54 protein-coding genes and 1 pseudogene (2 of these 55 running past the window's edge) are annotated in these 57,671 nt (G+C 52.7%); 38 read left to right on the forward strand and 17 right to left on the reverse strand.

Translation table 11 applies throughout. The annotated features are described in order from the left end of the window. From IEV89_RS14170 to malQ, 8 genes are all read left to right on the forward strand, one after another. Positions 1-326 carry the 3' portion of a PTS ascorbate-specific subunit IIBC gene (locus tag IEV89_RS14170; protein ID WP_188474178.1) on the forward strand. 1,078 nt of this gene lie to the left of the window's left edge, so only the last 326 of its 1,404 coding nucleotides appear in the window; the start codon falls outside the window, past its left edge; it ends in the stop codon at positions 324-326. A gap of 14 nt (positions 327-340) precedes the next feature. Further along, positions 341-649 carry a PTS ascorbate transporter subunit IIB gene (ulaB, locus tag IEV89_RS14175; RefSeq protein ID WP_188474179.1) on the forward strand — a complete coding sequence of 103 codons (309 nt, stop codon included), beginning with the start codon at positions 341-343 and terminating at the stop codon, positions 647-649. 10 nt (positions 650-659) lie between these two features. Next, entirely contained in the window at positions 660-1,130 is a 471-nt protein-coding gene (gene ulaC / locus IEV89_RS14180; RefSeq protein ID WP_188474180.1) for a PTS ascorbate transporter subunit IIA, read from the forward strand. A 16-nt stretch (positions 1,131-1,146) separates the two neighbouring features. Continuing rightward, complete coding sequence (locus IEV89_RS14185; protein WP_188474181.1) at positions 1,147-1,803, forward strand: 3-keto-L-gulonate-6-phosphate decarboxylase UlaD; 657 nt, start codon at positions 1,147-1,149, stop codon at positions 1,801-1,803. 10 nt (positions 1,804-1,813) lie between these two features. Further along, positions 1,814-2,677 (forward strand): L-ribulose-5-phosphate 3-epimerase, encoded by an 864-nt coding sequence (locus IEV89_RS14190; protein WP_188474182.1) that lies wholly within the window; start codon positions 1,814-1,816, stop codon positions 2,675-2,677. Next, positions 2,671-3,360, forward strand: a complete 690-nt coding sequence (locus IEV89_RS14195; RefSeq protein ID WP_188474183.1) for an L-ribulose-5-phosphate 4-epimerase — start codon at positions 2,671-2,673, stop codon at positions 3,358-3,360. The genes IEV89_RS14190 and IEV89_RS14195 overlap by 7 nt, the downstream gene beginning before the upstream one ends. A gap of 170 nt (positions 3,361-3,530) precedes the next feature. After that, on the forward strand, positions 3,531-5,951 hold the full coding sequence (gene malP, locus IEV89_RS14200; RefSeq protein WP_188474184.1) for a maltodextrin phosphorylase: 2,421 nt from the start codon (positions 3,531-3,533) through the stop codon (positions 5,949-5,951). An 8-nt stretch (positions 5,952-5,959) separates the two neighbouring features. Beyond that, positions 5,960-8,050: a 4-alpha-glucanotransferase gene (malQ, locus tag IEV89_RS14205; protein ID WP_188474185.1), complete on the forward strand. Its 2,091-nt coding sequence runs from the start codon at positions 5,960-5,962 to the stop codon at positions 8,048-8,050. 775 nt (positions 8,051-8,825) lie between these two features. On the opposite strand, the gene nfuA is transcribed toward malQ, so the two are convergent. Further along, positions 8,826-9,401 (reverse strand): Fe-S biogenesis protein NfuA, encoded by a 576-nt coding sequence (gene nfuA, locus IEV89_RS14210; RefSeq protein WP_188474186.1) that lies wholly within the window; start codon positions 9,399-9,401, stop codon positions 8,826-8,828. A gap of 103 nt (positions 9,402-9,504) precedes the next feature. Continuing rightward, positions 9,505-10,197, reverse strand: a complete 693-nt coding sequence (gene gntX, locus IEV89_RS14215) for a DNA utilization protein GntX (RefSeq protein ID WP_188474187.1) — start codon at positions 10,195-10,197, stop codon at positions 9,505-9,507. Between the two features lie 44 nt (positions 10,198-10,241). On the opposite strand from gntX, the gene bioH reads away from it, so the two are divergent. From bioH to mdcH, 9 genes are all read left to right on the forward strand, one after another. Continuing rightward, positions 10,242-11,012 carry a pimeloyl-ACP methyl ester esterase BioH gene (gene bioH / locus IEV89_RS14220; protein ID WP_188474188.1) on the forward strand — a complete coding sequence of 257 codons (771 nt, stop codon included), beginning with the start codon at positions 10,242-10,244 and terminating at the stop codon, positions 11,010-11,012. Positions 11,013-11,400: 388 nt separating this feature from the next. Then, positions 11,401-13,062, forward strand: coding sequence for a malonate decarboxylase subunit alpha (gene mdcA, locus IEV89_RS14225; RefSeq protein WP_188474189.1), 1,662 nt, complete (start codon positions 11,401-11,403; stop codon positions 13,060-13,062). A gap of 5 nt (positions 13,063-13,067) precedes the next feature. Then, on the forward strand, positions 13,068-13,925 hold the full coding sequence (locus tag IEV89_RS14230; protein ID WP_188474252.1) for a triphosphoribosyl-dephospho-CoA synthase: 858 nt from the start codon (positions 13,068-13,070) through the stop codon (positions 13,923-13,925). Between the two features lie 42 nt (positions 13,926-13,967). Continuing rightward, a complete protein-coding gene (locus IEV89_RS14235) occupies positions 13,968-14,270 on the forward strand; it encodes a malonate decarboxylase subunit delta (protein WP_188474190.1) in 303 nt (100 codons plus the stop codon). After that, complete coding sequence (locus IEV89_RS14240; RefSeq protein ID WP_188474191.1) at positions 14,260-15,096, forward strand: biotin-independent malonate decarboxylase subunit beta; 837 nt, start codon at positions 14,260-14,262, stop codon at positions 15,094-15,096. Before IEV89_RS14235 ends, IEV89_RS14240 begins: the two co-directional genes overlap by 11 nt. After that, on the forward strand, positions 15,093-15,917 hold the full coding sequence (gene mdcE, locus IEV89_RS14245) for a biotin-independent malonate decarboxylase subunit gamma (RefSeq protein ID WP_188474192.1): 825 nt from the start codon (positions 15,093-15,095) through the stop codon (positions 15,915-15,917). The genes IEV89_RS14240 and mdcE overlap by 4 nt, the downstream gene beginning before the upstream one ends. A gap of 153 nt (positions 15,918-16,070) precedes the next feature. Continuing rightward, positions 16,071-17,033, forward strand: a complete 963-nt coding sequence (locus tag IEV89_RS14250; RefSeq protein WP_188474193.1) for an AEC family transporter — start codon at positions 16,071-16,073, stop codon at positions 17,031-17,033. Positions 17,034-17,052: 19 nt separating this feature from the next. Then, a complete protein-coding gene (locus IEV89_RS14255) occupies positions 17,053-17,676 on the forward strand; it encodes a malonate decarboxylase holo-ACP synthase (RefSeq protein WP_188474194.1) in 624 nt (207 codons plus the stop codon). A gap of 8 nt (positions 17,677-17,684) precedes the next feature. Continuing rightward, positions 17,685-18,623 (forward strand): malonate decarboxylase subunit epsilon, encoded by a 939-nt coding sequence (mdcH, locus tag IEV89_RS14260; protein ID WP_188474195.1) that lies wholly within the window; start codon positions 17,685-17,687, stop codon positions 18,621-18,623. On the opposite strand, the gene IEV89_RS14265 is transcribed toward mdcH, so the two are convergent. The 6 genes from IEV89_RS14265 to greB form a co-directional block, all read right to left on the reverse strand. Beyond that, the gene (locus IEV89_RS14265) at positions 18,620-19,546 is read right to left on the reverse strand and encodes a LysR family transcriptional regulator (RefSeq protein ID WP_188474196.1); all 927 of its coding nucleotides are present in this window, start codon (positions 19,544-19,546) and stop codon (positions 18,620-18,622) included. The genes mdcH and IEV89_RS14265 overlap by 4 nt on opposite strands. Before the next feature lie 36 nt (positions 19,547-19,582). Then, positions 19,583-19,822, reverse strand: a complete 240-nt coding sequence (locus IEV89_RS14270) for a FeoC-like transcriptional regulator (RefSeq protein ID WP_188474197.1) — start codon at positions 19,820-19,822, stop codon at positions 19,583-19,585. Positions 19,823-19,830: 8 nt separating this feature from the next. Next, positions 19,831-22,149 (reverse strand): Fe(2+) transporter permease subunit FeoB, encoded by a 2,319-nt coding sequence (feoB, locus tag IEV89_RS14275; RefSeq protein WP_188474198.1) that lies wholly within the window; start codon positions 22,147-22,149, stop codon positions 19,831-19,833. Between the two features lie 63 nt (positions 22,150-22,212). Then, positions 22,213-22,440 (reverse strand): ferrous iron transporter A, encoded by a 228-nt coding sequence (gene feoA, locus IEV89_RS14280; protein ID WP_188474199.1) that lies wholly within the window; start codon positions 22,438-22,440, stop codon positions 22,213-22,215. Positions 22,441-22,836: 396 nt separating this feature from the next. Then, positions 22,837-25,170, reverse strand: a complete 2,334-nt coding sequence (locus IEV89_RS14285; RefSeq protein WP_188474200.1) for a Tex family protein — start codon at positions 25,168-25,170, stop codon at positions 22,837-22,839. 123 nt (positions 25,171-25,293) lie between these two features. Beyond that, positions 25,294-25,782 (reverse strand): transcription elongation factor GreB, encoded by a 489-nt coding sequence (gene greB / locus IEV89_RS14290; protein WP_188474201.1) that lies wholly within the window; start codon positions 25,780-25,782, stop codon positions 25,294-25,296. Between the two features lie 284 nt (positions 25,783-26,066). Between greB and ompR the strand changes: the two genes are divergently transcribed. Both ompR and envZ read left to right on the forward strand, forming a co-directional pair. Next, entirely contained in the window at positions 26,067-26,786 is a 720-nt protein-coding gene (gene ompR, locus IEV89_RS14295) for an osmolarity response regulator transcription factor OmpR (protein ID WP_188474202.1), read from the forward strand. Then, the gene (envZ, locus tag IEV89_RS14300) at positions 26,783-28,144 is read left to right on the forward strand and encodes a two-component system sensor histidine kinase EnvZ (RefSeq protein WP_188474203.1); all 1,362 of its coding nucleotides are present in this window, start codon (positions 26,783-26,785) and stop codon (positions 28,142-28,144) included. Before ompR ends, envZ begins: the two co-directional genes overlap by 4 nt. A gap of 397 nt (positions 28,145-28,541) precedes the next feature. Here the strand turns inward: envZ and pckA are convergent, their stop codons facing one another. From pckA to IEV89_RS14325, 5 genes are all read right to left on the reverse strand, one after another. Further along, positions 28,542-30,161 (reverse strand): phosphoenolpyruvate carboxykinase (ATP), encoded by a 1,620-nt coding sequence (pckA, locus tag IEV89_RS14305; protein ID WP_188474204.1) that lies wholly within the window; start codon positions 30,159-30,161, stop codon positions 28,542-28,544. Positions 30,162-30,404: 243 nt separating this feature from the next. Beyond that, on the reverse strand, positions 30,405-31,289 hold the full coding sequence (gene hslO / locus IEV89_RS14310; RefSeq protein ID WP_188474205.1) for an Hsp33 family molecular chaperone HslO: 885 nt from the start codon (positions 31,287-31,289) through the stop codon (positions 30,405-30,407). Positions 31,290-31,311: 22 nt separating this feature from the next. Then, complete coding sequence (gene hslR / locus IEV89_RS14315; RefSeq protein WP_188474206.1) at positions 31,312-31,716, reverse strand: ribosome-associated heat shock protein Hsp15; 405 nt, start codon at positions 31,714-31,716, stop codon at positions 31,312-31,314. Positions 31,717-31,741: 25 nt separating this feature from the next. After that, positions 31,742-32,431 carry a GMP/IMP nucleotidase gene (yrfG, locus tag IEV89_RS14320; RefSeq protein ID WP_188474207.1) on the reverse strand — a complete coding sequence of 230 codons (690 nt, stop codon included), beginning with the start codon at positions 32,429-32,431 and terminating at the stop codon, positions 31,742-31,744. A 111-nt stretch (positions 32,432-32,542) separates the two neighbouring features. Further along, positions 32,543-34,687: an IgaA/UmoB family intracellular growth attenuator gene (locus IEV89_RS14325; protein WP_188474208.1), complete on the reverse strand. Its 2,145-nt coding sequence runs from the start codon at positions 34,685-34,687 to the stop codon at positions 32,543-32,545. Between the two features lie 381 nt (positions 34,688-35,068). Here IEV89_RS14325 and nudE point away from each other — a divergent pair, with 381 nt between their 5' ends. Continuing rightward, positions 35,069-35,626: an ADP compounds hydrolase NudE gene (gene nudE, locus IEV89_RS14330; RefSeq protein ID WP_188474209.1), complete on the forward strand. Its 558-nt coding sequence runs from the start codon at positions 35,069-35,071 to the stop codon at positions 35,624-35,626. Between the two features lie 95 nt (positions 35,627-35,721). On the opposite strand, the gene mrcA is transcribed toward nudE, so the two are convergent. Further along, positions 35,722-38,280: a peptidoglycan glycosyltransferase/peptidoglycan DD-transpeptidase MrcA gene (gene mrcA / locus IEV89_RS14335; protein WP_188474210.1), complete on the reverse strand. Its 2,559-nt coding sequence runs from the start codon at positions 38,278-38,280 to the stop codon at positions 35,722-35,724. A 121-nt stretch (positions 38,281-38,401) separates the two neighbouring features. On the opposite strand from mrcA, the gene pilM reads away from it, so the two are divergent. The 12 genes from pilM (at position 38,402) to trpS (ending at position 48,511) form a co-directional block, all read left to right on the forward strand. After that, a complete protein-coding gene (pilM, locus tag IEV89_RS14340; RefSeq protein ID WP_188474211.1) occupies positions 38,402-39,250 on the forward strand; it encodes a pilus assembly protein PilM in 849 nt (282 codons plus the stop codon). After that, positions 39,250-39,798 (forward strand): PilN domain-containing protein, encoded by a 549-nt coding sequence (locus IEV89_RS14345; RefSeq protein ID WP_229746485.1) that lies wholly within the window; start codon positions 39,250-39,252, stop codon positions 39,796-39,798. Before pilM ends, IEV89_RS14345 begins: the two co-directional genes overlap by 1 nt. 11 nt (positions 39,799-39,809) lie before the next feature. Then, the gene (locus IEV89_RS14350) at positions 39,810-40,385 is read left to right on the forward strand and encodes a hypothetical protein (protein ID WP_188474213.1); all 576 of its coding nucleotides are present in this window, start codon (positions 39,810-39,812) and stop codon (positions 40,383-40,385) included. After that, positions 40,382-40,657 (forward strand): hypothetical protein, encoded by a 276-nt coding sequence (locus IEV89_RS14355; protein WP_188474214.1) that lies wholly within the window; start codon positions 40,382-40,384, stop codon positions 40,655-40,657. Before IEV89_RS14350 ends, IEV89_RS14355 begins: the two co-directional genes overlap by 4 nt. Positions 40,658-40,697: 40 nt before the next feature. Then, on the forward strand, positions 40,698-41,978 hold the full coding sequence (gene hofQ / locus IEV89_RS14360) for a DNA uptake porin HofQ (protein ID WP_373283391.1): 1,281 nt from the start codon (positions 40,698-40,700) through the stop codon (positions 41,976-41,978). 344 nt (positions 41,979-42,322) lie between these two features. Further along, positions 42,323-42,844 (forward strand): shikimate kinase AroK, encoded by a 522-nt coding sequence (gene aroK / locus IEV89_RS14365; protein WP_104923635.1) that lies wholly within the window; start codon positions 42,323-42,325, stop codon positions 42,842-42,844. Between the two features lie 57 nt (positions 42,845-42,901). Next, positions 42,902-43,984 carry a 3-dehydroquinate synthase gene (gene aroB / locus IEV89_RS14370; protein ID WP_188474215.1) on the forward strand — a complete coding sequence of 361 codons (1,083 nt, stop codon included), beginning with the start codon at positions 42,902-42,904 and terminating at the stop codon, positions 43,982-43,984. Between the two features lie 139 nt (positions 43,985-44,123). Then, on the forward strand, positions 44,124-45,167 hold the full coding sequence (locus tag IEV89_RS14375) for an SPOR domain-containing protein (protein WP_188474216.1): 1,044 nt from the start codon (positions 44,124-44,126) through the stop codon (positions 45,165-45,167). An 80-nt stretch (positions 45,168-45,247) separates the two neighbouring features. Beyond that, positions 45,248-46,060, forward strand: a complete 813-nt coding sequence (gene dam, locus IEV89_RS14380; RefSeq protein ID WP_188474217.1) for an adenine-specific DNA-methyltransferase — start codon at positions 45,248-45,250, stop codon at positions 46,058-46,060. Between the two features lie 52 nt (positions 46,061-46,112). Beyond that, positions 46,113-46,802 carry a ribulose-phosphate 3-epimerase gene (rpe, locus tag IEV89_RS14385; protein WP_188474218.1) on the forward strand — a complete coding sequence of 230 codons (690 nt, stop codon included), beginning with the start codon at positions 46,113-46,115 and terminating at the stop codon, positions 46,800-46,802. Further along, positions 46,795-47,493: a phosphoglycolate phosphatase gene (locus IEV89_RS14390; protein WP_188474219.1), complete on the forward strand. Its 699-nt coding sequence runs from the start codon at positions 46,795-46,797 to the stop codon at positions 47,491-47,493. Before rpe ends, IEV89_RS14390 begins: the two co-directional genes overlap by 8 nt. 1 nt (position 47,494) lies before the next feature. Beyond that, positions 47,495-48,511: a tryptophan--tRNA ligase gene (gene trpS / locus IEV89_RS14395; RefSeq protein WP_188474220.1), complete on the forward strand. Its 1,017-nt coding sequence runs from the start codon at positions 47,495-47,497 to the stop codon at positions 48,509-48,511. A 62-nt stretch (positions 48,512-48,573) separates the two neighbouring features. On the opposite strand, the gene cysG is transcribed toward trpS, so the two are convergent. The 3 genes from cysG to nirB all read right to left on the reverse strand — a co-directional run bounded on the left by cysG (position 48,574) and on the right by nirB (position 52,908). Beyond that, entirely contained in the window at positions 48,574-49,947 is a 1,374-nt protein-coding gene (cysG, locus tag IEV89_RS14400; protein ID WP_188474221.1) for a siroheme synthase CysG, read from the reverse strand. Positions 49,948-50,008: 61 nt separating this feature from the next. Further along, positions 50,009-50,359 carry a nitrite reductase small subunit NirD gene (gene nirD / locus IEV89_RS14405; RefSeq protein ID WP_188474254.1) on the reverse strand — a complete coding sequence of 117 codons (351 nt, stop codon included), beginning with the start codon at positions 50,357-50,359 and terminating at the stop codon, positions 50,009-50,011. Further along, positions 50,359-52,908, reverse strand: a complete 2,550-nt coding sequence (gene nirB / locus IEV89_RS14410) for a nitrite reductase large subunit NirB (protein ID WP_188474222.1) — start codon at positions 52,906-52,908, stop codon at positions 50,359-50,361. Before nirB ends, nirD begins: the two co-directional genes overlap by 1 nt. Before the next feature lie 212 nt (positions 52,909-53,120). On the opposite strand from nirB, the pseudogene IEV89_RS14415 reads away from it, so the two are divergent. The 6 genes and pseudogenes from IEV89_RS14415 to IEV89_RS14440 all read left to right on the forward strand — a co-directional run. Next, a pseudogene (locus IEV89_RS14415) lies at positions 53,121-53,888 on the forward strand (amidohydrolase family protein). Positions 53,889-54,196: 308 nt separating this feature from the next. Beyond that, complete coding sequence (gene ppiA, locus IEV89_RS14420; RefSeq protein WP_188474223.1) at positions 54,197-54,766, forward strand: peptidylprolyl isomerase A; 570 nt, start codon at positions 54,197-54,199, stop codon at positions 54,764-54,766. A gap of 326 nt (positions 54,767-55,092) precedes the next feature. Continuing rightward, positions 55,093-56,298 (forward strand): aldose 1-epimerase family protein, encoded by a 1,206-nt coding sequence (locus tag IEV89_RS14425; RefSeq protein ID WP_188474224.1) that lies wholly within the window; start codon positions 55,093-55,095, stop codon positions 56,296-56,298. Positions 56,299-56,425: 127 nt separating this feature from the next. Continuing rightward, entirely contained in the window at positions 56,426-56,596 is a 171-nt protein-coding gene (locus IEV89_RS14430) for a YhfG family protein (protein WP_188474225.1), read from the forward strand. Further along, positions 56,586-57,188, forward strand: a complete 603-nt coding sequence (locus tag IEV89_RS14435) for a putative adenosine monophosphate-protein transferase Fic (RefSeq protein WP_188474226.1) — start codon at positions 56,586-56,588, stop codon at positions 57,186-57,188. The genes IEV89_RS14430 and IEV89_RS14435 overlap by 11 nt, the downstream gene beginning before the upstream one ends. Before the next feature lie 57 nt (positions 57,189-57,245). Next, positions 57,246-57,671: the 5' portion of an aminodeoxychorismate synthase component II gene (locus tag IEV89_RS14440; RefSeq protein WP_188474227.1), read on the forward strand. The gene runs 150 nt beyond the window's last position; 426 of the gene's 576 nt are visible here — the first part of the coding sequence; the start codon lies at positions 57,246-57,248; its stop codon lies off the right edge, out of view.

Here is a 57,671-nt window from a genome sequence, read left to right on the forward strand (position 1 = left end):
TGTTCTTCTCCAACGCCACCATCGGCGTCTTTGCCAACCACTTCGGCGGCTGGCGCGCGGCGCTGAAAATCTGTCTGGTGATGGGCATGATCGAAATCTTCGGTTGCGTCTGGGCAGTTAAACTGACTGGCCTCAGCGCCTGGATGGGCATGGCGGACTGGTCAATTCTCGCACCACCGATGATGCAAGGCTTCTTCAGCATCGGCATGGCCTTTATGGGCGTCATCGTGGTCATTGCACTCCTTTATATGTTCTTCGCTGGCCGCACGTTGCGCGCCGAAGAGGACGCTGCAAAACAAGCACTTAATCAATCTACTTCTCACTAATCAACGAGGTTCCCATGACAGTACGAATTCTGGCGGTATGCGGTTGCGGGCAAGGCAGTTCGATGATCATGAAGATGAAGATCGGCCAGTTCCTGACCCAGGAAGGTGTGGACCACTCCATGAACAGCTGCGCAGTGGGCGAGTACAAATCTGAACTGAGCGGCGCAGACATTATTGTCGCCTCGACGCATGTGGCGGACGAAATCACCGTCAGCGGTAACAAATACGTAGTGGGCGTGCGCAATATGCTCTCCGCCGCCGACTTTGGTCCGAAAGTGATGGAAGTAATTAATGCGCACTTCTCTAACGATTTGAAAAAATGAGGTTTTCACGATGAAACTACGTGACTCTCTGGCTGAAAACCAGTCGATTCGTCTGAATGTCGAAGCTGAAAACTGGCAGGATGCGGTGAAAGTCGGCGTCGATCTCCTGGTGGATGCTGGGGTAGTAGAACCGCGCTACTATCAGGCGATTCTGGATGGCGTCGAGCGTTTTGGTCCCTATTTCGTCATTGCGCCCGGCCTGGCGATGCCGCATGGCCGCCCAGAGGAAGGCGTCCTGAAAACAGGGTTTGCGCTGGTAACCCTCAAAAAACCACTGGTTTTTAACCATGAAGATAACGACCCGGTGGATATCTTGATCACGCTGGCGGCGGTTGATGCTAACGCTCACCAGGAAGTCGGCATCATGCAGGTGGTGAATCTGTTTGAAGACGAAGAAAACTTTGACCGGCTGCGTGCCTGTACCACGCCCCAACAGGTGCTGGATTTGATTGATCAGACTTCCGCGGCTGCCGCCCATTAACGATAAGGAATGCACTATGTCTCACTCATTACCGATGTTGCAGGTCGCACTGGATAACCAGTCGATGGATGACGCTTATAAAACCACCCGTCTGATCGCCAACGAAGTCGACATTATCGAAGTCGGTACCATCTTGTGCGTTGCTGAAGGGGTGCGTGCAGTCCGTGACCTCAAAGCGCTGTACCCGGAAAAAATCGTGCTGGCTGACGCCAAGATCGCCGATGCTGGCAAGATTCTTTCGCGTATGTGTTTTGAAGCCAATGCTGACTGGGTGACCGTCATTTGCTGCGCTGACATCAACACCACTAAAGGGGCTCTGGAAGTCGCGAAAGAATTCAACGGCGATGTGCAGATTGAACTCACCGGTTACTGGACCTGGGAACAGGCACAAGAGTGGCGCGACGCCGGCATTCAGCAGGTAGTTTACCACCGCAGCCGCGACGCACAGGCGGCGGGTGTGGCGTGGAGCGATGCTGATATCACCGCCATCAAACGTCTGTCCGACATGGGCTTCAAAGTCACCGTGACCGGCGGTCTGGCACTGGACGATTTACCCCTGTTTAAAGGCATTCCTATCCACGTCTTTATCGCTGGTCGCAGCATCCGCGATGCCAAGGACCCGGTCGATGCCGCCCGTCAGTTCAAAAAATCAATCAGCCAGCTCTGGGGCTAAGGAACGCGCAATGATGCATAAAGCCGTGCCACTCGGTATCTATGAAAAGGCATTACCTGTGGGTGAAGACTGGTTTGAACGCCTGAGTGTAGCGAAAGCGCTGGGTTTTGATTTCGTCGAAATGTCGATAGACGAAAGCGACCACCGGCTGGCTCGGCTCGACTGGAGTCTCGAACAGCGGATGGTGGTGGTTGATGCCGTCGCCCGCACCGGGATGCGCATTCCATCGATGTGCCTGAGCGCGCATCGTCGTTTTCCACTGGGCTCAGAAGATGACAAAACCCGCACGGAGGGGCTGGAAATCATGCGTAAAGCCATCGTGCTGGCGCAGGACCTCGGTATCCGGGTTATTCAGCTCGCGGGCTACGACGTCTATTACCAGGATGCCAACGACCATACTCGCGAACGTTTTCGTGACGGCCTGCAAAAGTCCGTCGAGATGGCCAGCCGCGCGCAGGTGACACTGGCAATGGAGATCATGGATTATCCGCTAATGAACTCTATCAGTAAGGCGTTGGGTTATGCACATTACCTGAATAACCCCTGGTTCCAGCTTTATCCTGATATTGGCAATCTGTCCGCCTGGGACAATGACGTCCAGATGGAACTGGCTAGCGGCGCAGGACATATCGTCGCCGTACACATTAAAGATACCCAGCCAGGAGTGTTCAAAAATGTCCCCTTCGGCAGCGGCGTAGTGGAGTTTGAACGGTGTTTCAGCACGTTATTTAACAGCGGCTATCGCGGTCCTTACCTGATCGAAATGTGGAGTGAAACCGCCGCCGATCCGCTGAAAGAAGTGCGCGAAGCCCGAGCCTGGGTGATTGATAAGATGCAGAAAGCTGGGCTGAACATGGAGGAAACCCTATGCTAGAACAGCTCAAACAGCGTGTGTTCGACGCCAACATGGCGCTTCCCGCTCGCGGGTTAGTGACCTTCACCTGGGGTAACGTGAGTGGCATTGATCGTAAAACAGGGTTGGTGGTTATCAAACCCAGCGGGGTTGAATACGAAGTAATGACTATCGATGACATGGTGGTGGTTAACGCACAGGGAGAAGTGTTGGATGGTCACTTCAAGCCTTCGTCCGACACGGCAACCCATCTTGAACTTTACGCGCAATTCCCCGAATTGGGCGGGATCGTGCATACCCACTCGACCTACGCGACTTCATGGGCGCAGGCCAGTGTGCCCATTCCGGCACTGGGGACCACCCATGCGGATTACTTTGCAGGAGCCATTCCCTGTACGCGCCCATTAAGTCGTGAAGAAGTGGCCGGTCAGTACGAAATGGAAACCGGTAAAGTTATTGCCGAAACACTGGGCGAAACCGACCCGCTTCATATGCCTGGCATTTTGGTTTCTCAGCACGGCCCATTTTGTTGGGGAGAATCGCCGGAACAGGCGGTACATAACGCGGTGGTGCTGGAAGTGATAGCGAAAATGGCATGGATCAGCGGTACGCTGAACCGCCAGATGTCCCCCATGGACAGTTATTTGCTCAACAAGCATTTTACTCGCAAGCATGGGCCGGATGCCTATTACGGGCAAAAGTAGACCCGACACCATTAATATTTATCAACAAATTCCTGAGCTCATCATGTCACCGTGATGAGCTTTTTTGCGCTATAGGCGTTATACCTATAGGTGAGCAAAGATCATGCATTTCACATTGATGCTGAACAGACGTCTTCTCCCGGAATTCACCAAAAGGAAAGAGCTGCCTTATGACCAAACCTACTCTTAAGCAGGATGTTTTTTTAGCAGCACTAACCCGTCAGTGGCAAGCTTTCGGGCTGACTTCAGCCAGAGACATGACGCTGCACCAGTGGTGGCATGCCGTAAGCGCTGCCGTAGCGGAACAGCTTCCCCCACAACATGACACCGTTCCTGCCAGCCAAAAGCGGAAAAAAAAACTCCGGCATGTGAACTACATCTCGATGGAGTTTCTGGTTGGGCGGCTCACCGGTAACAATCTGATTAACCTTGGCTGGTACGACACGGTGGCTAAAGCGCTTGAGCCTTTTGAAATCAACCTGAGCGATTTGCTGGAAGAGGAAGTGGATCCGGCGCTTGGTAACGGTGGTTTGGGCCGTCTGGCGGCTTGTTATCTTGACGCGATGGCTTCGGTCGGTCAGCCGGGGATTGGCTACGGTTTGAATTATCAGTACGGCCTTTTCCGCCAACGCTTCGTTGATGGGCACCAGAAAGAGTCGCCGGACGACTGGCACCGCAGTGAATATCCGTGGTTCCGCCACAATAGTTCGCTGGCGGTGAGCGTCGGGATCGGTGGTAAAGTGGTGAAGAACGACGACAACTCACTGCGTTGGGAGCCGGAATTCACGCTGCGCGGCGAAGCCTGGGATCTGCCCGTGATCGGTTACCGCAACGGCATTACACAACCATTGCGACTGTGGGAAGCGACCCATCCGCATCCGTTTGATCTCGAAAAATTTAACGACGGCGAATTCCTTAAAGCCGAGCAGCAGGGCGTAGACGCCGCCAAACTCACCAAAGTGCTCTATCCCAATGACAACCATTCGGCAGGTAAACGTCTGCGTTTGATGCAGCAATATTTTCAGTGCGCCTGTTCTGTGGCCGATATCTTGCGCCGCCACCACTTTCTCGGGCGGAAAATTGCTGAATTGCCGGACTACGAAGTTATTCAGCTCAACGATACCCATCCGACTATCGCCATACCTGAAATGCTACGCGTACTGCTCGATGAACATCAGATGAGCTGGGACGATGCGTGGCACATTACCAGCCGCACGTTTGCCTACACTAACCACACACTGATGCCAGAAGCGCTGGAAACGTGGGATGAACGTCTGGTGCGCAGTTTACTGCCGCGGCACTTCCAGATAATCAAACAGATCAACGCCAACTTTAAAAAACGGGTCAGCAAAGAGTGGCCGGGTGATGAAACGGTCTGGGCCAAACTCGCGGTGCATCACGACAAACAGATACGCATGGCCAATCTGTGCGTGGTGGCGGGTTTTGCGGTGAACGGCGTCGCGGCACTGCATTCTGACTTAGTCGTAAAAGACCTGTTCCCTGAGTATTACCAGCTTTGGCCAGAAAAATTCCATAACGTCACTAACGGCATCACGCCGCGCCGTTGGCTTAAACAATGTAACCCGGCGCTGTCAGCACTGATTGATGAACGCCTGCAAACTGACCGTTGGGTAACCGATCTCGATCTGCTGAAAGGGTTGGAAAGTGGCGTCAAAGACAAAAAATTCTGTAAACATTTCCGCAAAATAAAGTATGAGAACAAAGTCAGGCTGGCGGAGTTCGTCTGGCATCGCATGGGGATTAAGCTCAATCCGGATGCGATTTTCGACGTGCAGATCAAACGGCTGCATGAGTACAAACGTCAGCACCTCAACTTGCTGCACATCCTTTCGCTGTACCGCCAGATCCGCGATAACCCGAAACTCGATATCGTGCCGCGCGTGTTCCTATTCGGGGCCAAAGCCGCGCCCGGTTATTACCTTGCCAAAAACATCATTTATGCGATCAATCAGGTCGCCGAGAAGATCAACAACGATCCGATTGTCGGCGATCGTTTGAAAGTGGTCTTTATCCCTGACTACAGCGTGTCTGTAGCGGAAATGATGATCCCGGCCGCCGACGTTTCCGAGCAGATTTCTACTGCCGGAAAAGAGGCCTCGGGAACCGGTAACATGAAGCTGGCGCTGAACGGTGCGTTGACCATCGGTACGCTGGATGGCGCGAACGTCGAGATTGCTGAACAGGTCGGTGAAGAGAATATCTTTATCTTTGGTCTTGACGTTGATGAAGCCAAATCTCTGCAAAAGAGAGGCTATAAACCGCAAAGCGTGGTGAAAAAGGATAAACATCTGAAAGCGATTCTGGATGAACTGGCCAGCGGATTTTTCAGCCAAGGCGACAAGCACGCTTTTGACTTAATGCTTAACAGCCTCAAACAAGGCGGCGACCCGTATCTTGTGCTGGCTGACTTCGCAGCGTATTGCGAGGCGCAGAAAAAAGTCGATGCGCTATACCGCGACACCGATGAATGGACGCGCCGGGCGATCCTGAACACGGCCCGAGTGGGGATGTTTAGCGCAGATCGCTCAATCAGCGATTACCAGCAGCGTATCTGGCAGGCAAAACGTTAGGAGCAGGCATGGAGGACAAGCAACTCGTTGCCGCCGCTCGCCGGGCCGGCATTTTAGACAGCTTTATTAATATGCGGGATGAGCTCGAAACCGTGTCCGATGATACCCGCATCGCCCTGCTGGCGGCGATGGGGCGCAACCCGCAGGAGATCGAAGACATCACGCCGATTCCGCCGGTGAAAGTGTTTACCGAAGGCAAAAAAGTGTCGCTGACGCCGGAAGGCCGTGGTGCGTTTGCATGGCAACTGACGCTGGAAAATGGCGATCAGACTAAGGGTGACATCCAGGCTGGCCAGGTGTTGAATCTCAGCGCGGACCTGCCGACTGGCTATCATCAGTTGACGCTTTCACAAAACGGTCAGGTCTGGCCGTGCCGGGTTATTGTGGTGCCGCCGCGCTGTTTCGAGCCGCAGGCTTTGCTGGCAGGGGAAAAACTGTGGGGCGCAACGGTTCAGCTGTACACGCTGCGTTCAGAGAGTAACTGGGGCGTCGGCGATTTCGGTGATCTGAAAAAAATGGTCGAAGAGGTCGGGCAACGGGGCGGCGCGTTTGTCGGGCTGAACCCGATACATGCCCTCTATCCGGCGAATCCGCTGAGCGCCAGCCCGTACAGCCCATCGTCGCGTCGTTGGCTGAATGTGACGTATATCGACGTGAATGCCGTGGAAGAGTTTGCTGCCAGCGAACTGGCGCAGCGCTGGTGGCATTCCATCGAGACGCACGATGCATTATTGCAGGCGCGCAGCACCGAGTATGTCGATTATCCGTTAGTGATGCGGCTGAAGTCCGCCGCATTGAAACTGGCGTGGCCCCTGTTTTGCGAACGGGCAGAAGCCAACCCGCGTAAGCGGGATTACCGTCGGTTTGTGCAGAACGGCGGTGACAGTTTGCGGCAGCAGGCGCTGTTTGACGCGCTGCATACCCACCTGCGGGATCTGGATTTAGGCCTGTGGGGTTGGCCGGTCTGGCCCGATGCGTATCGCGACGCCAAAGGCGCAGATGTGGCGGAATTCAGCGAGCGTTACGCCAGTGAAATTGAGTTCTTTATGTGGCAGCAATGGCTGGCACATACCCAGTTTTCAGCCTGTTATCAACGCAGTGTAGAGCTTGCGATGCCCATCGGTTTATACCGTGATTTAGCGGTCGGCGTCGCCGAAGGCGGTGCGGAAACCTGGTCGGACCCGGCGCTGTATTGCCTGAACGCCACTATCGGCGCGCCGCCGGATATTCTCGGCCCACAAGGGCAAAACTGGGGACTACCACCCATCGATCCCCATGTAATGAAAGAGCGCGCCTATCAGCCGTTTATCGATTTACTGCGTGCCAATATGGCAGAGTGCGGCGCGCTGCGTATCGACCACGTCATGGGGCTGCTGCGGTTGTGGTGGATCCCGTTTGATGCTAACGCCAACAACGGCGCTTATGTGCGTTATCCGCTGGAGGATTTGCTCGGCGTGCTGGCGCTGGAAAGTCAGCGCCATCAGTGCATGGTGATTGGCGAAGACCTCGGCACCGTGCCGACGGAAATTGTTGCCAGCCTGCGCGACAGTGGCGTCTATTCCTACAAAGTGCTCTATTTCGAGCACGACAAAACATTCACCTATCGTCCGCCGCAGGACTATGTGGCGCAGGCGATGGCAACGGTCACCACGCATGATTTGCCGACATTGCGCGGTTACTGGGAAGGCGGGGATTTAACGCTGGGCGAGTCGCTGGGCGTCTATCCGGATCCGCAGGTGCTGGAGACGTTACGGGGCGAAAGGGAGCGCAGTAAGCAGGGATTGCTGAATGCGCTGCATCTGGCGCATTGCGTACCCAAAGAGACATCCCGTCATGCTGAGGACGTGCCGATGACGCCGGTGCTAAACCGCGGTTTGCAGCTCTATCTGGCAGATGGTGCCAGCGCGCTGCTTGGTTTGCAACCGGAAGACTGGTTAGACATGGCCACGCCGGTCAACGTCCCTGGCACCAATAAAGAATATCCAAACTGGCAGCGTAAACTGACACAAACGCTAGAGGACATGTTTGCCGATACGCACATTAATTCTTTGCTCAAGGATTTAGATCGCAGAAGAAAAGCATCAATCGCAATTGAATGATTCTCATGGTAAATACAGGGAGCAGATAGCGATAGAATGATAAAAGCCCTGACGGTACTCGTCAGGGCTTTTAAGGTACTGCTAACTTCAGATTTAACATTAATACACTTCGTAACTTTGTACTGCTATTTGGTACTGCTTTAAATGCACAAGTTTTTACAGATAATATCGGGTACTAAAACTAACTAAAACCCCCTATTTTACCGGTTTAAAACTACCTGATAGCTTTGATGGACACAAAGTCAAGTCAGGCCAGATTAGTTCAATCTCGTACATTCCCCTACGCGATATATACTCTTTTGATGCATGGCCTTACTTTCTTCGCGATATTTTAAATATTGTCACCCATACTCTATCGCGAGCTTAAAAAAACTAAAAACAAAGCCTTACATCATCGCGTTTTGTACTGCTACTACTTACTTCTAACATATATTCTACTTCATGCAACTAAACTATATATCTTATTACATCGATTTACATGCTTAATTCACTATCTCTATCCAAACTAACAGCGATATACAAATCTCGTCGCTGTTGAGTGCTAATGTACGGATTTTTTATATCCTGTCAACACTGTTTTTAATAACATGTTTATATTTTCAGTGTTCTTATCTGTGTTTTTTATAAGAACAATCTGTTTGACGTATCTAATTCTGGGGCAGGTCAATCTGAAGGTGACGAGATTATAATAACAGCCGTTTTTTCCAGCACGCTTACTATAAAAAAAGCACCCAATCATCAGGGTGCTTTTGCATTCTGTCCGATCAACGGTTGATCAGTAGAACGAGTGTTCGCCGCGTTGGTGCTCAGTGAGATCACGAACGCCTTTCAGTTCCGGGAAGTTTTGCAGCAGCTCTTTTTCGATACCATCTTTCAGCGTGACATCGATCATTGAACAGCCGTTACAACCGCCGCCGAACTGCAAAACGGCAATGCCATCATCGGTGATTTCCATCAATGATACGCGACCGCCGTGGCTGGCGAGCTGCGGGTTAATTTGCGATTGCAGCTGATATTCAACGCGCTCCATCAGCGGTGCATCGTCGGACACTTTACGCATTTTGGCATTCGGGGCTTTCAGCGTGAGCTGGGAACCCAACTGGTCAGTTACAAAGTCGATTTCAGCGTCAGCCAGATAAGGCTTGCTAAGCTCGTCGATAAAAGCGGACAGTTTCTCGAATTTGAGTTCAGTATCTGTGGCTTCCACAGCATCTGGTGGGCAGTAGGAGACACCGCATTCAGCGGTCGGCGTACCTGGGTTGATCACGAATACACGGATCTGGGTGCCTTCTTCCTGGTTTGCCAGCAGTTTGGCAAAGTGCTCTTGGGCAGCATCGGTAATAAGGATCATAGTATTGGCTCAATAGTTGACTACTTCAGTTGGTTATAATACGCCCTTTGGTTTTCTTCGTCATCCTCCACATGGCTGTGAGGTTAGCAGCACGTGCTTATTACTATAAGGTTCGGCAGATACACCAGATTTGCAAAGAGGCAACCTGCTGATTGCGCAGTAGTTTACTGATTTCACGTAATGTGCTGCCGGTGGTGACGACATCATCGATGAGGGCAACGTGTTTCCCGCGGAGGTTTTCTTCACACCGGAATGCTTTACGCAAATTCATTTTTCGCGCTGCCTCTGATAATCGTTGCTGTGGCGGTGTGGAACGAATTCGCCGCAGGGCCTGTGCGCTGTACTGACAGCCCAGCCAGTGTGCCAACGGTTGAGCCAGCAATTCACTTTGATTATATCCGCGTGAGAAATAGCGCCGACGGTGTAACGGGACACTGAGCACAATATCCGGGCGCATCACATCCCCTGTCCGAAAACGAGCAAGCCATCGCAACAGCAGCAGACGCGCCAGCGCAACCGCCAGCTCTGGCTGACGGGCGAATTTTAACCGCATGACCAGCCCACTCAGTGGCGGTATATAATCAGTGGTATAAATCATCGCGTCCCATGGCGGCGGCTTGTTCAGGCAGCGTCCGCAGTCGAATTTTTGACTGGCGCTGGGTAATCCGCAACGCCGGCAGCACGGCAGCCGTGGTGTTAGATCCTTAACACACAAACTACAAATACCGTGCCGGGCGAGATGTAACGGCTGTTGGCATAGCCAGCAAAGGCTACGAATTGTTATCCTTAACTCCATCTTCACGACTTCCTTAATTTGTAAAATCTAACGGACATTACCTTATGAACAGGCTCTACTGGCAGACCTTTGGCGAAGGCGATCGCAATCTTGTGCTGCTTCACGGATGGGGACTGAACGCTGAGGTGTGGCGTTACATTGCTACTCGACTTACACCGCATTTTCGTCTGCATTTGGTCGACTTACCGGGATATGGGCGTAGCCAGGGCTTTGGGCCGATGAGCCTCGAAGAGATGGCCGATATTGTACTGGCTGCCGCGCCGGAAAAAGCGGCGTGGCTCGGTTGGTCACTGGGCGGGTTGGTTGCCAGCCAGATTGCGCTGATTGCCCCACAGCGCGTGGAGAAGCTGATCACTGTCGCCTCATCGCCTTGTTTTTCCGCGCAGGATGACTGGCCTGGTATTCGCCCAGACGTGCTGCATGGTTTTGAACATCAGCTCAGCGAAGATTTTCAGCGCACAGTTGAGCGCTTTTTGGCGCTGCAAACCCTCGGCAGCGACAGCGCCCGTCAGGATGCACGCATGTTGAAAGCGGTGGTACTTGATCAGCCGATGCCGTCGGTAGCGGTGCTAAACGGAGGGCTGGAGATCCTGCGGCAAGTTGATTTACGTCAGGCTATGTGTGCGTCGCCAGTGCCTTTGCTGCGCATCTATGGCGCGCTGGATGGCCTGGTTCCTCGCAAGATCGCGACGTTACTTGATGAGCTCTGGCCGAATTCTACTTCTCAGGTGATTGAGAAAGCCGCGCACGCGCCTTTTGTTTCTCATCCTGATGCTATCTGCGAAAGCATTAAGCATTTCATGGTCACCAATTAAAAGGTAACGGCATTTTTCACCATTTGGTTGGCTTGTTCTCGGTGAGTCTACCCTCCGTCGTTCTTCGCGCGGCAGACCTGTTGGCCACCTTCCTGCAACCCGAATGACTTAGGCGATAGGGTGAATAAAACAAGAGAGGGATGTCTACGGGCGTCCCTTTTTTGTGTCATTTTTGTGCGGATCATCGTTTTTATAATTTCTATCCGACTGTTTTAAATCACTTACTTTTAATCATTACCCTCAGGGTAACGATCAGTTCCTGTGCTTGATTGATGCTATTTCATCCCCTTCCTACACTTAACGAACTCATTATCCTACGCATCTATGATGCACCGCCACTTGTCAGAGCCGCATGCTGCTCAGCAAGCTAACCCAGGGAGGTTCAGGCATGACACAACATCCGCAGTCCACCAGAGCTTGGGACACCCGCCGAAGCGAGAAACAACGGCGAATCGAGAGTGTCCGGGCCGTGGCTCAGGGCAAAGTGTTACCCACCGACCAGATTATCCCGATCCTCGAAACGTTAATTGCCCCCGGCGACCGCGTTGTGATGGAGGGGAATAACCAGAAACAGGCCGATTTTCTTTCCCGATCGCTGGCGAAAGCTAACCCGGAAAAACTTCACGATTTACATATGATCATGCCGAGCGTCAGTCGCGCCGAGCATCTTGATCTCTTTGAGCGCGGTATCGCCCGCAAACTCGATTTCGCCTTCTCCGGTCCGCAGAGTCTGCGTATCGCGCAGTTGCTTGAGGATGGGCAGATGGAGATCGGTGCTATTCACACCTATATCGAACTTTATGCCCGTCTATATGTGGATTTAGTGCCAAACATTGCGCTGATTGCCGGTTTTAAAGCTGACCGTAAAGGCAACCTCTATACCGGCGCCAGCACCGAAGATACGCCCGCCCTGGTGGAAGCTGCCGCCTTCAAAAACGGCATTGTCATCGCACAGGTCAATGAGTTGGTCGAAGAGGGCTGTGACCTGCCGCGTGTGGACATTCCTGGTGACTGGATCGATTTTGTGGTGGTGGCCGACCGTCCATTCTTTATCGAACCCCTTTTCACCCGTGACCCACGTTTGATCAAACCGGTTCACGTCCTGATGGCGATGATGGCTATCAAAGGCATTTACGCTAAGCACAACGTGCAGTCGCTTAACCACGGCATCGGTTTCAACACGGCTGCCATTGAACTGTTGTTGCCCACTTACGGCGAACAACTCGGCCTGCGCGGCAAAATCTGTAAACACTGGACCCTGAACCCGCACCCGACGTTGATCCCGGCTATCGAAAGCGGTTGGGTCGATACCGTGCACTGTTTCGGCGGTGAACTGGGAATGGAAGAGTATATCCGCGCCCGTCCTGACGTATTTTTCACCGGCTCCGACGGATCTATGCGCTCTAACCGCGCTTTCTGCCAGATGGCCGGTCAGTATGCGGTCGACATGTTTATCGGTTCGACTTTGCAGGTTGACGGTCTGGCGAACTCCTCAACGGTGACCCGTGGCCGTCTGGCTGGTTTTGGCGGTGCGCCGAATATGGGCCACGACCCGCACGGCCGCCGTCACGCTACGCCTGCCTGGCTCGACATGATCGAAGAGCCGGATCCCATGGCACGCGGTAAAAAACTGGTGGTGCAGATGGTCGAAACGTATCAGGCCGGTGGCAAACCGACCTTCGTTGAGAAACTGGAAGCGGTAGATGTCGGTAAAGAGTCAGGTATGCCGCTGGCACCGGTAATGATTTACGGCGATGACGTAACGCACGTGCTGACCGAAGAAGGTATCGCGTACCTGTATCGTGCCCGCTCACTGGAAGAGCGCCGTGCGATGGTGGCCGCTGTCGCCGGTATTACTGATATCGGGCTGGGTGTTGATGCTAAACGCGTTGCCGAACTGCGCCGTCAGGAACTGGTGGTCTTCCCTGAAGATATGGGGATCCGCCGCACCGACGCCACCCGTTCATTGCTGGCTGCAGGCAGCGTCAGCGATATTGTTGACTGGTCTGGTGGCTTGTATAACCCGCCAGCAAAATTTCGGAGCTGGTAATGACGATGCCGCAAATTCTCTCGGTCAGGGGCCGTATCGCCGCTGAACAGTTAGCCACAAAGTTGGCACAGCAGGCGACGCAGGCGCTGATCGATGAGGCGCGGCTTAGCCCAAAACCCGGCCTGGTGGACAGCCGGGGTTCAGGTGCGCATCAGGATCTGACACTCGCGTTGATGGAGCGTTCGGCTCATAGCCTGACCTCCACCTTTTATGCTCTGGCGCTGCACAGTTTTCAGCGTCCGGCTGATATTGCGCTGCGTCAGGAAGTGGGGTGTCTGGGACGCGAAGGGGAAGCCCGGATGATGCAGGCAACAGGCGGAGTGAATACTCACCGGGGCGCTATCTGGGCGATGGGGTTGCTGGTCAGCGCCATCGCTATGCAGCCTGAAAAAGATACCCCACAGGCCATTGCCCGGTGCGCAGCAAAACTGGCCTCGCTGCCTGACGCGTTCTGTCCTAAACGCTTCAGCAAAGGTTCCCACGCCGTTCAGCGCTATCAGGTGTCGGGCGCACGGGAAGAAGCGCAAAGAGGTTTTCCTCACATCCTTGACCTGGCGCTGCCTCAGTTACGTGACAGTCGCGTGAAGGGCGCAACAGAAAGCCAGTCGCAGCTTAATGCGCTGTTGGCCGTGATGACCAGGCTGGCTGATACCTGCGTGCTGTCGCGTGGTGGTATGCCCGCTTTGCAGGCGATGCATGCTGGCTCCCGTGCGGTACTGAGCGCCGGAGGCACACAAACCGCTGCCGGGCGTGTACAGCTTCAGGCGCTGGAAAAGCGCATGTTGAGCGACAATGCTTCACCTGGCGGTGCTGCGGATCTGCTGGCCGCGACGCTGTTTCTGGATCGCGTCTCACTGGCGTGACCGTACTGATTATTAACATCATGATTTTTATAAAGAGGTGTTATGGAACGTTTTGAATTTACTTACCCGGCGCAAACATCGCTGACCGATCGTGCGCATGCTGGCGTGGTCGGCTCCGGCGACTTAGAAGCGCTGTATGAACCCAAAAGCGGCGATACGCTGCATGTCACCGTCACGACCTCCGTCGATGGCAGCCACACCTTGTGGCAACGCTTTTTTGACCGCCTGAGCCAGTTGCGTGAATTACCCGCAGGTCAGCTTGATGTTAATGACTTCGGCGCGACGCCGGGTGTGGCACGCCTGCGTATTGAACAGGTATTTGAGGAGGCCGGTCATGCCAACTGATCAAAGTTTTATCGAACTGAATGCCCGTCAGCGTGCGCGCAACTTACTCGACGCGGGTAGCTTTCGTGAACTGCTGGGACCGTTTGAACGCATCATGTCACCTTGGTTGGAACCGCAGGGCATTGTGCCGCAGGCCGATGACGGCATGGTGGTGGCTAAAGGCACTATCAATGGTCAGCCAGCGGTCGTTGTCGCTATTGAAGGAGCATTCCAGGGCGGCAGTATGGGCGAAGTCTCCGGTGCAAAAATGGCGGCGGCTTTAGAGTTGGCCGCAGAGGATAACCGTAACGGCATTGCGACGCAGGCGGTCTTGCTGCTGGAAACCGGTGGCGTACGTCTTCAGGAGGCCAATCTTGGTCTTGCCGCTATCGCGGATATTCATGCCGCGATTGTTGATTTACGCCGTTATACGCCAGTGATTGGGGTGGTTGCCGGTACTGTCGGCTGCTTTGGTGGGATGTCGATTGCCGCCGCGTTGTGCAGCTATCTCATTGTGACCCGCGAAGCCCGTCTTGGTCTGAACGGCCCGCAGGTTATTGAGCAGGAAGCCGGGATAGAAGAGTACGACTCCCGCGACCGGCCGTTTATCTGGAGCATCACGGGTGGCGAAGTGCGTTATCACAGCGGTTTTGTCGACGTCCTGGTGAAAGACTCATTAGCCGAAGTGAAAAACCAGATGCTGGCATTTATCGCCAAAGGGCTTCCAGCCGAGCATCGCTCGGATAAATTCGATTATTACCTGCCAAAACTCAGCAGCTTTGACACTACTGAACAGGCCAGTCGTGAAGTGACAGAGCGTCTGTTTAACCGCGAGGAACCTGTATGAATACCGTTGAGAACCGAGCTAATAACACCGTGAGCCGTGGCGATCATTGGTTTGCTGAACTGACCAGAGATGCCACGCCGGTTACTGGACTTTGTGCATCGGTAAAAGTGGCCGATGGAAAAATTAACGATCAGGATGTTCGTTATATCGCGGTCGTTCCAGATGACCACAATCACTATCCGCGTGCAGCGGGCGGTGAAGTTGGATTATTGGAAGGCTGGACGTTAGCGCAAGTGGTGAATCAGGCGATTGCCGCTGACGCCAATAAAGTCACCAAACGGGCCATTGTGGCGGTGATTGACGTACCAAGTCAGGCTTATGGCCGCCGCGAAGAAGCTTTCGGTATTCATCAGGCGCTGGCCGGTGCCGCAGGTGCTTATGCTAAAGCGCGTCTGGCTGGGCATCCGGTTATCGGGCTGATTGTCGGCAAAGCGATGTCTGGGGCGTTTTTGGCCCACGGTTATCAAGCCAACAAGCTCATCGCCTTCAATAATCCGGAGGTGATGATCCACGCGATGGGTAAAGAGTCGGCGGCACGTATTACGCTGCGTTCGGTTGAGGCGCTGGAAAAACTGGCGGCCACTATCCCGCCGATGGCGTACGACATCGAAAATTACGCCACCCTCGGCCTACTGGCGCAACTGATGGATATTGGCAATCCCGACTGTCCAACACCCGACGATATCGTCCAGGTACAGTCGGCGTTGTGGAGCAACATTCAGGATGCCCGTCAGGCGGGAGTTGGCCTTAAAAATCGCTTAGGCGCTGACAACCGGGCCCGTTCGCAATTAGTTCGCGAGCGGATGCGGCAGGAGTGGTAGTTCGTTAACTTTTCAGTCTTTCAGCCGGTAAAGGCACCTGCAAACAGCGGAATGCGGCACAGAATTCAACGTGCTGCATCCGACTGGGATCTATAAAAAACATCGTAACCGGCGGGCTGGGTAATTCATTGTTTTTACCTCAGGTACATCGCTATGACTTATGTGATTTTGCACGCGCTCGCCCCAATTTTCGTGATTATGATCCTCGGTTTTTTTGCCGGGAAAGCGAAAATGGTGGATAACCAAAACGTCTCGTTATTGAATATTTTCGTGATGGATTTTGCTTTACCCGCTGCGCTGTTTGCAGCAACAGTACAAACGCCGTGGTCGGGTATTGTCCAACAGACACCGCTGATTTTGGTTCTGGTTCTGGCTATGTGGATAACCTACGCGGCGATCTACTTTATCTGTACCAAAATCTATAAGAAGTCGCCACAGGATGCTGCCGTCCTGACGCTGACCGTCGCGCTGCCAAATTATGCCGCGCTGGGTCTGCCGATCCTGAGCAGCGTGATGGGCAATGCGCCATCGACATCGCTGTCTGTGGCGGTCTCGATCGCCTGTGGTTCAGTGCTGATGACGCCGTTCTGTTTGATGATTCTGGAGCGTGAAAAAGCACGCATCAGCGGAGAAAACCAACGGTCTTCTTTGGCTCTATTGCCGGTGTTGATGTGGCGTTCGGTGAAAAAACCCATCGTCTGGGGACCGTTGCTGGGCGTGGTGTTGTCTGCGATCGGCATTAAAATGCCGGAAATTGTACTGGCCTCATTGAAGCCTCTTGGCTTGTCGGCCACCGCTTCTGCCCTGTTCCTGACCGGTGTGATCTTGTCAGCCCGTAAACTGAAAATTAACGGACCGGTGTTGTTGTCATGCACGGCGAAAAACCTGATTCAGCCGTTTATCGCCTGGGGTCTGGTGCTCGCCTTTGGTCTGAGTGGCCCGGTGGCAGTGACGGCAATTCTGATGATTGCGTTGTCAGCAGGTTTCTTCGGTATCGTGTTCGGTAACCGTTTCGGCGTGCAGTCACCGGATGCAGAAGCGTCGCTGTTGATCAGTTCAGTGTTGTGTATCATTACGTTACCGCTGTTTATAACATTGACCTCTTCACTGCACTGATAATTAAGGAACTGTAACGATGACGTTGCCACGTGCCCATGACCTGATTTGGATTGCCGACCGTGAGTCGCTGAAAAATGACCATGGCTTACCCGACTGGGTGGGCAACTGGCGGCCGCATCTGCCGCTGGTGGTGCGTCGTGACCGGCGTGACGAGGGTTCCATTCCGGTCGGGGTACGCGGCATGACCAAAATCCAACGCGCAGCCGCCTGGGTAAAACCTGACGCTGTGCTGCGCGTGGTGACGCCAGAATCGCTGGTGGCTGATCCTGTTACCCTGTTGCATTCGCGGTTTATCTCCTTGCAACCCATGCAGGCGCTGATCACCCTTGCCAGCCTAAAGTTGCCGTGGCATTGGGGCGTAACCGGTAGCTGCGCTTATGCGCTGGTGAGTGATATTCCCGTGATGCACGCAGAGAGCGACCTCGACCTAGTGATCCGCTGCGACCATCGGGTGGACTCGACGGAGTTTTCCGCCTTCCACACCATCCTCGACGAGTTGCCATGCCGCGTTGATGTGCAAATTAACACGCCGCAGGGCGGTTTTGCGCTGACGGAATGGTTGCGCGGAGGCGAAACTATGCTGAAAACGGACTCAGGCCCGGTTATGGTCACTGATCCGTGGAGTCAGCCTGACGTTTAAGGAGCGTTATGAACATCCTGTTTACTTTTCCCGGCCAGGGACCTCAGGTGCCGGATATGCTGCATCGCTTGCCTGACAACCCTCTTACTCAGGATCTTTTAACCCAGGCCAGCACCGCGCTGGGTTCAGATGTCTTAGCGCTTGATACTGCCGATGCGCTGCGCTCGACCCGCGCGGTGCAGTTGTGCTTGTTGATCGCGGGTGTCGTTTGGGCAAAGCAACTGCAAGCCGCAGGTGTCGAACCCGACTTTTGCAGCGGTCTGTCAATTGGCGCGTTTCCGGCGGCAGTGATTTCAGGTGCCTTGTGTTTTGACGATGCTGTACGGCTGGTCGCATTGCGCGGACAACTGATGCAACAGGCTTATCCGCAGGGGTATGGCCTGTCGGCCATCACGGGGTTAAGTCAGGACCACGTTTCCAGGCTGTTACAGCAGGTGAACAGCCCACAGATGCCGGTATATCTGGCGAACATCAATGCGGAAGACCAAATGGTGATTGCCGGCAGCGACAGCGCCATGCAGCAGGTGCTGAGTTTAGCCAAAGGGCAGGGCGCGCAGAAAACCCACCTGTTGGCAGTTAGCGTGCCTTCTCATTGCGCGCTATTGGATAAGCCCGCCGCTAAATTGGTCAACGCATTCAAATCTGTCAGGTTGCATTGCCCGACCTGCGGCTATCTCAGCGGCACCACTGGCCGGGTTTACTGGCAACCTGAAAAGATTGCTGAAGATCTGGCGATGAATATGTCACGTACCGTCAACTGGCGCGATGCCATGGTAGCGGCGTATCAGCGGGATGTCCGTTTGGCCATTGAAATGCCTCCCGGTAGTGTACTCACGGGCCTGACGCGACGCGCCATGGAGCAGGGCGAAGCGCTGTCGTTGTGCCAGTCCGGCATACCGATGGCGAGGATTCTGGCAGGGCGTTTACGGGAAAGGGTCGGGCCTTAAAGCGTTGTTAGAGATTTGCCTAATGCATACATCCGACATTCAGCGGCCAGTGCCAGCAGGTTGGGGTCGTGCTCTCGGCTGTGTGGGTAAACCAGCGCAATGGTTTGGCGCATCTGGTAGGGTTCGGCCAGGGGGATGAGCCGCACGGTACTTTCATACACGCCTTTCATGCGGCCCGGAATTAACGTAGAGCCCACGCCCGCCTGCACCAGGCTCAGCATCGAGAAAATATCGTTCACTCGGGTAACAATTTCCGGGTCGAACCCCGCGACCTGAAAGGCTTCCTGGAAGCCATGATAGGTAGCAAAACCGTCAGCCAGTGCGACAAACTTCTCCCGTCTGAAATCGCGTAAATCGGCGACACCTTCTGCAGCCAGCTTAGAACTGGCTGGCGCAGCCAGAAAAATATCATCCTGAAATAGCGGGATCTGATCGTAACGCTGAGTATCGACGGGCGAGTCGCTGACCGAGATCAGCACGGCGTCCAGTTGCCCCTCTTCCATTCTGTCGAGCAAATGACTGTTTGACCCCATAACCAACTCCAGCTCGAGTTCCGGGCGGCGCAGTTTGAGGCCCATGATTAAGCGTGGGATGGTTTGCAGCGTCAGCGAATACAGGGTACCGAGCTTGAGCCTTTTTTGTCCGAATCCGGCCGCAATACGTGTGGCTTCGATACCGTGTTCCATCTGCTCAATCACCTGAGTCGCGTGTTCCAGCAATGCCCGGGCCGCAGGAAGTGGCAGCAGATTACGACCTTTGTGAATAAACAACGGGCAGCGTAAGCCCTCTTCCAGCGAGTGCAGTGCACGGTGCACACTGACGCTGCTCAAGCCCAGATGTTCGGCGGTACGCGTGATGTTGAGTTTTTCCATGTAAGCGAGAAAAATTTCCAGCTTACGGAAGGTGATTTCACTGTCTATCACTTGGATGACTCCGGCACTGCGATGCGCTAGTTGGGTTCACAGCTTAACCAAGCGATAGCTAACCGTCAGGCATTTTTTGCCCTCAGCGCAGTTTTTACAACTGCCGGAGAGGTTGATGTCGTCGGCTTCGACCGGTTCCGCTTTACGCATGGCGACCAGCCTTTCTAGCATTGCCTGCACCAGCGGTTGTGGTGTATTGAGTTGCAGACTGAGCTGACGGGCATCTGCCCGGCCAGCTAATGCGAGGCTGTCGCGTACCTGAATCAGACTTGTCATGGTGTCTCCTAATGGCAATCGCTGCCGGTGCCGGGTTCACAGCAGGCCGCGACTTTGCGTGGTTGAAGATGAACGCTGACACGGCTGCGGGATTTGCGCAAAGTGAGCAACACCAGTGCATTGAAGATGAGCACGATAAGGATGGTTGTCGTGCTGCGTCCCGAATGATCGCTGAAAGTTGCTACCTGATAGAACAGCGTTGCCAGAGAATAGGCGACGTTCAGTCCCCAGAAGATGGAGAAGATCATCCAACTGCGGCTGGTTTCACGGGCAATCGCGCCCATCACTGAGACACAAGGCACATAAAGCAGTACGAAGATCAGATAGCTATAAGCCGAAATTGCCGAGCCGAATTTACTGCTCATCACGCCCATTGAGCTGACACCCATTTCGCCGTCGCCTTTGCTGGCTTCGATCGGGTTAGACAGCACGCTGATGCTAAAGGTGTCTTTCAGACCCTGCCAGGTTTCTTTCACCGCACCACCCAGTTCATCCACCAGATTGAAATTTGCGGCATCAAACTCTTGATTGGCGATGTGTTCGGCGGTGTAGAGTGTGTTCAGTGTACCGACCACCACTTCTTTCGCCATCGCACCAGTCACCAGACCGACCGTTGCCTGCCAGTTATCCGTATGCACGCCCATCGGCGCAAGCACCGGTGTCAGCACTTTACTCACCGAAGCCAGCGCCGAGTCATTGATGTTATTCACGGGTTTGCCGCTGAAGGAGAAACTGTTCAGCGCACCGATGAACACACTGGCGATCACAATGACTTTACCGGCGCGCAGCACGAAGCCTTTCAGGCGCTGCCAGGTTTGTAGCAGCAGGCTTTTCAAATGCGGAATGTGGTACACCGGCAGTTCCATCACAAAGGGTGACGCTTCGCCACGCATGATGGTGTATTTCAGCAGCAAGCCGGTGAAAATCGCGACCACAATGCCCAGCAGATACAGTGAGAACACGATAGATGCGCCGTCCTGGCCGAAGAAAGCGGCGGAGAAGACGGCAAAAATCGCCAGACGGGCGCCGCAGGACATGAAAGGCGCCATCATCACGGTGATCAACCGTTCGCGCGGGGCATCCAGCGTCCGTGCTCCCATGATTGACGGTACGTTACAGCCAAAACCGACGATCAGCGGCACGAAGGATTTACCCGGCAGACCGAGTGCCTGCATCAGGCGATCCATCACGAATGCGGCGCGGGCCATATAACCGGAATCTTCAAGGAAGGAGAGGAAGAGGTACATCATGCCGATCTGCGGCACCAGCGGCAGCACGGTATTGATACCGCCGCCGATCCCTTGTGCGAGGAAAATGGTCAGCCACTGCGGGAAGTGGAGGGTAAAGCCAATCCATTGCATGCCCTGAATGAAGATCGCCGCTGAGCCAATATCGAAAATCGGTTGCAGCGCGCCGCCAATGTTGATCGCCAGCACAAACATCAGGTACATCACCAGCAGGAAAATCGGCACGCCGAGGAAGCGATTGAGGATCACGCGATCCAGCACTTGCGTGAGTTTATTCGGTGCGGTGAGATGTGAATTGCTGATCTCGGCGCACAGTAATGCGATGGTTTGATAGCGCGCATCGGCAATCAGCAGCGCAGGATCATCCAGTTGTTGCGCGGCCAGGCGGGCTCTCACATCTGGCAGTAATTGAAGTGCGTTACCCGCGTGACTCTGGCTGTAAATATCGCCCTCAAGAATTTGCAGTGCCAGCCAGCGGCGTTGTTGCAGTGCCATGTCCTGCGGCATTTCTGCGGCGAGAACGTCCACTTCCTGTTGTAGCGCAGGATGATAAGTCACGCGTTCCAGCGACGTGGCCTGCGGCAGTTGATCGATGGCTGTTTTCAGTTCTTTAATGCCTGAAGCACGCGTTGAGACTAGCGCTACTACCGGACAACCCAGACGGGCTGACAGTGCCGGAATATCGATATGGATGTTCTGGATTTTGGCGATGTCGAGCATATTCAGCGCGACGATGCACGGAATGCCGAGTTCGAGCAGTTGCAGTGTCAGATAGAGATTACGTTCAAGGTTTGAGGCATCGATGACGTTGATCATCAGATCGGCCTCGCCACTCAGGATGTAATGACAAGCAATCTGTTCGTCGAGTGAGGTTTGCTCTGACATGGTGGTCAGCGAATAGGTGCCTGGCAAATCGACCAGCGTGATTTTGTGTTCTTCGGTGACGAAATGGCCTTCTTTACGTTCGACGGTCACGCCGGCCCAGTTGCCGACACGTTGACGCGAGCCAGTCAACTGATTGAAAAGCGTCGTTTTACCTGAGTTCGGATTACCAATTAAACCAATGGTCAGTGCTTTCATACGTTTTGTCTGCGTGGGAAAAGGAGGGAGATACGGACAGAAAGGACGGCCCGCACTGAAAAATTAACAGGCCTGGATTTCAAGTTTCAGCAGATCGAGATCTTTCCTGCGAACCACCAGGTTGGTGCGGCGGGTTTCGATCTGTATCGGATCCCCCATCGGTGCGACGCGGATAACGTTGAAAAGTGATCCCGGCAACATGCCCAGCGATAGCAGTTTCTGGCGGTACGCCGGGCTGATTTCATGAGAGAAACCGATGATTTTGTAAGCACGTTGTGATTGAAGTTGCATAGTTCCTCGTGAATCGAACAGGCCTTTTTTGGGCAGCGTTGAGAAAATGCTACGCCGCGCTTCTCTGCCCGGTGATCCCACTTAATTGCGATGTATGTTGCCAAAAAACTACTCAGAAATTGTCGGGATCAGTATAGCGGCACACTGGATACGCAAAGTAGTACAAATCGGAATAGTTATCATAAGTAGTACGCGTATGGCTTCAAAAGAAAAGAAGTCTGCTTCTTCAAAAGGTTCTCTACCGCGTTGCTATCCTATGCCGGTGTGATGCCCGTTTTATTGATTTAACTCAGTGATTGATTCATTAGGAAAGACTTTAAAAAATGACACAATGAGCGACATAAAAAAGCCGCTAATATTCAGCGGCTTTAGGTTAGCAGGGGACCCACAGAAAATTTAGCGTTTTTTGCCGAGCGCAGCAGCCAGTGCATCGGCCATCGCATTATTGCCTGCCGGAGCCGCATTGCGACTGGCCGGTTTGTTCGGCGCCTGACGTTGTTGTGCATCACGGTGACTGTTTGCCGCAGGTGCTGATGGACGGCGCGCCGGGGCTTCACCGGGTTGCTCATCCAAACGCATCGTCAGAGCAATACGTTTACGTTGCAGATCCACTTCCATGACTTTAACTTTGACGATATCACCTGCTTTCACCACCGTGTGCGGGTCTTCGACAAATTTGTTCGCCAGAGATGAGATGTGCACCAGACCATCCTGATGAACACCGATGTCAACGAATGCACCAAAGTTGGTGACGTTAGTGACTGAGCCTTCGAGGATCATGCCGGGCATCAGGTCATTCATGGTTTCCACGCCATCAGCAAAGGTGGCGGTTTTGAACTCAGGGCGCGGATCGTGTCCTGGTTTTTCCAGCTCTTTGATGATGTCGGTGACAGTCGGCATGCCGAATTGATCATCGGTAAATTCGCTGGCTTTCAGAGCACGCAGTGCGTTGGCGTCGCCCATCAGCTCTTTCAGCGCGAGATGGGTCGCCGCCAGAATACGCTGCACAACCGGATAGGTTTCCGGGTGAACGGTTGAGGCGTCCAGCGGGTTGTCACCCTGGTTGATACGCAGGAAGCCCGCACATTGTTCGAAGGCTTTCGGCCCCAAACGACTGACTTTCAGCAGTTGCGCACGGTTACGGAACTGGCCGTTTTCATCGCGCCAATTCACAATATTTTGCGCCATCATGCGGGTCAAACCGGCGACGCGGGTCAGTAGTGGCACCGACGCGGTGTTGAGATCCACACCCACGGCGTTCACGCAGTCTTCCACCACAGTGTCGAGTTTCTTCGCCAACTGACTCTGGCTGACGTCGTGCTGATACTGGCCGACACCGATGGATTTCGGATCGATTTTCACCAGCTCGGCCAGCGGATCTTGCAAACGACGGGCGATAGAGACCGCGCCGCGAATGGATACGTCCAGATCCGGGAATTCCAGTGCCGCCAGCTCGGAGGCGGAATAGACCGATGCCCCGGCTTCACTTACGATGACTTTCTGCGCTTTTACCGCCGGGAACTGTTTTTGCAGCTCGATGAAGAAGCGTTCAGTTTCACGCGAAGCCGTGCCGTTGCCGATCGCCACCAACTCAACGTTATGCTTGATGCACAGTGCTGCTACCTGTTGCGCGGCTTTTGCTGCCTGACCGGTATGTGGATAAACCGTATCAATGTCCACCAGTTTCCCGGTGTTATCCACAACGGCGACTTTTACACCGGTACGTAAACCCGGATCGAGGCCCATGGTTGCGCGCATTCCGGCCGGAGCCGCCATCAGCAAGTCGTGCATGTTACGGGCAAATACGTTGATGGCTTCATCTTCAGCGCGTTCGCGAAGGGTACTCATCAGTTCGGTTTCGAGATGCAGGAGTACTTTGATACGCCATGTCCAATTCACGACTGCACGGCGCCAAACGTCGGCGGGCGCATTGTTCAGGCGCAGACCGAGATGATCGATGATTAACTGCTCGGCATAACTTTCTTTCGGTGGTTCGTCGTGCTGTGGATCGGCATTCAGCGCCAACTGCAACACGCCTTCGTTGCGGCCACGGAACATAGCCAGTGCACGGTGTGAAGGCACTTGAGAAATCGGTTCGTGGTGATCGAAGTAATCGCGGAATTTAGCTCCTTCCTGCTCTTTGCCATCGACCATACGCGACACCAGATGCGCATTTTTCCACAAATAGTGGCGGACTTTCGCCAGCAGGGCAGCATCTTCTGCAAAACGCTCCATCAGAATGTAGCGTGCGCCGTCGAGGGCGGCTTTGGTATCTGCGACGCCCTTATCAGCATCAACAAATTTGACCGCGGTTGTTTCCGGATCGTTTTGTGGCTCATGCCACAGCAATTCAGCAAGCGGTTCCAGCCCGGCTTCGATTGCGATCTGTCCACGGGTACGGCGTTTAGGTTTATAAGGCAGGTATAAATCTTCCAGCTCGGTTTTACTCAGCGTGCTCTTGATCGCTTTAGCCAGTTCATCGCTCAGTTTCCCCTGATCCTCTATGGATTTGAGAATAGTCTGGCGTCGGTCTTCGAGTTCACGCAGATAACTCAGACGGGTGTCCAACTGACGCAGTTGGGTATCATCCAACCCACCGGTGACTTCCTTACGATACCGTGCAATAAACGGCACGGTATTACCTTCATCCAGCAAGCGTACCACGGAAGCAACCTGCTCCGGGCGAACCTGCAATTCAGTTGCGATAATGCGGCTCAGTTGATCATTCATAAGTCTGGTATCTGTTTTCTTTGGTTAAGAGACATAAAAGCAGGGGGACAGTTATACGTTTTGAAGGTCAGAAATACCAGTGATCCAGACCTTCTGACTGGCGTTTTGAGAGTTATGAACGGTTTACGGATCTGGGTACTCTTCACCGTAATGAATTTCATTGATGTACCACAGTGCATCGCCTACTGGTGTCTGCACTATGGTGCTGTCGCCAACCTCTTTTTTCAGTAAAGCGCGCGCCATCGGTGCGTCGATGGAGATGTAATCTTTACGGCCAAAAATTTCGTCATAACCAACGACGCGAAAACGTTTCACATCTCCTGCGTCATTTTCCACTTCCACCCAGGCGCCAAAGAACACTTTGCCATCCTGCTGCGGTGAGTGATCGACAATGCGTAACTCTTCCATGCATTTGGTTAGATAACGAATGCGACGATCTATTTCCCGCAGCCGTTTTTTATTGTACTGGTAATCGGCATTCTCACTGCGATCGCCAAGGCTGGCAGCCCAGGTGACTTTTTTTGTCACTTCAGGCCGCTCTTCGCGCCAGAGAAAATCCAGCTCTTGCTTGAGCTTGTTATAACCTTCGCGGGTAATGAGTTTGGTTTTCATATTTTTTTCACAGAGTAAGCCTGTTCGTCAATGTGGGATCTTTCCACCGCTGATGGGATGCTACAATATTACTAACGCGATTTCGTGGTAAAGAGATAGAGTGCCGGGAAGCGTACTTTTAAGAATGGAATTGGGCTTGTTGGTCGAAAATTGTTGATAAATTGGGAAAAACATAAGCTTTGTAACAATTTCGACTAGAATGTATACCATTAATCGCTGTCTGTCTTAGCCCATTTTTTTAACAATACAGGCTTGGGTATTAATGCCTTTGGGAGTAATAAAAAATGCAAGAGAATCACAAGATTCTGGTCGTTGATGACGACATGCGACTGCGTGCACTGTTGGAACGTTATCTGACCGAACAAGGCTTCCAGGTACGTAGTGTAGCAAATGCTGAACAAATGGATCGTCTGTTGACCCGCGAGTCATTCCATCTGATGGTGCTTGATCTGATGTTACCGGGCGAAGACGGTTTGTCTATCTGTCGCCGACTGCGCAGCCAGAGCAACCCAATGCCAATTATCATGGTCACTGCCAAAGGCGAAGAAGTGGATCGTATCGTTGGCCTCGAAATTGGCGCGGATGACTATATACCTAAACCATTCAACCCACGCGAGCTGTTGGCCCGTATTCGTGCTGTACTGCGTCGTCAGGCAAATGAACTGCCGGGCGCACCTTCGCAGGAAGAGGCCATTATCTCTTTCGGCAAATTCAAGCTGAACCTGGGGACGCGTGAAATGTTCCGTGAAGATGAACCTATGCCGTTGACCAGCGGTGAGTTTGCCGTGTTGAAAGCGCTGGTGAGCCACCCACGTGAACCCCTGTCCCGCGATAAACTCATGAATCTGGCTCGTGGCCGCGAATACAGTGCCATGGAGCGCTCGATTGATGTTCAGATTTCACGCCTGCGCCGCATGGTGGAAGAAGATCCGGCACATCCTCGTTACATCCAGACCGTTTGGGGTTTGGGTTATGTCTTCGTGCCGGACGGCACTAAGGCATGAGACGAATACGCTTTTCACCGCGTAGCTCGTTTGCCCGAACATTGCTGTTGATCGTCACCTTGCTGTTTGTCAGCCTGGTGACGACCTATCTGGTAGTGCTGAACTTTGCCATCCTGCCTAGCTTGCAACAGTTCAATAAGGTGTTGGCTTACGAAGTTCGTATGCTGATGACTGACCAGTTGCAACTGGAGGACGGTACGATGCTGACCGTACCTCCGGCGTTTCGTCGCGAAATTTATCGCGAACTGGGCATCTCTCTGTACACCAATTCTGCGGCGGAAGAGAGCGGCCTGCGCTGGGCGCAACATTACGAATTCCTCAGTCAGCAAATGGCGCAGCAACTCGGTGGCCCCACCGACGTTCGCGTTGAAGTGAATAAAAATACCCCGGTGGTGTGGCTCAAAACCTGGTTGTCTCCTGACATCTGGGTTCGCGTCCCGCTGACTGAAATCCATCAAGGGGATTTCTCCCCGCTGTTTCGCTATACGTTGGCGATCATGTTGTTGGCGATCGGCGGCGCGTGGCTATTTATCCGGATTCAGAATCGACCGCTTGTTGAACTCGAACATGCGGCTTTGCAGGTTGGGAAAGGGATCATTCCACCGCCACTGCGCGAATATGGTGCTTCAGAAGTGCGCTCAGTAACGCGGGCATTTAATCAGATGGCTGCAGGTGTTAAACAGCTTGCTGATGACCGAACCCTGCTGATGGCCGGTGTCAGCCACGATTTGCGCACACCGCTGACCCGAATTCGATTAGCGACGGAGATGATGAGTGACGCAGATGCCTACCTCTCGGAGTCCATTAACAAGGATATCGAAGAGTGCAATGCCATCATCGAGCAATTCATCGATTATTTGCGAACCGGTCAGGAGTTGCAAACAGAAGAGTGCGATTTGAATGCGATCCTCGGTGAAGTGATTGCCGCAGAGAGTGGGTATGAGCGTGAAATTGAAAGTGACCTGATCGACGGGGAGGTGCTGGTTAATGCCCATCCGCTCTCAATCAAACGCGCTGTGGCCAATATGGTGGTGAACGCCGCCCGCTATGGCAATGGCTGGATTAAAGTCAGCAGCGGGATAGAGTTACAACGCGGCTGGTTCCAGGTGGAAGATGATGGTCCTGGGATAGAACAAAGCCAACTTAAGCACCTGTTCCAACCTTTTGTCCGTGGCGATAGTGCCCGCACAACCAGCGGGACGGGCCTGGGTCTGGCGATAGTTCAGCGCATCATTGATGCCCATGCCGGCTCTCTTGATATTGGAGAGAGTCTGCGGGGAGGATTACGTATTCGGGCGTATTTACCCATACCGCTAGAGAAGACTGTGGTGTCAGCCCTTCCGCAAAAAACCGTTTAAATGAAAGGGGCGTATGCCCCTTTTACCTCTCTTAATCTTTCAAATTCAAATTCAAATTCAAAGAACAGAGCTGCTTTTATCTTTTAAAAATGTTGAGGCCGCATTCAAAAATACCGCCGGAGGAGAGGTGGAAAACCGCGCGTCTGTTTGCGCGGGTTGGAACCCGAACGGAGGGAACCGCAACGCGGCGGAATTTTGCGGCTGTAACAGAGATTCCTGAAACACGGCCATTGTGACCAGCAAAGCAGCGGAGTGAATAAAACGCGGGATTGGTAAGGGGATTCGTTTCAATCCCCTTACCCCGTTGTGGGCCGGCGCTCACGACCTTGACCTTCAGGCCGGTTTGGGTGGCAACCCAAGGTCTTGCTTTTGAATTTAAAAAGTTTCCTAAAGCTTTTTAAAGCGTAGGCCCCGCACTGACCAGCCGCGCCCCTGCTTCTGTATCTGTATACTTATCAAAATTCGTGACAAACCGCTGCGCAAGATCATGCGCCTTCTCCTCCCACTGTTCACGACTGGCGTAAGTGTTACGCGGGTCGAGAATATGGGTGTCCACGCCCGTTAATTCAGTGGGTACGGCGAGGTTAAAGATCGGCAGTGTAAAGGTTTCTGCTTCATCAATTTTGCCGCTAAGAATAGCGTCGATGATTGCGCGGGTGTTCTGAATCGAAATACGCTTGCCGGTACCATTCCAACCGGTATTCACCAGATAAGCTTGAGCACCCGCGGCCTGCATGCGCTTGACCAGGACTTCGGCATATTGGGTAGGGTGTAGCATCAGGAATGCCGCGCCGAAGCAGGCAGAGAAAGTTGGCGTTGGTTCTGTAACGCCCCGCTCTGTACCCGCTAGCTTGGCAGTGAAGCCGGACAGGAAGTGGTATTGCGTCTGGTCGGCGCTCAGGCGGGAGACTGGCGGCAGAACGCCAAAGGCATCGGCGGTCAGGAAGATCACTTTGGTGGCATGACCCGCCTTCGATACCGGTTTAACGATATTGTGAATATGGTAAATCGGATAGGAGACGCGGGTGTTTTCAGTTTTAGCGTTGTCGTCAAAGTCGATTTTACCGTCTGCGCTGACGACGATATTTTCCAGCAGGGCGTCACGGATGATAGCGCCGTAAATATCGGGTTCGGCCTCTTTACTCAGCTTGATGGTTTTGGCGTAACAACCGCCTTCGAAATTGAATACACCGTCGTCATCCCAACCATGTTCATCATCGCCAATCAATTTACGTTTAGGGTCGGTGGAGAGCGTGGTTTTACCGGTGCCTGACAATCCGAAGAAAATCGCGACATCATCTTTTTCGCCCACGTTAGCAGAGCAATGCATTGAGGCAATGCCTTTGAGTGGTAAGAGGTAGTTCATTACTGAGAACATTCCTTTCTTCATCTCTCCGCCGTACCAGGTGCCGCCGATCAACTGGATGCGTTCAGTCAGGTTGAATGCAACAAAATTCTCGGAGTTTAATCCCTGCTGCTGCCAGTTCGGGTTGGTGCATTTTGCGCCATTCATTACGATGAAATCGGGCTCGAAGTTTTCGAGTTCGCTCTCACTGGGACGGATGAACATGTTTTTGACGAAATGGGCTTGCCAGGCGACTTCGGTAATGAATCGGACTTTTAGGCGTGAGTCGGGGTTTGCACCACAAAATGCATCAATGATGAACAGGCGTTTGCCAGAGAGTTGCTCAGTCACCAGGGATTTAAGTGCACACCATACTTCTTGCGTCAGCGGGTGATTGTCGTTTTTCCCTTTGCCCTGATCGGCCCACCAGACAGTATCGCGGGTGGTATCATCGCGCACGATGTATTTATCTTTCGGCGAGCGTCCGGTGAAAATACCGGTGTCTACGTTGATCGCACCAAGCTCAGTGACCTGACCGTGCTCAAAACCCTTAAGACCCGGTGCCGTTTCCTCTTTGAAAAGTAAGTCATAATCCGGGTTGTAGATGATGTCGCTCGTGTCGTTGATACCATAGGTGGCCAGCGTTTCTTTGGTGAGATGACGTGTTGGCATATCCCTGCTCCTAAATCGAATGATCGAACCTGAACGGCCAGTCAGCCGTTATGATTAAATTGACTGTAATTGTAGAGTGTTATGACTTTTTATCCGCGATAGCTATCAAAGAATAGCACCAGTGACGGGGTTTTTAGTGATTCTGCGAGACAGTGCACGGGAATGGTGTAACGGAAGAAAACGGCTTTATTTAAGGCGGAGCAATGTCAGATATTGCTCCGCCTTACGGTGAGTTAATGGTGCTTAGTGAACTGAGCCGTCGGCCTCTGGCAGACTCCCGCTGGCTTTCAGCGTCGCCATATCCATGGCATCAAAGACATAATCGCTGCCGCAGTAGTCGCAATGCATTTCGATTTTGCCGTCTTCTTCCAACATTTCTAGCACTTCTTCGCCCGGGAGCGTCATCAGCGCATCGGCACAACGGTCACGTGAGCAAGTGCAACGGAAACAGACATCCTGTGGTTCATATAGGGTGACTTCTTCCTGATGGTACAGGCGATACAGCACTTCATTGGCAGGTAGGCTAAAAAGCTCGTCTGCTTTTATCGTGTGAGTCAATTGAGCCAGATGGCTGAACTCTTCCGGATCGGTTTCCTGCGCCGGGAGCACCTGCAATAGCAGTCCGCCTGCCGCCGGTTTATCTTCGAACAGGCCGGTACGAATGAAAATGCGCGTTGGCAACTGCTCTGACTGCATGAAATAGTTTTCCAGACATTCAGCCAGGGTTTCGCCTTCCAGACCGACCACGCCCTGATAGCGCTCGCCTTCGGTCGGGGAGATCGTGATCACCATGTAACCGTTGCCGATCATCTGCCGCAATGTGCTATCTGTGGCAATTTCGCCCTGCAGACGCGCGACACCGCGCATTTCCTGCAGGTTATTACCGTTGATCACCGCCAGTTTTAGTGGGCCATCGCCCTGTAACTGAACCGTGATGTCGCCATCGAATTTCAACGTAGCGGTCAGCAAGCTGGTCGCTACCAACATCTCGCCGAGCAGGGTTCGGACTTCAGCAGGATAGTCATGACCAGCAACGATCTGTTGGAATGTCTCGCTGAGCGAAACCAGTTCACCGCGTACGGCGTGATGAGTGAAAAGGTAGCGGTGTAATTGGTCGTGATTAGACATAGATTCTCTCTTAAGGCGCAGGTTATTCCATGTCGCCATTTTTAAATTTGATCAGGTCGCGGCGTTCTTTTTTATCCGGACGACGGTCCGGATGAGGCATGGCATTCATTTTGCGCGCCAGGGTTACTTTCTCCCGTTTGGCTATGCTTGCCTCAGTTTCTTGATAGATTTTTTGTGCTTCTTCTGCAGTGCGCCGTTGGGTGGTTAAAGCCAGTACTCTAACCGTTCTTTCGTCATTGCCCTGACGCAGAGTGATTTCGGCGTTCATTTCCATCAACTTGCTGGGTTTACTGCGCTGACCGTTGTAATGCACTTTGCCGCCGTCAACCATCTCCCGCGCCAACGCACGGGTTTTGTAAAAACGCGCCGCCCACAGCCATTTGTCGAGGCGAACTGCGTTGTCATCATCTGCTGTTTTACCCTTCATGCTTTTTTCCCAAAGTCAGCGATGATCAAGCGACCTTGCCAGCTACCGGATGAATCAAAGGTATCAGGTGGCGATAATCGTTAATCGACGGATGTGCGACAAATGACTTATCCGGTTGGGTGGAATCTGGATTTTCTATGCCCAGACAATAGCGGATACCAAAGGTCTTTGCCGCATTGAGGATAGGTTCACCGTCATCGACAAACAGCGTACGTTCCGGGTTAAAACCGGTCTGTTGTTGAACTGCCGCCCACAGTCGCTGATCTTCCTTTGGATAACCAAATGTGTGGGTGGAAAGTAATAAATCAAGGTGCTGGTCCAAACCCGTATGCTGACATTTCACCGCCAGGCTGTGCGGATGCGCATTGGTCAGCAAAATAGCGTCGCGGCCACTGTCGTGTAATTGCTGCAAAAATGGCAGCGTGTCGTCGCGCAATTTAGCGTTACTGCCGATATCGGTAGTCATCTTATAGATATCGAGATCCAGTTTCTGGCTCCAGTAATCGAAGCAATACCAGTTCATGGTGTGCTGGACGGCAAGATATTCAGCATGGATATACTGCCGCGCCTCTTCGAAGGCGATAGTGCGTTGTCGGCTCAGCGCCAGCGGGACATCCTGCAGCCAGAACTGACTGTCAAAAGCCAAATCTAGCAATGTGCCATCCATATCAAGCAGCACGGTATCAATAGTGTTCCAGTCGAAATCCGGGGACATGGAGGCTCCATCTCGCCTGCTTACTGGCATTATACAGCCGCTGCAGGGAGCGATGATCGGTGACAGGGAAGGGCTTCAGGGTAGCACAGTGGCCGATGACACAGAAAGTCATCAGCCCAGATTGTGACGCTGCGTAGTGGCCAGTGCCGGACTGAAGCAGTCATTGTAGTAATTCTGAATGTTGTTCATACGGTGCTTATCTTTCAACCGGCGTTTCACCAGCAGAACGCTGTTGATCAGCAGGCAGCCAATGAGCAACAGCAACAACAGGCTGGTACCAAGATAACGCCACAGCGTCGAGATACTTGGCTCGCTGTGCAGCGAAATGTGCTGCGTCCCGTTGGCATCGACACTGATACTGGTGATCACGCCTTGTGCGCGGAATGGCGTGTGCAAAAGCATGGCGGATAAATTCTGTAGCTGTTTCCACTGACCCAGAGGGTTATAGGCATACAACGACACCGGAGGAACCGGCCTTTCTACCAACTGCTTACCTTCGTCATTGGTGATAAGGAAGCCGCCTGGTGGAGGGCTGTTCAGTGCTTCAGCCGCACGACGGGTTTCATGGGCGAAGAAAGAAGAGGCCGCAGTGTTGACCAGTTCGCTAAGTGACTGTGCGCTGACAGGTCGCAACAGCACATTCATGCCTTTCAGCGTACCCGCTTTTGCACGTTTCACTAATGTCGCCCAATTATCTGCATTACCCAGATTAACCAGGGCATTTTTCAGTCTGACACAGTCTTCGCTGTTGCTGCAAAGCGCCTGAGTTTTCAAAACAATATCAGAAAAATCGTCCAGTAAAATCATGCCCGATTTCTCGATGGCGGTGGCGAGTTGCGGGTTGATATTTTGTTCGGTGCTATCGTTCGGATGCAACTGAGTATTCACCGTGCTCAGCAATGAGGTGGCGGCATCAATCAATTCTGATTCCGGCATAGGAAGTGGGGGAGCGTCATTCCAGTAAATACCTGAGCAGTCAAATGGCATAAACCTACCTATCGCTGCCTGGGCATTTTCTGGGGGAATGTAACACATGCCGGAGCCTTGCACTTTCAGCGTATCACCCACACGTAGTGGGGTTTTCTCCAGCGCTTGTACGCTGTTTACCTGCGTGCTTTGGGCACCCTGTAACCATGCAATGCTGAGGTTCAGCGGGAGGCCAAGAGGGACATAAATCAGCAGCAGTACCAGCAGCAATAACGCACTGGTCGCCAGAACCAGATTTTTTCCCCACTGCTGCAACGGGAAGTTTTTGACTTCATCGTGCAGTGAAAGATAGGTTCCCTGACGGATCACATGGCTGTTCATATAGAGTTCGATATCGGTCGGTTTCCCTAAGTCTCGGCCGATATAAGGCTGCCAGTGCGGTGGATAAACCAGATCGACGGTACCTAACGAAATATTGCTGATATCACCCTGTTTTGATTCACCAAACAGCCCCCAGCGTTTGGGTTGCCCACGCAGACAGTGGATCTCTTTACGGTTTTTCCCCAGCCGTTCAGTCAACAAGTGCCATCCTACCCATCCGAGCAGTACGGCTGTTATTGCCAGTGTCCACGGTAGAATGACTGCTGGACCCACCAAGGTGATAAACAGCAAAAGCATCATTGCAGATATTGCCATCGCTTCACGCACACCATTGGAGCGGGTCAGAGCATGCTCTTCACGGGTTTCATGACGGACTTTTACCAACTGAATATGTTCGCTCTCTTCGTGGCGAATTGAGGCATTCTGAGGCGATGTCGGTATGACTGAGGGCGCAGAAACAGAGTTCTCGTAAATATGGTCGACCAACGAGTGGCCATTGAGTGAAATAACCAGCGGCACGGTCTGGGTTTTGATCAATTCAACGTGGTTTTCATGAGCGATATACTGCTCCCAAAAAGGGGGGAGATGGATCTCAGTCGTATCGATGAAATAGCGCCAATTATTGGGGTCTTCACTGGCAACGCCATAGCGGGTGATGGCAAGGGTCACGGTGTAAACGTTTTCGCTTTTTGCGGTCAATGCAAGCTTATCGCGCAGGACCATCAGGTCATTGCGATGGGTAATGGGCGTTTGGTTCAGTTTCTCATTCTGACGCAGGTATTGTTCGACGGCGTCACGTTCTTGCTGCGTCAGCTTTCGTTGATTGGGTTTGGCGAAATGAACACTGGAAGTCGCGGTGTTACGGCGCCGTACAATAAACCAAAGGAATATGCCTGCGGCAATGATGGTGATACACAATAAAAAAAGTGTAACGACTACTGTGCTCATCCGATCCCCTGACTAAGATGACTGATGTCGACGCATTGGAAAGACCTGTTTTTTATAACTTAGTGACTTCACTTACGTGTTCGGCAGCTTAATTGTTTAGTAAAAATAGCCACTTTTGATCATACCAATAATCCGAGCGTGGCGGATATCGGTAAAATCCTATTTTTATACGTTCGGCTTTTTGCTAAAGGTTTTTATCTGATTTGAGAAGGCGGTCGTGGATCTCGGCCAGGAATTTCCTCAGCGGAGGTTAATTGTACCAAATTTATGTCGCACAAATATTGCGATAAAGGTTCGCATTAACGCACAATGCCTTCAAGTGACAATCAACTGAAACCCATTGCGACACCGATACCAGGTGAACAATAAATTGGGAAAACCATGGATAAGCACCTGAAAAAACCTGATATCCAGAAAGTAGAAACGGTGGCAAGTTCACGCTTGTTCACCATTGAATCCGTCGATCTCACGTTCAGTAATGGTGTACAGCGCGTGTATGAACGCATGCGCCCGTCTAATCGCGAGGCCGTATTGATTGTCCCGGTTATTGGGGATGACTTGCTGCTGATCCAAGAGTATGCCGTGGGTATCGAAAGCTATGAACTGGGTTTTCCAAAAGGGCTGATTGATCCGGGAGAAAGCGTGCTCCAGGCTGCTAATCGCGAATTAATGGAAGAGGTAGGCTATGGCGCACAGCACTTTGATTTCCTGGCGCAACTGACCATGGCGCCGTCTTACTTCTCCAGCCGTATGAATATTGTCATCGCCAAAGGGTTGTATCCGCAAAGCCTGGAAGGGGATGAACCGGAACCGCTGCCACAAACCCGCTGGCCGATTGCCCGTATGATGGAACTGCTGAGCGAGCCAGATTTCAACGAAGCCAGAAATGTCAGCGCACTATTCCTCGCCCGCGACTTTCTGATGCGCAGTACGCTGTAGTGCGGTAAGTCTGTTACGAAACACGACAATTTTCTCAATAAAAAGGCCGGTCTGCGTAAATGCAATGACCGGCCTTTTTATTTATTTTTAATACATTAGAACAGTTCGTGCGCCTGACCGTTATCCATCAAGGTCGTGCCCACTTCGTGAACGGCATGTTCAGTCGGTTGAGTGCCGTCGATGAAATACTCAGGATGGCTTGCGCCACTACTATCGGGAAGCTTGCCGGTATGCTTGTCGATATTTACCGTCACAATACCCGGTGGTGGGGTTTGCTTCTGCTCAGGCACGCCATCCAACACGGCTTTCATGTAGTCATCCCAGGCTGGTTGAGCACTCTTGGCACCGCCTTCTGCACCTGAAATCTGATCAGGAATAACCCCAGATGCTGTTGAACGGCCGAGGTTACGACGGTGATCATCAAAACCAATCCATACCGAAGTCACCACATTTGGACCATAGCCGGAGAACCATGCGTCTTTTGAGCTATTGGTCGTACCGGTTTTACCGCCGATGTCATGACGCTTCAGATCGCGGCCTGCACGCCAGCCTGTTCCCATCCAACCCGGTTGACCAAAGATGTTGGTATTCAGTGCATCACTGATGAGGAAAGACAACTGAGCACTGATAACATGCGGTGCATACTGCTGATCGCCGACCTGCTGGGTTTGACCTGCCGGAACTTGCTCAAGCTGCGGCATAGGCACGCTGTTGTTGGTATTGCCTTCGCTGGAAACCGCGACGTTCTCAACGTTGTCATCTGAGAGCACCGCTGATTTTTGCGAATCACCATAAATCACCGGAATGTTGCAACTTCGGCAGGCAATTTTGGGTTTGGCTTCAAACTGAATTTGACCAGACTCATCAACAATTTTGGTGATGAAGTAGGGGTCGACCAGATAGCCACCGTTAGTCAGCGCGGCATAGCCACGAACAACCTGTAACGGTGTGAAAGAGGCTGAACCCAACGCCAGTGACTCCGAATGAACAATGTTAGCGGCCGGGAAGCCAAAGCGCAGCAGATATTCCGCTGCGTAATCGACACCCATTGCACGCATCGCACGGACCATTACAACGTTTTTTGACTCGCCCAGACCTTGACGCAAGCTGATTGGGCCGTCATAGGTTGGGGGGGAGTTCTTCGGACGCCAGTCCTGACCTGCACCGGCATCCCAGCGGGTAATCGGCATATCATTGAGGATTGTCGCGAGCGTCAGGCCTTTGTCCATCGCAGCGGTATACAGGAAGGGCTTGATGTTCGAACCGAGCTGGCGCAGTGCTTGCGTTGCACGGTTGAATTTACTCTGATTGAAGTCAAAACCACCGACTAGCGCTTCAACAGCACCGTCATTCGGGTTGAGGGAAACAATGGCAGAGTTCACATCAGGAACCTGCGCCAGCCACCATACGTCGCCGGACTTGCGTATCCAGATCTGCTGGCCCGGTTCAACCACGTCAGAGACTTTCTTCGGTGTTGGCCCTTGGCTGTTGTCCGAACGATAAGGACGAGCCCAACGCATCCCGCTAAAGGGCAATGAAACCACCGCACGGTTTGCCATGGTCACCGTAGCCTGATCACCGTCAACTTGTGTCACAACGGCAGGGAAGAGCGGGCCGTAAACTGGCAGCGTTTTCAGTGACTGAACAATCTTGTTCTCATCCCAAGGTGTTTCACCCACTTTCCAAAGCCGATTGGACGGGCCACGGTAGCCGTGGCGCATATCGTAGTTCAGCACGTTGGTGCGCAGAGCTTCCTGAGCAGCCAACTGGGTTTTCTTGGTAATGGTTGTGTAGACCATGTAGCCATCGGTATAGGCGTTATCACCATAACGTTTCACCATCTCCTGACGTACCATTTCAGTCAGATACGGAGCAGAAAATTCGATATGTGGGGCATGGTAATTGGCAACCAGCGGTTCAGCACGCGCTGCATCGTACTGTTCCTGCGTGATGTATTTCTCATCTAGCATGCGGGATAACACCGTATTGCGGCGCGCCAGCGAGCGATCATGAGAGTAGAGCGGGTTGAATGTTGATGGTGCTTTCGGCAACCCAGCAATGACGGCCATTTCGCTGAGTGTCAGCTGGCTGACATCCTTGCCGAAATAAACCTGCGCTGCGGCCCCGACGCCATAAGCGCGGTAGCCGAGGTAGATCTTATTCAGATACAGCTCAAGGATCTCATCCTTGGTCATCATCTGTTCGATGCGGATAGCCAGAAACGCTTCTTTGATCTTACGCGTCAGCGTGCGTTCTGGACTCAGAAAGAAGTTACGCGCCAACTGTTGAGTGATGGTGCTGGCACCCTGCGAAGCATGGCCGGAAATCAATGCGACGGAAGCGGCACGAAAGATACCGATCGGATCAATGCCGTGATGTTCATAAAAACGGCTATCTTCGGTTGCAATGAACGCATGCACCATCTCCGGCGGAATTTGGCCAAGTTTGAGGGGAATACGGCGCTTTTCACCGTATTGGGCGATTAAATCACCATCAGCACTGTAAACCTGCATCGGTGTTTGCAAACGCACGTCTTTGAGCGTGGCGACATCGGGTAGCTGCGGTTCGATGTATTTGTACAAACCAAATATCGACGCTGCTCCCAGCAAAATGCAACACAGTGCAAGAATCAAAAAATACTTTACGAACTTCACCTGAGATTTCCCATTTAGTGTCAATTGGGCAGTTTATAAACAACCGCGCGGTAGTATAAAGGCAAGCCTACGACATGGATACGTACTTTTATTAACTTGACGATATGGAGATTGGGCGAAAATGCGACTACAAGCATTGCAGGTAGGCTTAGATATTCAAGCTGGTTTTGCCCGGGCGATCGCGGTCCAGCGGCGCCGTCACGGCTGGCAATTACGTCAATGGTGGCACCACCCTTTACCGGCCTTCACGCTACGCGGGGGGATTTTACATGAGAGCGCGCCGCTTACCTCTATTTTATCTGTTTGGCGAAATACCTTGCCTGCCAAGATATCACTGCGAGTTTCCCTTCCCGCTCAGCGCGTCATGCAGCATCTCCTTTCCCCGCTGGATGCCAGACTTAACGGCGCCGCACGCAGCGACTTCATTCTGGCTAGCGCCGCCCGCCAGTTCCCTCTGAGCGTTGAACAACTGGTGATGGACTACCGCACAGATCCCTGTGGCGACAAAAATATTATTGTCACTGCTGCCAGGCAGCAAGAGATCCAGCAATGGCAGCACTGTTTGGCGCAGTCACGACTCTTTCCCGAGGTTTTTGAGCTTGCGCCCTGTGCGCTGCAACGTGCCGCTTATGCTGCGGGTGCCAGTGCTGAAAAACTTTTGTTGCACCGGTTGGATGATGGCTGGTTGTGGGCGTCCCCCCACGGACTGCCTTTTCAATTCGGCATATTCGATGAGGACGAGATCAGCGATATGACGCAATTTGCGCTGCGTGCCCGCGAACAATATCGGGCGGCAAAACTTTGTGATCAAATCTGCTTGTGCAGTAGCGGGAATGCCGAGGCATTACCCGCAGATGTGCTGGCCTGGTCTCCTTTAACGGCGATCGGGCAACTTTCGCCGCCTCTGCCGCCTAATCCCGGTGTCTTTGCTCTCGCTGCTGGGTTAGCCCTGCGCCCAGAGGACCGCTGATGCTGTGCGTCAATTTGCTGCCATGGCGAAGCCTCCAACAATGCCACAGACAGCGTGTGTGGTTGCGACACTTAGTGTTTGTCCTCACGCTGACGCTGGCGTTGATGTTCCTCTGGCTGGGGATCACACAGCACGCATTGCAAGTACAACAGAGCGACGTCAAAGCGTTAAGCGACAGCCAGGTACGACTCACCTCGCAGCTTAAAAAAGTCAGTGATGCAACGTTGAAATTACAGGCGCTCCAATATGCCGCCACCGAGCATGAACAGCGCAGGATAAAAAGTCAGGCATATCTTGCCTTGCTGATCTCTATCGCTGTGAATATTCCAGACAGTATGTGGTTGACGGAGCTTATTGGAGAGCCGGATGGGCGTATACAACTGCGTGGAGAAAGTGCGGTTTACCCTGCGATCATGGCATTTGCGCAGGTATTGAAAGGTGAGCGGTTGTTCAGTGAGGTGCGGTTGCTCGATATTCATCACTTACCCGCACAGGGCTGGCGTTTTGGCGTCCAAGTGCGGCTTGCGGAATCGTCAGATATTTTATGAAGGATATTGTGATGAGAAATACGCTTTCGCTCGGTTTCAATCAATTCATGGAGAGACCGGGTTGGCAGCAATGCGCAGTGTTACTCGTAGGATATTGTGGTTTTTTGGTGCTGCTTTATTTCCTGATGCTAAAGGCTCCTTTACAGAAACAGCAGCAGGGACAGCAACAAATTGAAACCTTACGGCAAAATGTTTCAGACCAACAGCACCGCTTATTAGTCCAGCCGTCTCTGGCGGAATTGCTACACCAACAGGCGCGTTTTATCCCCGTGACAACGGAAGATACGACATTGATGGAAAAAATCGCCGGGGCGCTGCGCCAGTCAGCGGGGACGCTGCTTCAGTGGCAACCTGCGGGACAGGCTCTCGTTCCCATAAATACGGGTAAAAAGGGTGAAAATGGGAACCTGACAATACAGACCGATTACAAAGATTTTTTGGTGCTGCTGCGTAGGTTACTCAGCGATCCTGCCGCGCCTGCGTTGAGTAATCTGCAGTTATATGCAGATAAAACACTTCTCAATATTACGCTCTCTTTAGCCACAGAAAGTCACCCTTCGCCGATCGTCACAACGCTGATAGGGTGAGCCGGGATCCGTTCTCCTCTCAGGCTATTGAGGTTTGTGCGAATACCCGTGACACCTTCAAGGATGTGGTCCTTGGTGGTGTGATTGGTGATGCTGAACATCAAAAGGGCTGGATACGATGGCCGGGCCTGGGCTGGCGACCTGTCGCTGTGGGGTGGCGAGATGTTCAATCTGGTTGGCAAGTGATGGCCGTTGAAGCCAGACAGGTCAAGTTCGATTTGCAACAACCGCGATGTGATACCAAACAACATACGCTTGCGCTGTTTCGTTAGTACTGATTTTCCCCATTGTCTTCCATGGAAAGGAATAAAGATGAAGAGGTTTAAAACAGAGGTGCGACGCACTGTAGTGATGGTTTCTCTGCTGCTGATAGGTTCAGCGATGGCTGCAACGCCAGATAGCGCTAAGCCCATTACTCTGGAGTTTCAGGACACCCCGCTGACAGTCATTCTACAGGCTCTGGCCGATCACCAGCAGATGAATTTGGTCACTGCGCCGGGCATCGAAGGTAAACTCAGTGTCCGGTTGGCGGATGTGCCATGGCAGCAGGCGATGGATATTATTCTGAACATGGGGAAACTGACGTACCAGCAGCAAGGCAATGTGCTCATGGTCCTGCCGCAAATAGATCCCGCTGTTCAACATCAAAAGCAGAAGGAAGAGAGAGAGCACCAACGGTTACAGCGGCCACTGATCAGTCTTACACTGGCTTTGCAGTACGCCGATGCTACTGAAACGGCAGCCAGTTTGAACGCCCAGAAAGGTTCGCTGTTGTCTGAAAAGGGTCACGCCTCTGCGGATGTCCGCACTAATACACTGTTAATCCGCGATACACGGCAAGCGCTAGACACCGTCACACCTTGGTTAAAAGAGATGGACTTACCCATACAGCAGGTACAACTGGCTGCGCACATTGTCACCATGAACAGCGAAAGCCTGCGTGAGCTAGGCGTGCGCTGGGGTTTTAGTGGCGATAACCCGATCACAAAATCGGTCAGGATGAATAATTTCAGCATGGGGCTACCGGTGGTAAACCCGATAGTGACGGCAGGGTTTAATCTGGCGCGAATCAATGGGCAGATATTGGATCTGGAACTCACTGCACTGGAGCAGGAAGATCAGGTGGATATCATTGCCAGCCCGCGCCTGCTAACTGCCCATATGCAGACGGCAAGCATCAAACAGGGGACCGAAATTCCCTACCAGGTTTCAAGTGGTGCCAGCGGCAGTACATCGATTGAATTCAAAGAGGCGGTACTTGGAATGGAGGTCACGCCGAAAATTCAACGTAACGGTGATATTACACTGGCGCTGCAAATCAGCCAGAACATGCCTGGCCGTACCATTAAGCAGTCCGAAGGCGAGGCATTGGCTATCGACAAACAGGAAATAAAAACGCAAGTGACCGTCAAAGATGGAGAAACCATCGTGCTCGGTGGCATTTTTCAGCGTCATAATCAGAACCTGGAAAACAAAGTGCCGCTGTTAGGTGACATCCGTGTAGTGGGATCTTTATTCAAACAGCAATCAAAAAGCATGAAACGCCGTGAATTAGTGATTTTTATTACTCCGACCTTAATAAGCCACCGTTAATCGGGGCGTTAGCATGACTAAAATGGCATAATAGCGTTGAGGTTATGCAACTTTTTGTGTCGCTAAAGGCATCTGAGTTTGACGCTGCGGCCGATTTAGCTTACAAGTGTTACCGAATTGAGCACCGTGATTTTTAATGACTGCTGAAACGCCGATAAAAACGTATGGTTTCCCTCCCGCGGCGCGCGATGCGATTTATTCGGTTGCCAAACTACCAAAAGTGTTGAGATAATTTTTTTCTGATCTCGCACTACCGCTCATGAGGTTTCAGTTTAGGTCCCGCCGCTAATTTGATTGGCGGGGCGGGTTATCATCAACGAATTGTCTTAGTAATACCAAAAAACATGGCAGAGAAACGCAATATCTTTCTGGTTGGGCCTATGGGTGCCGGCAAAAGCACTATTGGTCGACAGTTAGCTCAGCAACTCAATATGGAGTTTTTCGACTCTGATCACGAAATTGAGCGACGCACTGGAGCTGATGTAGGCTGGGTATTTGATTTAGAAGGCGAAGATGGATTCCGCGACCGCGAAGAAAAAGTGATCAACGAACTCACAGAAAAGCAAGGCATCGTTCTGGCGACCGGCGGGGGTTCTGTTAAATCACGTGAAACCCGTAACCGTTTGTCAGCGCGTGGCGTTGTCGTCTATCTTGAAACTACCATCGAAAAACAATTGGCGCGTACACAACGCGACAAAAAACGTCCATTATTACAGGTGAGTGCACCTCCACGCGAAGTGCTTGAAGCACTGGCAAAAGAGCGCAATCCGCTGTACGAAGAAATTGCGGATGTTACTATCCGTACTGACGATCAAAGCGCCAAAGTCGTTGCCAACCAAATTATTAACATGTTGGAAAGTAATTGATTTTTTGGCTTTTTTTATTGCCTTATGGTGAAAGTTAAGAAGGTCACTGAGCGCGAAATGGAGAGGATTACCGTAACGTTAGGGGAGCGTAGCTACCCCATTACGATAGCTGCCGGATTGTTCCACGATCCGGCTTCTTTTATGCCTGTAAAGGCGGGTGATCAGGTCATGCTGGTAACAAACCAGACTCTGGCACCTCTCTATCTGGACTCTGTTCGCTCAGTCCTTGAACAGGCAGGCGTTCGTGTTGATCAGGTGATACTGCCTGATGGTGAACAATACAAATCCCTGTCTGTTCTTAATGAGGTTTTTTCAGCACTGCTGGAAAAACCTCATGGTCGAGATACCACGCTTATTGCCCTCGGCGGTGGCGTGGTAGGCGATCTGACCGGCTTTGCTGCCGCCAGTTATCAGCGTGGGGTACGCTTTATTCAGGTACCTACCACGCTGTTATCTCAGGTCGATTCCTCCGTTGGTGGCAAAACTGCCGTCAACCATCCGCTTGGCAAAAATATGATCGGTGCGTTCTATCAACCCGCTTCGGTTGTGGTCGATCTCGATTGCCTGCGCACTCTGCCCGCCCGTGAGATGTCTTCCGGTATGGCGGAGGTTATAAAATACGGCATTATTTTGGATGCCGACTTCTTTGTATGGCTTGAAGACAATATTGATGGGCTGTTGCGGCTTGATATGAACGCATTGGCGTATTGTATTCGTCGTTGCTGTGAGTTGAAGGCCGAGGTGGTCGCTGCCGATGAACGTGAAAGCGGGATGCGTGCATTGCTCAACCTTGGGCATACTTATGGACACGCTATTGAAGCCGAAATGGGATATGGTAACTGGTTGCACGGCGAAGCCGTTGCTGCCGGTATGGTGATGGCCTGCTACACAGCACATCGTTTAGGCCAGTTTAGCTTGGCGGATGTTGCCCGAGTCAAGAATCTGCTTCAGCGTGCCGGATTACCCGTTACCGGCCCCCAGGAAATGTCTCCTGCGGCTTATTTGCCGCACATGATGCGTGATAAGAAAGTTCTGGCAGGCGAGCTGCGTCTGGTATTACCGACAGCGATTGGTCAGTCAGAAGTTCGCTCAGGCGTGTCACATGAAATGGTGTTGGCGTCGATTGAGGATTGCTGGTAACAGACTGTTTGTGGGCTATCTCACAAGTCTTGTCTCATCGGTTAACCCTTTGCCAGCAAAGCGTTGTATTTATCAGTCAGGATAGTTGCTCCGCATAAAGCCTATTTTTGCAGGCTTTTAGCCGGGTTGGAGGTTTTAGATGGATGATTTAACACCGGAAGATGATCTTAAGCCAGACACCAGCGATCGCAGACCACCTCGGTCACGTAAACCCGCTTCTTCCGCACCGAAACTTGCAGTATCTCGTCAGCATTTGATGATCGGTGTTGGCATTTTGGTGTTGCTGTTACTGATCGTCGGTATCGGTTCCGCTCTCAAAGCTCCTACACAGCACGAAGTCAATAACCAATCCAATAATAGCCCTAAAGATATTAATTTGTCTGGTTCCGGCAATGATGCCGCCGCTCCGGGACAGCCTTCTGCACAAGCCCAGGAAAACACCGCGCAGGCAAATAATGGCCAACAGGCACAACAAAATATTGGCCTGCCGCCTATTTCACCGACACCAACGGATGCCCAGCCACAGCCTGAGAATGCTCAGTCAAAAGAGCGAGTTGATCTGCCGGGAGATATGTCTGATGCGCTTTCCTCACAGCAAGGGCAGGTTAACGCCGCCGTTCAGGATGGAATAAACGCGGGTACGCAATCTTTGACATCATTACCGACGGCACCTGCAACGATTGACGGTGCCGCTAAAGGTGCTAAAGGCAATGCTCCTGCTGCTCGACATCCTCAGCAGACCAGTCATAGCAGAACGCCTGGAACGAAGCAGGCTCAGACAAAATCCGCAGCTACAGCCCATGCGGACAAAACAGCAAAAACTAAGTCAGTGGCAGCAGCATCACATCCCGCCAAAGAGTCGACTAAATCAGTGGCCTCGGGCAACACTATAATCGGCTCTGGTAGCGCGATTAAGTCCGCTCCGGGAAGCCATTATACGCTGCAACTGAGCGGGGCTTCCCAGTCCAATACCCTGAATGCATTTGCTAAACAACAGGGTCTAAAAAACTATCTTGTTTATCAGACAGTGCGTGATGGCAAGCCATGGTATGTGTTGGTGAGTGGTAACTATGCCTCTTCGGCTGAGGCTAAAAGTGCAATATCCAGCTTGCCTGCTGGCGTACAGTCGAAGAAACCGTGGGTTAAGCCTGTACACCAGGTACAGCAAGACCTGAAAAAATGAATCTGATCTCAACGCGATTTGCTGTCTAAAAACAGGGTACAATCCGCGGCTGTGAATTGTATAAGTAGCTAACTGACGGCATGAAGAAAAACCGCGCTTTTTTGAAATGGGCTGGTGGCAAGTATCCGCTGGTTGATGACATCAAACGTCATCTTCCGGCAGGAGATTGCCTGATAGAGCCTTTTGTTGGTGCGGGATCAGTATTTCTTAATACTGATTACAAATCGTACATTTTGGCCGACATCAACAACGATCTGATCAATCTCTACGACATCGTGAAAACGCGCATCGATGAATTCGTGCGTGATGCTCGTGTATTCTTTTCCCCCGAGTTCAATCAGTCGGAGCAATTTTATGCATTGAGAGCGGAATTTAACCAGAGCACAGATATCTACCGCCGCTCGGTACTTTTTCTCTATCTCAATCGCCATTGTTACAACGGCCTGTGCCGCTACAACCTTAGTGGTTCGTTCAACGTGCCGTTTGGCCGCTATAAAAAACCCTATTTCCCCGAGACTGAACTCTACTGGTTTGCCGAAAAAGCGCAGAATGCACTCTTTGTCTGCGAACATTACCAGCAGACATTGCTGAAAGCAGAGTCCGGTTCGGTGGTGTATTGTGATCCTCCTTATGCGCCACTGTCGGCAACGGCGAATTTCACGGCCTACCATACCAACAGCTTTAGCATGGGTGATCAAATGAACCTGGCACGTCTGGCGTACCAACTCTCATCAGAAAATGATGTCCCGGTTTTGATCTCAAACCATGAGACCCCGCTGACGCTGGAGTGGTATGCCCAGGCTACGTTGCACCGTGTTTCGGCCCGTCGGACCATCAGCAGCAACGTATTGCAACGCAGTAAAGTGAACGAACTTTTGGCGCTCTATCGCTGATTTGCGTGAACAAGCGCAGACCGGCTCGTAACCCTCTTGTCTGGAGAAGCGAATGAAAAAGTTTTTGATTGCCCCGTCCATTTTATCGGCTGACTTTGCCCGTTTGGGTGAAGACACGGCTAAAGTACTGGAAGCTGGCGGAGACGTCGTACACTTTGATGTAATGGACAACCACTACGTGCCTAATCTGACGATAGGGCCGCTGGTATGCCAGTCGCTGCATAATTATCTGCAAAAAGCCGGGATTAACGCGCCGATTGACGTGCATCTGATGGTAAAACCGGTCGATCGCCTGATCCCGGATTTCGCCGCCGCAGGTGCCAGCTATATCTCGTTCCATCCTGAGGCTTCTGAGCATCTTGACCGCACTATTTCGCTTATCAGAGAGCACGGCTGTAAAGCTGGCCTGGTATTTAACCCGGCGACATCGTTGAGTTATTTGGATTACGTGATGGATAAACTCGACGTCATTCTGTTGATGTCGGTTAACCCTGGCTTCGGTGGTCAGTCGTTTATTCCCGGCACTCTCGATAAGCTGCGTCAGGTACGCAAACTGATTGATGACAGCGGCTATGACATTCGCCTGGAAATTGATGGTGGCGTCAACGCTGAAAATATTGGTGAGATTGCCGCCGCGGGTGCAGATATGTTTGTTGCCGGTTCTGCCATCTTTAATCAGCCTGATTACCGCACCGTCATTGACCATATGCGCAGCGAACTGGCGAAGGTTTCTCATGACTGACACCCTGGCAGCGCGCGGTGTGGCATTCGATTTAGACGGCACGCTGGTCGACAGCGCACCGGGTCTGGCTGATGCCGTAGATATGGCGTTGCGTGATGTTAATTTGCCTGCTGCGGGGATTGAACGCATCAGCACCTGGATTGGCAACGGTGCAGACATTATGGTCGAGCGCGCTGTGCGCTGGGCCGAAGGTGATATGTCGCCTGAGTTCCTGCAAAAAGTCCGCGATAAGTTCGATCACTACTACGCCGACACGGCCGCTTCCGGCAGCCGTCTCTACCCGCAGGTAAAAGAAACGCTGGCAGCCCTTGCCGCACTGGGATTACCTTTGGGACTTGTCACAAATAAACCGACGCCGTTTATCGCACCTCTGCTGGAATCACTGGGCATCGGTAGCTATTTCACGCTGGTGCTGGGCGGTGATGACGTCGTGGCGAAGAAACCGCACCCGGCGCCACTGTATCTGATGCTGGGTACGCTCGGCCTGCGTGCCAGTGAGCTGGTCTTTGTCGGCGATTCCCGCAATGACATTCAGGCAGCACAGGCGGCAGGTTGTCCTTGTGTGGGTATGACTTACGGATATAACTACGGTGAAACCATCGCGCTGAGCAAACCCGATCGCGTGCTGGAACATTTTGCCGACCTTTTGCCCGCTTTGGGGCTGTCATCTTTAAAAGATCAGGAAGCATAAAATGAGTAAACCCATCGTATTTAGTGGCGCACAGCCCTCCGGCGAATTGACCATTGGCAACTACATGGGTGCACTGCGTCAGTGGGTCAAAATGCAGGACGATTACGAATGCATTTACTGCATCGTCGATCTGCACGCGATCACCGTGCGTCAGGATGCCGAAAAGCTGCGCAAAGCGACGCTCGACACGCTGGCGCTGTATTTGGCCATCGGCATTGATCCGAAGAAAAGTACCATCTTCGTGCAGTCTCATGTTCCTGAACATACCCAACTGAGCTGGGCGCTGAACTGCTACACCTATTTCGGCGAGCTGGGTCGCATGACGCAGTTCAAAGACAAATCAGCGCGCTACGAAACCTCCAACAGCGAAAGTATTACCGCCGGTTTGTTCGATTATCCGGTACTGATGGCCGCTGATATCCTGTTGTACCAGACCAATCAGGTGCCGGTGGGCGAAGACCAGAAACAGCATCTGGAACTGAGCCGTGATGTCGCCAGCCGTTTTAACGCGATCTACGGCGATGTGTTCACCGTGCCTGAGCCGTTCATCCCGAAATCCGGCGCGCGCGTGATGTCGTTGCAGGAACCGACCAAGAAGATGTCCAAGTCGGACGACAACCGCAAAAACGTGATTGGCCTGCTGGAAGATCCTAAAGCGGTGACCAAAAAAATCAAAAGCGCAATGACCGACTCCGAAGAGCCGCCGGTTATCCGTTACGATGTGAAGAACAAACCGGGTGTTTCCAACCTGCTGGATATCCTGTCCGGCGTGACTGGCAAGACGATTGCCGAGTTGGAAGCTGAGTTCGAAGGCCAGATGTATGGTCACCTGAAAGGTGCCGTTGCCGAAGCGGTATCGGGAATGTTGACCGAGGTGCAGGAACGTTTTAACCGTTTCCGCAGCGATGAAGCCTTCCTGCAACAGATTATGAAAGAGGGCGCAGAGAAAGCCCGTGCCCGTGCCAGCGTCACGTTGAAAAAAGCTTATGAAGCCATTGGTTTTGTGACGCTGCCGTAATGTGGTAAACCGACGTTGAAACGTGAAAAGGCCAGCTGAATTGCTGGCCTTTTTTGTGTTCTTTAGTGGCTGGTGAACCAGTTCAGTTTCTGCCGCAGGCTCACCACGCTGCCGACGATAATCAGGCTCGGGCTTTGCACCTGTTTCGCCAGATGACCCAGCTCAGTCAGCGTTCCGGTGACCACGCGCTGCTGCTGGCTGGTGCCGTTTTCTACCAGCGCGACCGGCGTTTCTGCTGGCAGACCGTTTTCCAGCAAGCTGCGCTGTATTTCTCCAGCCTGCGTCAGCCCCATATAAAACACTAGCGTTTGCTGACCCTGCGCCAGGCATGCCCAGTCGGTCACGCCGTCCTGTTTTGCGTGACCGGTGATAAACCGCACGCTTTGCGCGTGGTCACGGTGGGTCAGCGGAATGCCGCTGTAAGCGGAACAACCGGATGCCGCTGTGATCCCTGGCACGACGGAAAACGCAATGCCGGCTGCTTTCAGCGCTTCCAGCTCTTCGCCGCCACGGCCAAAAATAAACGGATCCCCGCCTTTGAGCCTGACCACGCGTTTACCCATCTGCGCCTGTTCCAGCAGGATTTCGTTAATACGTTCCTGCGCAACGCAATGATGCCCGGCGCGCTTGCCGACGAAAATCCGTTCGGCGTCGCGACGTACCAGATTCAGCACGGCATCGGAGACCAGCCGGTCATATACCACCACGTCGGCCAGCTGCATTTGTTGTAACCCTTTGAGCGTCAGCAGACCGGCATCGCCCGGTCCCGCACCGACCAGAATCACCTCGCCGTGTTTATCCACCGGCTCGCTGAACAGTTCTTCGAGATAGTGCTCACTCTGCGCATCGTTATTATTGGCCAGAGACTGCGCCAGACGATGATGATTAAACAGTTTTTCCCACCAGCGACGGCGTTCGGACATGTCGCTGAAATGCGTTTTGACCCGAGCCCGCAATCCGCCCGCCACCTGCGCCAGTTTACCCAGATGCTGCGGCAAAATGGATTCCAGCCGTTCGCGCAGCAGACGCGCCAGCACTGGCGCATTGCCGCCGGACGAAACTGCAATCATCAGCGGGGAACGGTCGATGATCGACGGCATAATCACGCTGGCGCTTTCCGGCGCATCCACCACGTTACAGAATACGCGGCGATACTCGGCGGCTTCACTGACTTCCTGATTCACTAAATCGGAATCGGTAGCGGCCACCACCAGCCATTTTTCATCCACCAGCAGCGGAGAAAATTCCCCTTTCAGCAGGCGGACTTTGCCTTCATCGGCCCAGATCTGAAACTGCGGCGTGAAGGTGAGGGCGTTTACCGTCAGTTTTGCACCTGCGTCGAGCAGCAAACGCGCTTTACGTTCAGCCACGTCACCGGCACCGACCAGCAAACAGGCTCTGTTTTTCAGCTGACAAAAGAGGGGCAAATAATCCATGAGTGATGATCTCACAAGCAGATGAAAACGCCGCCCAGAGGCGGCGTGAAAGGCACGAAGATTAGCCGATTTTAGCCTGAAGACTGGCGGTATTGATTTCGATATGACCGTCGCGCACGCGGACCTTGTAGGACGGAATCGAGTACTGATCATCTTCCATGCAGAAGCCGTCGGTCAGGCGGAAATGCTGTTTTTTCAGCGGGCTGGCGACCCACAGCTCGCCCTGATGTTCGCCGATAATCCCACGTGATAACACGCTGGCCTGCGCAAACGGGTCGATATTCGAGAGGGCGAAAATCTGCACATCGGCATAAGGGCGGAACAGCGCAACCTGCGCGTCCCCGGCCAGCGCACAGACGCCGCAGCCCGGCAGAATTTGTTCTACAGAACAAAGCGTTAACCACTGGCTCATCATACTTCCTCCCTGGCGGTGATCACAGTCACCGGGATACGTTCATCAGGACATGCCGGACGATGTTGTTGACGTTCAGAAACAAACTGCACGTTCGGGTCGCGCTGATCGCTGTTGATAAAGTGCGTGAAGCGGAGTTGCGCCACCGGATCGTTCAGCGTTTCCTGCCATTCGCACAGGGTAGATTCACGCAGGCGCGCCAGCTCGGCTTCCAACTGGTCGTTGAGGCCCAGCTTATTGTCGATGATGACGTTACGCAGGTAGTCGATGCCTCCTTCGAGGTTATCCATCCAGACCGAGGTGCGTTGCAGCTTATCGGCGGTGCGGATGTAGAACATCATGAAGCGATCCAGGTAGCGCAGCAACGTGGCGTTATCCAGATCGGCCGCCAGCAAATCACCGTGGCGCGGTTTCATGCCGCCGTTACCGCAAACGTACAGGTTCCAACCGTTTTCCGTCGCAATAATCCCGACGTCTTTACCCTGCGCTTCGGAACATTCACGGGTACAACCCGACACGCCGAATTTCATTTTGTGCGGCGTACGGATGCCTTTGTAACGGTTCTCCAGACTGATACCGAAACCGAGGCTGTCGCCGACGCCGTAGCGGCACCAGGTGCTGCCGACGCAGGTTTTCGCCATGCGCAGCGCTTTGGCATAGGCCTGACCGGTTTCAAATCCTGCATTAATCAGCTTCTGCCAGATCGCCGGTAAATCGTCTTTCTGCGCGCCGAACATGCCGATGCGCTGGGAGCCGGTGATTTTGGTGTAGAGATTGTATTCGGCGGCAATTTCGCCAATCACCAGCAAACCCTGTGGCGTGATTTCGCCGCCCGGAGATCGCGGGATCACGGAATAGGTGCCGTCTTTTTGTATGTTGGCGAGGAAGACGTCGTTGGTGTCCTGCAACGGTGTGTGCTGTGCTTTCAGCACGTAGTCATTCCAGCACGAGGCCAGCAGCGAGCCGATGGTCGGTTTACAAACTTCGCAGCCGTAGCCTTTGCCGTATTTATTCAGTAGATCGTCGAACGAGCGAATCCCTTCAACACGGATCAGATGGTACAGCTCCTGACGGGAATACGCGAAGTGTTCACACAGATGATGATTCACTTCGATACCTTGCTTGCTCAGCTCTGCGTTTAGCACCTGAGTGACCAGTGGAATACAGCCGCCGCAACCGGTACCGGCTTTGGTGGCTGATTTCAGCGCCGCCACCGTGTGGCAGCCGCCTTGCACCGCTTTGATGATATCGCCTTTGGTGACGTCGAAGCACGAGCAGATCTGCGCGCTTTCCGGCAGAGCGTCAGTACCGATCACCGCACCGCCGCTGCCCGCGTGAGCCGGTAGGATCAATGCATCCGGGTTTTCCGGCAGTGCGATATTGTTCAGCACCAGTTGGAGCAGATTGCCGTAGTCGCTGGTATCGCCGACCAGTACCGCGCCGAGTAGGGTTTTATTGTCTTCACTGACCACCAGACGCTTATACAGCGCTTTGTTCTCGTCGAGATACACATAGCTGCGTGCGCCCGGTGTGCGTGCGTGTGCGTCGCCGATACCGGCCACGTCAACGCCCAGCAGTTTCAGCTTGGCACTCATGTCTGCGCCGGTGAAGCTGTTTTCGTGGCCAAGGAGATGATCAGCGGTGACCTGCGCCATTTTGTAGCCGGGTGCGACCAGACCGAAAGTGCGCTGATTCCACGACGCACATTCGCCGATGGCGTATACGTCTGGATCGCTGGTCTGGCACTGGTCGTTGATCACGATGCCGCCGCGCGGCGCGATCGCCAGATCGCACTGGCGTGCCAGCTTATCCTGCGGACGGATACCGGTGGAGAACACGATGAAATCGACTTCCAGCGAAGTGCCGTCGGCAAATTCCATGGTTTTGCGTGCCGTGCCGCCGCCCTGAACGATCTCTTTGGTATTTTTCGCGGTATGCACCTGCACGCCCATGCTTTCGATTTTCTGGCGCAGCTGGTTGCCGCCCATCACGTCGAGCTGTTCGGCCATTAGGCCCGGCGCAAATTCCACCACGTGCGTTTCCACGCCGAGGTTTTTCAGCGCGCCTGCGGCTTCCAGACCGAGCAGGCCGCCGCCGACCACTGCGCCGCGTTTACTGCGACGAGCGCAGGCTTCAATGGCGTGTAAATCTTCGATGGTGCGATAAACAAAACAGTCCTGACTGTCGGAACCGAGGATCGGCGGCACCCACGGGTAGGAACCAGTGGCGATAACCAGTTTGTCGTACACCACCGTGCGGCCACTGCTGGAGTGGATCACTTTCTCTTTGCGGTTTAGCGTGATGGCGCGTTCACCGATCAGAACGTTGACGTTGTGCTTCTCGTAGAAGCCCTCGCGTACCAGAGAAAGCTCTTCGGCGGTATGGTGGGAAAAATAGGAGGAAAGATGGACGCGGTCATAGGCCACGCGCGGCTCTTCACACAGTACCGTGATATCGAACTGGCCGGGTTCAGCTTTATCCAGTAAATCTTCGATAAAGCGATGGCCGACCATGCCGTTACCAATAATCGCGAGTCTGACTTTGCTCATAATTGCCTCGATTTTGATTTTCTGAGGCTAAACATAACGCGCGCGTAATAGGGGGTATTGATGCAAATCAAGCGGCTCCCAATATACTCCCTAGGTGGTATTTATATGATTTTATTGGATTTTTGTGTAACCTTTCGATTTATAAACAGTTTCAGGCTATTGTTCTCTTATTGCTTTCTTCCTACCGTCTTGTTGAAACCATGAGGTCGCGTGTGACAAAACCCCTTTTGCGTACCATTAAAAATGTCCGGATGCCAGACCGTGACGGTCTGTGGCAGATCGATATCGAAGACGGCGTGGTTAGCCAGATCCTTTCCCAGCCGCACAATGATGAGCAGGGCGAGCACATTCTGGATGGCGAGGGCGGGCTAGCGATCGCGCCTTTTATCGAGCCACATATCCACCTCGATACGACGCAAACCGCCGGTCAGCCGTCGTGGAATCAGTCAGGCACGCTGTTCGAAGGCATCGAGCGCTGGGCGGAACGCAAGGCGCTGCTGTGTCCGACCCGACGCTGACCGCGCTGAAAGCCATGCTGGAAGTGAAAGCCGAAGTTGCGCCGTGGGTGACGCTGCAAATCGTCGCGTTTCCACAGGAAGGGATTATGTCGTACCCCAACGGCGAAGACCTGCTGGAAGCGGCGCTGAAGCTGGGTGCCGACGTGCGGCACCGCCAATATGTTGCAGGTGCTGCACATGGGCCTGCACGTCTGCCAGCTGATGGGCTATCAGCAAATTGATGACGGCCTGAAACTCATCACCACCTACAGCGCGCGCACCATGAATTTACAGGGCTACGGCCTGGACGCGGGCAACGCTGCCAGTCTGGTTATTTTAGCGGCAGAAAGCGGTTTTGATGCGGTGCGTCGCCAGGCGCCGGTGCGCTATTCGGTTCGTCGAGGAGTGGTGATTGCCGAAACGCAGCCTGCCCGGACCGTGATATATCTGGATAAAAACGAGCCGGTGGATTTCAACAGCTAAAAGGTTGAAGCGTTATGCCGGTGTTGGGGAGCCCTGGCTCAGGGCTGACAAATTTTGGCGTAAACTGCTGTTGGACACCACGCCAGTTAGGCTTATGGCCTCCATAAACCCCGGATAGATGCGTCAGTGCGTACCGTGCCCATAGCCATAATTTGAGGTCAAAAAAGACGCAACTTATGACGGTATGACCCAGCCAGCAAAATAAGGTTGCTCTGCTACGTAAATAAAAGTAAAGCTCTGGCGCTATGGTTAGAGGCTCTTTAGAATCGACGGGTTTAGTTGGTTGTATTCTGGATAAAGGAACCGTCATGTTTAAACGTACTTTAGTGACCTTCACCGCACTGCTATCCCTGGCTGCGCTTTCGCCAGCGGCGTTGGCTGCGGCACAGCAACACGTACTGCTGACTACCTCTGCAGGGAATATTGAAGTAGAACTCGACAGTGCTAAGGCGCCGGTTTCTGTGAAGAATTTCGTCGATTACGCTCAAAGCGGCTATTACAACAACACCATATTCCATCGCGTCATCCCGGGCTTTATGATTCAGGGGGGCGGATTCACTGCTGATATGCAGCAGAAAAAGACCAATGCACCGATCGTCAACGAGGCGGACAATGGCCTGCGTAACCTGCGCGGTACTATTGCCATGGCCCGCACCGCCGAGAAAGACAGCGCCACTGGGCAGTTCTTCTTCAACGTGGCGGACAATGCGTTCCTCGACCACGGTCAGCGAGATTTCGGTTATGCGGTCTTTGGTAAAGTGATCAAAGGGATGGATGTTGTTGATAAAATTGCTCAGGTAAAAACCGATAATGTCGGTCCTTACCAGAACGTGCCGACCACGCCAGTGGTGATCTTATCGGCGAAGGTTCTGCCTTAATAATCGTTATAGCCTCATCGAACTATTTGAGGTATCGCGTTTTCGCAGATTGACTAAAACCTCCGTTTTTAACGGAGGTTTTTTATTGTGCATAACATAATGGAAGTGGCTGAATCGCGTCAGCTTCTCTTTGTTGATCCTGCTACGCATCACTTTTTCTGTGCAATACAACTGCAATATTCCAGTAGAAGTGTCGCCTAATCCACAATTCTCCCCTTTTAAATACAGCAAAGTCCCGTGAGTTGAAAGCTGTCACATTTTTACACTGTAGCTGTTACTAGGCTTAGATTGTTTCCGCTTAATCAATTCAGCAAAGGGTGTAAATAATGAAAAAAATCATCGTAACAGGTGTGGTAATGGGGCTGATGTCATGGCAGGTCGCGGCACAATCTTTCGTGCTGACGGATGCTGAAGCCGGTATGGACAAGGGTGACTGGCAAATTAGTAGCCAAAAGCTGAAGCTGGCAGGCGCAGATTTCAGCATCCAACAGAAAGTACTGCACGGCGGTAAGCAGGAAGGCTCCAAAGTCCTGACTATCACGAGTAAAGGACTGACGATTGCACTCAGCCCGACCCGCGGCATGGATCTCCTTCATGTAACCGGTGACAATATCCGACTCGGCTGGGATTCTCCGGTCAATGAAGTGGTGAATCCGGCGTTTATCAATCTGGAAAGCCGTAACGGTGTCGGCTGGCTGGAAGGTTTCAACGAGATGATGGTGCGCTGTGGCTACGAATGGACCGGGCATCCCGTGGTGGCTGACGGTATGATTTATACACTGCACGGCCGTGCGGGCAACACACCCGCGTCGAAAGTGGTCGTGGACATTTCAGACACCGCGCCGTATGAAATCACCGTGCGTGGCCTCATTAAAGAGCACACTTTCAAGAAAGCCAAACTGGAAACCTGGACTGAGCTGCGTTATGTGCCGGGCAGTCACTCCTGGACCATTCACGACACCCTGACCAACCAGTCCGACTATCCACATGACTACCAGATTATTTACCACAGCAATTTTGGGCAGCCAATCCTCGAGCAGGGCGCGCGTTTCATCGCCCCGGTGAAATCAATTTCACCTTTCAATGATTATGCGAAAAAAGGCATGAGCGACTGGCAGACCTACGCGGGTCCGACCAAAAACTTTGATGAAATGGTCTTTAACATGGTGCCTTACGCTGATGCGCAGGGTAAAACAATAGCAGGTGTGGTTAACAAAGCCGGTAACAAAGGTGCGTCGATTGAGTTCAACACCCATCAGTTACCTTTGTTGACCTTGTGGAAAAACACGGACACACTGAAACAAGGTTACGTCACGGGTATTGAACCGGGCACCAACTACGCTTATCCGGTGACCATCGAACGTAAGCAAGGCCGTGTCAAACAGCTGCAACCTGGACAGAGTACAGTTTTCGAACTGACTTACTCGCTACTGCCGAATGCTGACGCGGTGAATAAATTTGAGCAACGGGTTAAAACGATTCAGGGTACGCAGAAAACCGAAACCAGCGATAAACCTATCGCCGTTGAGTGATCATCCTGAAATATGAGTTTTTTCAAGGCGCCCTGGTGGCGCCTTTTTGTTGGTTTTTTCGCCTGCTTTTCCCTGTCTATACTTAATCTTGGAAGACGGCGCCAAAACCCATGCCAGAGGAGTTGATATGAGTACTAAACCGACCCTAAAACAGAAAGAAAAGCTATTTCGTGAGTGTCAAAATCACAATTTTATGGCCAGCAGCCAGTTGGACGGATTGCAGATCGACCAGGTCAGGCTAAGTGATGAGCAAATTGCTCAACGGCTTGACGATTTGAGGGCACACTATGAACGATAAGCTGAATGCTGGCGTTGATACGTATGCCTATCCCGGTAGTGATGTACTAAAAAATAAGTTGGAGATCCGCGAAGCCAACCGTCTGGCGCAGGCCGAAATGGCCTTTACCGCGCTGCGTGCGGCCACGATTACGCTGGGTCAACCTGCTATGGGTTTGCCGCATCTTTGCGCCATTCATCAGACGTTGTTTCAGGATCTCTATGTTTGGGCCGGTGAACTGCGTGAAATGGATATCTCTAAAGAGGAAACACCTTTCTGCCACTTTGCCTATATCGAGAAAGAGGGCAATGCGCTGATGCAGACGCTAGAGGAAGACGGCTATCTGGCCGACCTGCAGCTTGACGGATTGTGTAAAAAACTTGCCCACTATTATACCGGTATCAATCTGCTGCACCCGTTTCGGGCAGGGAATGGCCGCGCACAACGCATCTTCTTCGAGCAACTGATTATTCATGCAGGTTATGATATTCAGTGGTCAAAAGTCGGGCATGCGGGTTGGTTGGAAGCCAATAAAGCGGCGGTGTTTGGCAACAAAAAACTGCTGACGGAAATCTTCAAGAAAGTTGTCAGTGAAATCGACAGCGGCAACTAGTCGCGAAAGTGGGTAGAATTGTTCAGGTAATTTCATCGACTGAAGACCCCGAATACCATGCTGCTGCTGATCGACAACTACGACTCGTTTACCTATAACCTCTATCAATATTTCTGCGAGCTGGGTACCGAGGTTTTGGTCAAACGTAACGACCAACTCAGTCTCGCTGATATCGAACAACTGGCTCCTTCCCATCTGGTGATTTCGCCTGGCCCTTGTACGCCGGACGACGCCGGGATCTCTCTTGCGGCAATCACCCATTTTGCCGACCGACTGCCTATACTCGGCGTCTGCCTTGGGCATCAGGCCATGGCGCAAGCTTTTGGTGGGCAAGTGGTGCGGTCGCGTCAGGCAGTACACGGTAAAACATCGCCGATTCGTCACACCGGGCAGAGTGTTTTCTGTGGTCTTAACAACCCATTGACCGTGACGCGCTACCATTCGCTGATTGTTGACGCCGACAGCTTGCCGGATTGCTTCATG

The organism is Hafnia psychrotolerans, from assembly GCF_014639435.1.
GTDB lineage: Bacteria > Pseudomonadota > Gammaproteobacteria > Enterobacterales > Enterobacteriaceae > Ewingella > Ewingella psychrotolerans.

Bases quoted from the DNA above. Each gene is read 5' to 3' on its own strand.
- ulaB (WP_188474179.1), top strand. From the start codon at position 341: ATGACAGTACGAATTCTGGCGGTATGCGGTTGCGGGCAAGGCAGTTCG.
- ulaC (WP_188474180.1), top strand. From the start codon at position 660: ATGAAACTACGTGACTCTCTGGCTGAAAACCAGTCGATTCGTCTGAAT.
- IEV89_RS14185 (WP_188474181.1), top strand. From the start codon at position 1,147: ATGTCTCACTCATTACCGATGTTGCAGGTCGCACTGGATAACCAGTCG.
- IEV89_RS14190 (WP_188474182.1), top strand. From the start codon at position 1,814: ATGATGCATAAAGCCGTGCCACTCGGTATCTATGAAAAGGCATTACCT.
- IEV89_RS14195 (WP_188474183.1), top strand. From the start codon at position 2,671: ATGCTAGAACAGCTCAAACAGCGTGTGTTCGACGCCAACATGGCGCTT.
- malP (WP_188474184.1), top strand. From the start codon at position 3,531: ATGACCAAACCTACTCTTAAGCAGGATGTTTTTTTAGCAGCACTAACC.
- malQ (WP_188474185.1), top strand. From the start codon at position 5,960: ATGGAGGACAAGCAACTCGTTGCCGCCGCTCGCCGGGCCGGCATTTTA.
- nfuA (WP_188474186.1), bottom strand. From the start codon at position 9,401: ATGATCCTTATTACCGATGCTGCCCAAGAGCACTTTGCCAAACTGCTG.
- gntX (WP_188474187.1), bottom strand. From the start codon at position 10,197: ATGGAGTTAAGGATAACAATTCGTAGCCTTTGCTGGCTATGCCAACAG.
- bioH (WP_188474188.1), top strand. From the start codon at position 10,242: ATGAACAGGCTCTACTGGCAGACCTTTGGCGAAGGCGATCGCAATCTT.
- mdcA (WP_188474189.1), top strand. From the start codon at position 11,401: ATGACACAACATCCGCAGTCCACCAGAGCTTGGGACACCCGCCGAAGC.
- IEV89_RS14230 (WP_188474252.1), top strand. From the start codon at position 13,068: ATGCCGCAAATTCTCTCGGTCAGGGGCCGTATCGCCGCTGAACAGTTA.
- IEV89_RS14235 (WP_188474190.1), top strand. From the start codon at position 13,968: ATGGAACGTTTTGAATTTACTTACCCGGCGCAAACATCGCTGACCGAT.
- IEV89_RS14240 (WP_188474191.1), top strand. From the start codon at position 14,260: ATGCCAACTGATCAAAGTTTTATCGAACTGAATGCCCGTCAGCGTGCG.
- mdcE (WP_188474192.1), top strand. From the start codon at position 15,093: ATGAATACCGTTGAGAACCGAGCTAATAACACCGTGAGCCGTGGCGAT.
- IEV89_RS14250 (WP_188474193.1), top strand. From the start codon at position 16,071: ATGACTTATGTGATTTTGCACGCGCTCGCCCCAATTTTCGTGATTATG.
- IEV89_RS14255 (WP_188474194.1), top strand. From the start codon at position 17,053: ATGACGTTGCCACGTGCCCATGACCTGATTTGGATTGCCGACCGTGAG.
- mdcH (WP_188474195.1), top strand. From the start codon at position 17,685: ATGAACATCCTGTTTACTTTTCCCGGCCAGGGACCTCAGGTGCCGGAT.
- IEV89_RS14270 (WP_188474197.1), bottom strand. From the start codon at position 19,822: ATGACAAGTCTGATTCAGGTACGCGACAGCCTCGCATTAGCTGGCCGG.
- feoB (WP_188474198.1), bottom strand. From the start codon at position 22,149: ATGAAAGCACTGACCATTGGTTTAATTGGTAATCCGAACTCAGGTAAA.
- feoA (WP_188474199.1), bottom strand. From the start codon at position 22,440: ATGCAACTTCAATCACAACGTGCTTACAAAATCATCGGTTTCTCTCAT.
- IEV89_RS14285 (WP_188474200.1), bottom strand. From the start codon at position 25,170: ATGAATGATCAACTGAGCCGCATTATCGCAACTGAATTGCAGGTTCGC.
- greB (WP_188474201.1), bottom strand. From the start codon at position 25,782: ATGAAAACCAAACTCATTACCCGCGAAGGTTATAACAAGCTCAAGCAA.
- ompR (WP_188474202.1), top strand. From the start codon at position 26,067: ATGCAAGAGAATCACAAGATTCTGGTCGTTGATGACGACATGCGACTG.
- envZ (WP_188474203.1), top strand. From the start codon at position 26,783: ATGAGACGAATACGCTTTTCACCGCGTAGCTCGTTTGCCCGAACATTG.
- pckA (WP_188474204.1), bottom strand. From the start codon at position 30,161: ATGCCAACACGTCATCTCACCAAAGAAACGCTGGCCACCTATGGTATC.
- hslO (WP_188474205.1), bottom strand. From the start codon at position 31,289: ATGTCTAATCACGACCAATTACACCGCTACCTTTTCACTCATCACGCC.
- hslR (WP_188474206.1), bottom strand. From the start codon at position 31,716: ATGAAGGGTAAAACAGCAGATGATGACAACGCAGTTCGCCTCGACAAA.
- yrfG (WP_188474207.1), bottom strand. From the start codon at position 32,431: ATGTCCCCGGATTTCGACTGGAACACTATTGATACCGTGCTGCTTGAT.
- IEV89_RS14325 (WP_188474208.1), bottom strand. From the start codon at position 34,687: ATGAGCACAGTAGTCGTTACACTTTTTTTATTGTGTATCACCATCATT.
- nudE (WP_188474209.1), top strand. From the start codon at position 35,069: ATGGATAAGCACCTGAAAAAACCTGATATCCAGAAAGTAGAAACGGTG.
- pilM (WP_188474211.1), top strand. From the start codon at position 38,402: ATGCGACTACAAGCATTGCAGGTAGGCTTAGATATTCAAGCTGGTTTT.
- IEV89_RS14345 (WP_229746485.1), top strand. From the start codon at position 39,250: ATGCTGTGCGTCAATTTGCTGCCATGGCGAAGCCTCCAACAATGCCAC.
- IEV89_RS14350 (WP_188474213.1), top strand. From the start codon at position 39,810: ATGAGAAATACGCTTTCGCTCGGTTTCAATCAATTCATGGAGAGACCG.
- hofQ (WP_373283391.1), top strand. From the start codon at position 40,698: ATGAAGAGGTTTAAAACAGAGGTGCGACGCACTGTAGTGATGGTTTCT.
- aroK (WP_104923635.1), top strand. From the start codon at position 42,323: ATGGCAGAGAAACGCAATATCTTTCTGGTTGGGCCTATGGGTGCCGGC.
- aroB (WP_188474215.1), top strand. From the start codon at position 42,902: ATGGAGAGGATTACCGTAACGTTAGGGGAGCGTAGCTACCCCATTACG.
- IEV89_RS14375 (WP_188474216.1), top strand. From the start codon at position 44,124: ATGGATGATTTAACACCGGAAGATGATCTTAAGCCAGACACCAGCGAT.
- dam (WP_188474217.1), top strand. From the start codon at position 45,248: ATGAAGAAAAACCGCGCTTTTTTGAAATGGGCTGGTGGCAAGTATCCG.
- rpe (WP_188474218.1), top strand. From the start codon at position 46,113: ATGAAAAAGTTTTTGATTGCCCCGTCCATTTTATCGGCTGACTTTGCC.
- IEV89_RS14390 (WP_188474219.1), top strand. From the start codon at position 46,795: ATGACTGACACCCTGGCAGCGCGCGGTGTGGCATTCGATTTAGACGGC.
- trpS (WP_188474220.1), top strand. From the start codon at position 47,495: ATGAGTAAACCCATCGTATTTAGTGGCGCACAGCCCTCCGGCGAATTG.
- cysG (WP_188474221.1), bottom strand. From the start codon at position 49,947: ATGGATTATTTGCCCCTCTTTTGTCAGCTGAAAAACAGAGCCTGTTTG.
- nirD (WP_188474254.1), bottom strand. From the start codon at position 50,359: ATGAGCCAGTGGTTAACGCTTTGTTCTGTAGAACAAATTCTGCCGGGC.
- nirB (WP_188474222.1), bottom strand. From the start codon at position 52,908: ATGAGCAAAGTCAGACTCGCGATTATTGGTAACGGCATGGTCGGCCAT.
- ppiA (WP_188474223.1), top strand. From the start codon at position 54,197: ATGTTTAAACGTACTTTAGTGACCTTCACCGCACTGCTATCCCTGGCT.
- IEV89_RS14425 (WP_188474224.1), top strand. From the start codon at position 55,093: ATGAAAAAAATCATCGTAACAGGTGTGGTAATGGGGCTGATGTCATGG.
- IEV89_RS14430 (WP_188474225.1), top strand. From the start codon at position 56,426: ATGAGTACTAAACCGACCCTAAAACAGAAAGAAAAGCTATTTCGTGAG.
- IEV89_RS14435 (WP_188474226.1), top strand. From the start codon at position 56,586: ATGAACGATAAGCTGAATGCTGGCGTTGATACGTATGCCTATCCCGGT.